Here is a 42,211-nt window from a genome sequence, read left to right as displayed (position 1 = left end):
TGATGGTCAGCGGCGAGGGGGGCGGGGGGTGTGTCTTTCCTCCGTTCCGGGTCGGGGTTCGGGCCCCGCCCGCCACCGGCCGGCGCCGCCCCCCAAACCGGGCCCAACAACAACCCGGGGCGCGCGGGCCCCGGGGGTTCTTCAGTGCCGGGTCTGTGTTGTGCCTGCTCAGGCGACGCTGGTCAGCCGGCGGGGGCGGCGGGCCCGCGCGACCGACGACCGCACGGCGGCACCGAGCGCGACCACCGGCGGGACCCAGCGGGCCTCGTCGGGGGAGACACCCCAGTTCGCCGAACCGGCCGACAGGTGGGTGGGCGGCAGCGGGATGCCGGCACCGTCGGTGTGCACGACCGCGCCCGCGGCGCGCAGCGCCTCGACGGCCCGCTCGGCCTTCGCCATCCCGGTGACCAGGTGGATCTCCCGGCGCTCGGCGCCCGGGATCTCGATCACCGGGCCGGTCAGGTTGTTCGCCCGCAGGTACCGGCGTACCGACGCGGCCAACTCCCCGGTGACCTCGACGGCGGACAGGTCGGCATCGGTGATCAGGCACAGGCCGTTGGTCGTTTCGGCGATCGTCCAGCCACGCTGGACGTAATCCCGCGCGGCCGCGGACTTGGCGCCCGCCGAGACGGAACCCGAAAACGTCGTACGCACTGTCATCTCCATTCCCCGGTATCGATCAGCTCCGGCTTTCATGGGTCGTATCGGTGCCGGGTCCCCGTGGTGTTACGCCGTTCCAGCGAATTTTTTCGACTGTCGGGTACGTCTCACTTCTCTGCTCGTGCGTATAGCCGCGGCGGCCGCCGCGGAGCGTGGTCACGGTTGGCTTCCCCGCCGGAATCCGGGGAGGATCCCGGTATGGCCAGTGAGTCAGCGGACGAGTCCCCGAGAACCGGCCCGGCCGCAGCCGGGGCGCCTGGGCCGGCGGCTGAGCCGGCACCGGACGGCGGTCCCGACCCGGAACCGCCGGGCGAGGACATTACCGCCGAACCGGCGGCTCGGCGAATCCGGCGGAAACTGCCCTGGCGGGCCGGGGCGCGGGCGCCCTGGGGCGCGGAGGCGGTGGCGCAACGGTTGGTGGCCGCCGACGGTGCGGACGACGGCGAGCGCCGCGGCGCGGGCGGCTTCCGGCGATGGGCCGGCGAAGCCGTGGGCGGATTGCTGGACATCCAGTTCCGCCGCCCCGCGACACGGACGCTGCTGCCGTTGGTCTATCTCCTCGGGCTGGCGTTCGCGGTGGCCGCCCCGATCGTGGTGACGGTGCTGGCGTGGGGGGTTTCCGCGCTGCTGGGTGTGCTGGCGGCGGTATTCGCGATCCCGCTGGCGGTGACCATCGCGGCCGCGGTGCGCCTGTTGCTGGAGTTCCTGGTGAACGCGTCCCGGCTGGCCACGCGGGTGGAGCACATCAGCGATATGGCCGACGATCTGTTCCAGGTGCTGTCGGAGGTGGCGGAACCGATGAGCCAGCTGTCCGAGGACGTGCGGGCCGTCCAGTTCTGGCGTTTCCGCCGCGGCTCGCGGAAATGAGCCGGGCCCGGCTCGCTCGGCGGGCGGATGCGTAGCGCCGCGCCGCCGGTTCCGGTCGTCGCCGCTTACCGGATGGTGAGGTCGCGCAATCGGGGGGCCGCGGCGTCCTTCGCGGAGCGGAGGTAGGCCAGCCGCTGCCCGTCGCGACCCAGTTCCGGCCAGTCGATGGCGAGATCGGGGTCGAAGGCGTCCAGGTCGTGGTCGTATTCGGGGCTGTACTCGAGCGAGCACAGGTAGGTGAGGACGGATTCGTCGGCCAGCGCGAGGACCGCGTGGCCGAGCCCCTCGGAGAGGAAGACCGACCGCCGGTCCTCATCGTCGAGCAGCACACTGTCCCACCGGCCGAAAGTGGGGGAGGCCGGGCGCAGATCCACCACCACGTCGAGGAACGCACCGCGGACACACGTGACGTATTTCGCCTGGCCGGGCGGATCGTCGGTGTAGTGGATACCGCGCAGCACCCCGGCCGCGGAGACCGAGGTGTTGGCCTGCAGCAGATCGAACGTGCGGCCGGTGGCCTTCTCGAATTCCGCGGCCCGGAAGGTTTCGGCGAAACTACCCCGCTCGTCACCGTGGACCTTCGGCGTGAAGACCCAGGCGCCGGGGATCGCCATCTCACTGATCCGCATCTACCCACTCACCAAGTTCGTCCGTGCTCGAGCAACTCGAGCAGATACTTACCGTAGCCGGAGCGGGTGAGCGGGTCGGCGAGCAGGCACAGCTGTTCGTCGTCGATATAACCCATCCGCCAGGCGACCTCCTCCGGCACGCCGATCTTCAGACCCTGGCGTTCCTCGATGGTGCGGACGTAGTTGGCGGCGTCGAGCAGGGAGTCGAAGGTGCCGGTATCGAGCCAGGCGGTACCGCGGGCCAGGACATCGACGGCGAGCCGGCCCGCTTCCAGATAGGCCCGGTTGATATCGCTGATCTCGTATTCGCCGCGCGCCGACGGGGTGAGACCGCGGGCGATCTCCACCACGTCGTTGTCGTAGAAGTACAGCCCCGGCACCACATAGTTCGAGCGCGGCACCTTCGGCTTCTCCTCGATGGAGATGGCCTGGCCGTCGGCGAATTCGACGACACCGTAGGCGGTGGGGTCGGAGACGCGGTAGGCGAAGATGGCCCCACCGTCGATATCGGCGAACCGGCGCAGGCTGGTGCCCAGGCCGGGGCCGTGAAAGATGTTGTCGCCCAGCACCAGCGCGGCGCCCTCGGTGCCGATATGGTCCGCGCCGAGGACGAAGGCCCGGGCGATACCGTCGGGAACCGGTTGCACCACATAGGTGATGGAGATCCCGAACTGCGAGCCGTCGCCGAGCAACCGGGCGAACGATTCGGCGTCTTCGGGGGTGGTGATCACCAGGATGTCCCGGATACCGGCCAGCATGAGGGTGGACAGCGGGTAGTAGACCATCGGCTTGTCGTACACCGGGACCAGCTGTTTGCTCACCCCGCGCGTGATCGGATGCAAACGCGACCCGGTGCCGCCCGCCAGAATGATTCCGCGCATGTTCGGTCAGTGTGCCAGCAGGTGCGCCGCAGCGCGTGCCGCGGTCCCCGAACCGCGCGGTGGCTGCACGGTGTGGAGCTGCGGACCGTGCAGGCTCGGCGCCGGGCACGACCGGCGGTTTCGCCCACGGCCTCGGGCGGGGCGGTGGTCCACGGCGTTTCGTTTCGGTCACAACGGGTACCCGGACGAAATGAGGGTGTTACACGATCCGGTCCACAGCAATTTCGGAATTTTCACGCGGATTCGGTAGCAGCCCGATATCTGTGCCCGGCGGTGTGGCCGGAGTATCCGTAGTGAACCGACGCCCTCGTGATTCGACGAGTTCGAAGAAGAGGTTGAGAGGGGATAGGTTTTGTCGATGTTGGTGTCAGAATCGAGAAGTCGGAACCCGGATAAAGGTTATATCGCCCTGCTGGGCTGGAGTTTGAATGCGGTGGAAGCGGTGGACCGTTTCGACCGGCGTTACGTCGTCGTCGCACCCGAATGGGTGGCGGATTACTGTGCCGAGAACGGCATCCCCTACCTGCCCTGGAATTTCGAGCGGCTCAACGACCGGTCCATGGAGATCGCCGAGACCCTACGAGACATGGGTGTGGACGTGGCCATTCCCATCTTCGAGGAAACAGTGGAATGGGCCGGTGCCATCAACTCGGTGCTGATGGACAATCCGCGCCTTTTCGGGCAGGCGATGCTGCTGCGCGACAAAGCGCTGATGAAGCGGCGTGCGCAGCTCGGTGGAATCCGTGTCGGAATCTTCGAGGAAGCCCACGAACGCGACGATGTGATCCGCTTTCTGAAGCGGGTGAACCAGACCCTGTTGAAACTCGACGGCGACCCCAACGACCCCATTCATGTCAAAGCCTTCGACAAGGCGGGTTGTCTGGGGCATCGGGTCATTCGTACGCCCGACGAGATCGATACGATTCCGGATGACGAGTTCCCGATGTTGATGGAATCGCATCTGGACGGCTGGGAATTCGCGGTGGAAGCGTGGATTCACAACGGGAAGATCCGGTTCCTGAATATTTCGGAGTACGTCACACTCGGATATTCGGTATTCGTCCCCGCTACGCCAGAATTGGAAAAATACCGGCCGGAGATCACGCGTCAGGTCGAAAAGCTGGTGAAAACATTCGATATCGAATTCGGGTTCGTGCACCCGGAGTACTTCGTCACCAGTGACGGGGAGATGTACTTCGGTGAGGTCGCCTACCGTCCGCCCGGCTTCAAGGTTTTCGAACTGCTGGAGCGGGCGTACGGTTTCAACGCCTACCACGCCCTGGTGATGGCCTTCGATCCGAAGACCACCGAGGACGAGTTCGAGGGTTTCTTCCCGCGCCCGGTGGTGGACGCGAAGGGCCACGCAGGCTGCTTCGGGGTTTATCCGCGCAGGCGAGTGGTAAACCAGTTGTCGATACCTCCGGAGACGGAGGATCACGACTATTTCGAAACGCACGAGCTCACCGAGCCATTGACCGAGAAAGTGACCAAACGTACGGCCTTCGGAAACCATTGGGGACTGTTGTACTTCTTCGGTGACGACCCGTACACTCTGCGGGATCTGCTGAAGCGACAGGAAGAGCTGGATTTCTACATCTGATTCGTTCGGCAGTATTCGCGTATGAGCGAGGCGTGACCGCGCAGGTCCTCGTTCCTGGCGCAATGGACACTGATCACGGGGAGGATCCTCCTTTGACCCCACTCAGCGGCGACGGGGCAACTCTCGACAGACGCCTGGCCATGTTGGACGAGGCGACGGAATCGCTCGCCGTCACCAGCGATTTCGGCAAGCATCTCAAACTGTCGAGGGTTCTCGCGGCGCTGCGGCGAGTCATGGTGCTGCCCGGCGGCTGTGCGGCGATCCGGTCGCGGGCGGCGCGACTGGAGGCGGCCGGGTTGTTCTACGGCACGGATTGGGCGCAACCGCAGATCCTGATCCCGTCGCTGAGCACCGGTTCCCTGCGCAGCGCCAATGCCGACACGGTGGTCTTGGAAACGGTGAGCGATCTGCGGCTGCTGGCAGTGGCCAAGGGTGAATACGTGCATCCGAAGATCTCCGCGGAACAGGCCGACCATCACCTCTCCCAGGTGCTGGCCATGAATCTCACGCTGCTGTTCAGCCCGCCCAGCGAGGCCGAGCGTACGCAGCAGGGCCGGATGGCGCAGGTTTCGCGAGAACTGCTGCGTCATCTGGTCGAGGAGATCGGCTACGAGAAGGTGCTGGAGAACCTGGTCGACGAGATCTGGCGGATTCTGCGCCAGCGGCCGATCCAGGTGGAACCGGTGAAACGGATGATCACCCAGATCGCGGTCGCGCGGACCAATCCCGATATCGATCTGGGTGCCGCCGGGCTCGGCGCCGACCGGCTGATCAGCAGCCTGTACGGCACCACCGAGGCATGCCGGGAGGACCCCGGCGTGGAGGTGTATCGCGCGCGACTGGAAACGATGGACGACAGCGCGCTGCAGTACGAGACCGCGGGTTTCGCCCGGTCCATGCACGACACCGGCCTGGTGTCGCCGTATCACGCGGTGCTCGTGCGTTTCTTGCTGACCAAGGGCGAATACCTGCTCGGGGAGGCGCTGGGCCTGTCCAGTACCGGGCGGGAATGCCTCCTGTGCTACCACGAATTGGTGCGCCGGCTCATCGACTGCGCCGTGCACGTCGACACCGCGCAATGTATCTACGGAATAGCGTTGCTGCTCGAGCGCGGCATTCTGTATCAGCCGCCGGTCGCTCCGGCGTTGTGGCGCCAGCTGTCGCTGCGGTTGTCGCCGTACGCGCGGCAGCGGCTGACCCAGGCCTTCGGGCCGGATCCGGACCCGACAGCCCGGCTGCTCGCGGGCACGCTGTCGATGCTCGGCCAACCGCTGGGGGTCGGGCAGGGCGACAACCCGACCTGCCAGTCCGCCCGGGCACTGTCGATGTGGGCCTACAACGACCCCGACTATCTACTGCAAACCCTGGCCTGGGCGGCGCGCGACGACGAGATCATCATGCATTTCGAGGGCCGCCCGCTCTCCTCGCGCGACAGCGCGTCCGGGGTGGCCACCAAACTGCCGGTCGATCTGGACCCGGTATCGCTGCTGGTGGTGCCGCATCTGGACCGGATCTACGCGGAAATGGGCCGGCAGGTGGCCGACCGGGAAGGCGATCCGCATCGCTGGGTGAACCCGGAATTCCACGGCTGGTGGTCCGGCCGGGGGTTCCGGATCAACGTCGACGTGGCCACCGGACAGCTCACCGACCTGGACGAATTCCTGCGCCACTTCTACGCCAGCTACCACCCGTTCCACAACGGCAACCAGCCGCTGATCCACCCGCAGCCGGCCGGGGTCGCGGTCACCGACAGTGCCGCCCGTTTCGTGGGCTGGCATGCGATCACGATCCTGCGGGTCGCACTGGATCCGCAGGAACGGATGCGGGTCTACTTCTACAACCCGAACAACGACAGCGGCCAGGACTGGGGCGACGGGGTCGTGGTCGGGACGGCCGGGCACGGCGAACGCTTCGGCGAGGCCTCCCTGCCGTTCGAACAATTCGCTTCCCGGCTCTACATCTTCCACTTCGACCCGCTGGAGGCCGGCGAACCGGCCTCGGTCGACCGCGCGGAACTGGATCAGGTGGTGGGCTACGTGCACCGCAGCTGGGGAGCGGACCGCCTCCCCGCGGCGTGATCGGTCAGTCCCGGTAGCGCTCGGTCAGTTTCGTGAATTCGTCCAGCTCGCGCAGTGTGTCTGCTTCCGGTTGGGTTTCCAGCCGAAGCGTTACTCGTTCCACTCCCGCTTCGGCGTAGGCGTCGAGTACCGCCGGGTCGGCGGGGGCGGGGGTGACGGTGACCGGCAGTTCGCTACGGGTGAACTCCGCCAGCTGAGCCGGCACCGCGGCCGGGTCCGACACCCCGTTGGGTATCCACCCGACGCCGTGCCGGAGCGCGCGTTGCGCCGCTGCTTCGCCGCCCCCGATGAAAATCGGCGGATGCGGCTGCCGGTGGGGTTTCGGCCAAGCGTACATAGGGTCGAAATCCACGAATTTCCCATGGTATTCGGCGAGGTCGTCGGTCCAGATGCGGATAATCGCCTCGAGCTGTTCGTCCAGCAGGGCCCCGCGGGTCCGCGGGTCGGTACCGTGGTCGGCCATCTCCTCACGGTTCCACCCGACGGCCACCCCGAAGACCGCCCGGCCGCCGGAGATGTGGTCGAGGGTGGCGACCTCCTTTGCGGTGTGTATGACATCGCGCTGAATCAGCAGCGTAACGCCGGTACCGAGCAACAGCCGATCGGTGACCGCCGCGATCGACCCGAGCGCTACGAAGGGATCCAAGGTGCGGAAATATACCCGGGGGAGGTCACCGCCCGCGGGATACGGGGTACGCCGGCTCGCGGGGATATGCGAATGTTCCGCCAGGAACAGCGATTCGAACCCACGCTCCTCCAGGGCGGGTCCGAGCACGGTACCGCTGATTCCCTCGTCGGTCAGGAAGGTGTTGACACCGATTTTCATAGCGGTGCAAACCCGGCTCCCCTCGCGATTATTTCGCTCTGCGGCACGAACCGCCGTCCTGCCCCGCTCCGCAGCCAGGACGTACAGTGAACCGGTGCGACTTCTCGTGACCGGCGGAGCCGGGTTCATCGGAGCCAACTTCGTCCACCAGACCGTCACCGAGCGCCCGGAGGTGACGGTCACCGTGCTGGACGCCCTCACCTACGCCGGTAACCGTGCCTCACTCGACCCGGTCGCCGACCGTATCGATTTCGTGCACGGCGATATCGCCGATCTGGATCTGGTGGACGAGCTGGTCAGCGGGGTGGACGCGGTCGTCCATTTCGCCGCCGAATCGCATAACGACAATTCACTGACCGAACCGTGGCCGTTCGTGCAGACCAACGTGGTCGGGACCTACGCGCTGTTGCAGGCGGTCCGGCGGCACAATGTGCGCTACCACCACGTGTCCACCGACGAGGTGTACGGCGACCTCGCCGCCGACAGCCCGGCGTTCACCGAACGCACCCCGTACAACCCGTCGAGTCCCTATTCGGCCACCAAGGCCGCCGGCGATATGCTGGTCCGCGCCTGGGTCCGGTCGTTCGGTATCAAGGCCACGCTGTCGAACTGCTCGAACAATTACGGCCCGTACCAGCATGTCGAGAAGTTCATCCCGCGCCAGATCACCAACCTGATCGACGGGGTGCGCCCGCGGCTGTACGGCGGTGGCCACCAGATCCGCGACTGGATCCACGTGGACGACCACAACCGTGCGGTATGGGCGGTCCTGCAGCACGGCCGGATCGGCCAGACGTATCTGATCGGGGCCGACGGCGAACTCGACAACCGCACCGTGGTCGAACTACTGCTCGCCGAATTCGGCCGCGCACCCGACGATTTCGATTTCGTCACCGATCGGGCCGGCCACGACCAGCGCTACGCGATCGACGCGACCCTGCTGCGCGAAGAACTCGGCTGGACCCCCCGCTACGCGGACTTCCGCGCCGGCCTCGCCGCGACCGTTGCCTGGTACCGGGACAACGAGTCCTGGTGGCGCCCCGCCAAAGCCGCCACCGAACGCGCCTACACCGAAGCCGGCGAACAGACGATCACCCCCTGATCCGCCCCTGCCCAGTCCACCCTCGGGACCCTTTCCCCGGATATCCATGGGTGGGGCCCGCCCCTGGTCTGGAGCGACGGAGCGGGGGAGCGAAGCGGAGGAGCGGAGGAGTGAAGACCAGGGGTTAATAGGGCCCCACCCTCGAGCCGCGGAGCGGCTCCAAAAACACAGCCCGCCCCCTTCGCGGATTGTCCTACCCCGATCGCGGAATCGACCCAGCGGTCCACCCCGATCCCAGGACCACCGCACCCCGGGCCTCGTCGCCGGAGCCTATGCCCAGATGTAAATGTGGTACTTCGCCACCGTGCTGACCAGCGCAATCGTCGTGGCGACCACAATCGTCACCGCGGCCCCCCGGCCGGGTTCACGATCGCCCGGACCGCGCAACCGGAACGGCATCCACCGCAGCAGTACCGCGAACGCCACGATGGCCAGCGGAATGAAGTACCGGCCCTGGACGCCGTCGATGATGTAGTAGCCGACCGGTGTGAACGACATGTAGAGCGTCACGTAGATCATCGCGACACTGGCCGCCACGGTCAGCGCGACCACCAGGGTCCGCCGGAAATCCGGGCGGGTGAGCCGTTCGGCGGTTCCCACGCTCACCGCGAAGGCGAGCAGGCAGGTCACGATGGCGGTCGCCGGGACGTTCACGTAGGAGAAGCCGAGCTCCCCGAAGAATTCGGTGAACCATTCGTGGTCGCGGCGCAGGATGCTTTCCCAGAAGGTCCGCAGGAAGCCGAACGGATCGGTGAGGATCCCGGTCAGCTGTTCGCCGGTATCGACCGTGTACCACTGGTGCCGCGGGCGCATCAGGCTGGTGCCCTCACCGGTCGGGGCGGCGATTTTCATCCACACCGCGAAGCCCACGGCGCCGAGCGCGGCGCAGATCCAGGTGATCCAGCGGCGCCATCCGGCCAGGCCCATCCGCTCGGCCGGGATCAGCACCACCAGCATCGCGAGCAGAACATAGGTCGGTTTGCACAGTGGCAGCAGGATCGCGCAGGCCAGCACCGCGACTGTTTCGATGCGCCCCAGCCGGTCACCGAGGAACAGCCCCTTCACCAGCAGCGCGGAGACCAGCAGCGCGAGCGCGTTGGTGAGCGTATCGGCGGTGATGGTGCCGGCCTGGAACACCGCGATCGGCAGCACCGCCACGGTGAACGCCAGCCATTGGATGCGGTGTGCCCGCAGTGTCCACAGCGCGAAACCCACCACCAGCAGGTAGGCGGCCAGACCCGAGAGCCTGGTCAGCCGGACCATGGTGCCGGCGTCGGCATCCACCAGTTCGGCGAGCCGGATACCGATGGCGTTCGGGATATAGGGCACCGCCGAATAGGCCGCGGTATTGGTGAACCACACCGTTTTCCGCTCGTCGGTGATCGGTGCGTCGCTCAGCCGCTGATAGGTTTCCGGCTCGGCGACCATGGGATACGGTTCGCCCGGATTGTGCGTGTAGTCGTCGAGCGCGAAGCCCATCAGCGCTTCGACCGCCGCCGGTACCTCGCCGCCGTAGGCGACACCGCGACCGTCCTCGATCTCGGTGGGGGTCAGGCCGCCTTGGGATACCTGGTAGGCGCGGCCGAACTGGGTCAGCTCGTCGTGTCCCCAGAACGGCGGGCTCATCACCGCGAACACCAGGCCGAAGATCCCGGCCAGCAGGACGAAGGCCACCGTGGCGGGGCCCGCCCGGTGCACGACGGCCCGGCCGGCCCGCGCCGGTCCGGCCAGGGCGGTACGGCCCGCGGCCCGCTCGGTGCCGGCGGGGCGGGTCTCGGTATCGGCGGTCAACGGATGTCCCCGGCCACGGGATCCGGCTGGGGTTCACCGGACGCGAGGGCCGGGCGGGGGGCGGCCGGGGCCGCGTAGCGCAGGTAGATCAACCGCGCGGCCTCGTGCCGGGAACGGCGGATACCGTCCAGGATCAGGCCCGCGGTCCAGGCCAGGAAACCGACCAGCAGCAGCGTGCACGCGAGGAACAGGGTGGGGAAGCGCGGCACGGTATGGGATTCGTAGTATTCCGCGATGATCGGGATGGTCAGCACCACCGACAGGAGCCAGCTGAGGGTACCGAACAGGCCGTAGAACGCGACCGGCCGTTCGTGCCGGGCCAGGCCGAAGATGAGCGCCAGGATTTTGAATCCGTCGTGATAGGTGCGCAGTTTGCTCTCACTGCCCGCGGGGCGGTCGCGGAAGCCGACCGGTACCGCGGTCTGCGGCACCCGCAAATGCAGCGAATGCACCGTGAGTTCGGTTTCGATCTCGAATTCCCGGGATACGGCGGGAAAACTCTTGACGAAGCGGCGGGAGAACACCCGGAAACCGCTCAGCATATCTTCGACGTTCTCGCCGAAAACCTTGCCGACCACGCCGTTGAGCACCTTGTTACCGGTTTCGTGCCCGGCCCGGTAGGCCGACCCGCCCACATCCTGTTTCCGGACGCCGAGGACATGGTCGAACGGGCCCGAGAGCAAGGTTTCGATCATCGCCGGCGCCGCGGACGCCTCGTAGGTGTCGTCGCCGTCGATCATGAGGTACACATCGGCCTCGATATCGGCGAAGGCACGGCGGACGACATTGCCCTTGCCCTTGGCCAGTTCCGTGCGCACGATGGCGCCGGCGGCGCGGGCCTTCTCGGCGGTGGCATCGGTACTGAGATTGTCGTACACGTACACGACAATTCCGGGAACCGCGGCCTTGAGGTCGGTGACGACCTTGGCGACCGATGCTTCTTCGTTGTGGCACGGGACCACGGCGGCAATAAGGAGATCGGTGGAGTCCACCTGGTCAAATCCTCGAAATCGACGGATATGGGAACACCGGGAGAGTACCGGGTGCCTGCCGGGAACGATGGCTCAGGTCACTGCGGTACCGTCGGCGCGTGTCATCTGGTGAGTCGTCGGCCGTGGTCGACACCGGCGCGCCGGCCTCCCGTTCACTGACCGAACGGGTGCGGGCGGGGCTGCGGCAGAGTGCGGCGTTCCTGGTCGTCGGTGTGATCGGCTTCGTGGTCGATGCGGGAACCTACAACCTGCTGGTCTTCGATCTCGGTTTCGGCGACGAGATCGGGGCGATGCACGGCGCGCCGCTGCCTGCCAAGATCATCGCTATCGCGGTCGCCACCGTGGTGACCTATTTCGGCAACAAGTGGTGGACCTTCTCGCACAAGCAGACCGGCAGCCCCGTCCGCGAATATGTGCGGTACGCGGTGATCAATGTGATCGCGATCGGTCTGCAGCTGGGTTGCCTGGGCTTTTCGCGCTATGTGCTGGAGCTGTCCAGTCCGCTTGCCGACAATATTTCCGGAACGCTGATAGGTCAGATCGTCGCGGTGGTCTTCCGGTATTGGGCCTATGACAAGTTCGTGTTTACGGGAGAACGCGATCAGGGAACGACCAGACAGGCGACCGGCGTGGGGGATTGATATCCTCGGGCGCGCCGCGAACCGTACTCAGGGACATGTCGGTCCCGTCGGCACGATCTAGGATTTCGAGGACTTCATGGACCAGTCGGCTATGCAGGCCGTTACCGAGACGAACGAACACTCTGCGGTCGCACCCGAATCGCTGCGCGCCGAACACCACCGGGCACCGGACCGCCTGGTACTCGCGCGGGGCATCTTCACCGGACCGTCGCCGCGGATCAGTGACGAGCTGTACGTGGTGGTCCGCGGTCGCGCCACCCGCGACCGGTTGAGCCTGCACCTGGAAAAGGGTGCCACCGCGCATACCAACACCTACTTCGGCCGTTTCGCCGCCAGCTACTGGCAGCGCTGGACCGTGGTGACCGAGGTGCGGGCGACCATGACGCTGCACGTCGGCAAACAGGCCAGGGTGCGGATAGTGGCCTCCGATATCGCCGGGCACCGTCGTATCGTCGGCAGCGCCGATGTCACCGCGAGCGGTCCGGTGACGCTGACGGCGCCGCTGGACCAGTACGTCGACGGCGGCGCCCTGTGGCTGGAGTTCGACGCGGTCGGCGGCGAGCTGGCCGTGTCCGATCTCACCTGGACCGCCACCGCGCCCGATACCGTGCGCCCGGTCGCCATCGCCATCTGCACCTTCAACCGGGCCCGGGACTGCGCGGAAACCGTCGCGGCGCTGGCCTCCGATCCGACCGTACTCGGCGCACTCGACGCGGTATACGTGGTGGATCAGGGCACCGACCTGGTCGAGAACCAGCCGCGCTACCAGGAAACCCGGCCGGCGCTGGGCGAGAAACTGCGCTATATCCGCCAGCCCAACCTGGGCGGTGCCGGCGGTTTCACCCGCGGCCTCTATGAGGTGTCGGCGGCCAACGAGCACGCCGACGTCATCCTCATGGACGACGATATCCTCTGCGAACCCGAGACCGTGCTGCGGTTGCAGGCCTTCGCCAACCTCACCGTGGAACCGACCCTGGTCGGCGCGCAGATGCTCTTCCTGCTCAACCCCGACTATCTGAACGTCGGGGCCGAGGAGGTGCATCTGGACAAGCTGATGCACGGCCAGAAGGTGCCCAAGGCGCTGCGCAACACCAGCATGCTGAAGAAGAACCAGGAGCGCCGGGTCGACGCCGGTTACAACGCCTGGTGGACCTGCCTCATCCCCGCCGAAGTGGTGCAGAAGATCGGGCTGCCGTTGCCGATCTTCTTCCAGTGGGACGACGTGGAGTACGGGGTGCGCGCCCGCGAACACGGGTTCGTCACCGTCACGCTGCCGAACGCGGCGGTCTGGCACGCCGACTTCTACTGGAAGGATTTCGACGACTGGGCCCGCTACTTCAGCACCCGTAACTCGCTGATCGTCGGCGCCATGCACACCGACCTGGACGCCGACGCCATCTCCAAACAGCTGTTCCGCAATATCGCGGAGTACCTGGTGGGGATGCAGTACGGGCTCGCGCACACCACCCTGCAGGGGATCGAGGACTTCCTGGAAGGTCCTAAGATCCTGCGCGACGGCGGCACCGAGGTGCTGCGCCGGGCCCGCACCAGCCGCGCCGACTACCCGGAAACCGTGAAACATCCGGCCGCCACCCCACCGGTGAACTCCGCCGATATCCGGGTACGCCGGGCCGGTGGGGAACCCAGCCGGCTACTGGCGGTGCTGGTCAAGCGGGCGATTCAGCAGTGGACCGGCCGGGTGCAGTACGGGCTGGTCGGTGTGACCCGCGAGGACGCGCACTGGTGGCATGTCTCGCTGTTCGACCATGTGGTCGTCACCGACGCCTCGCAGTCGGGTGTGCGGGTGCGCAAGCGGGACAAGGCGCGGGCGCGCGCCTTGCTGCTGCGCACGCTGCGGGTGCTACGCCGGTTGCGTAAGGAACTGCCGACCTTGCAGGAGCGCTACCGCAGCGCCCACGCCGAGCTCACCAGCCGCGAGAACTGGGAGCGGCTGTACGGGATCGACGGCACCAAGCGCTGACGCCGCGGACCGGTCGCCCCCGGCGACGGTTCCCGCTCGGACGAATCCGGTCCGGCGGCTGCGCACCACAGCCGCCGGACGGGCCGCCGCTTCCGGGCCGGGCGACCGGAAACACCTCGGTGCCGATGCCGGCGGCGGCGAGATGGTCTCGATTACTCCCCGGATCCGCGGTCCGATGTTGCCGGCGCGCCGCGTGCAGGCTTGCGCCACCGGCTCGGCATCCGGGCCGGGCCCAAGCTCAGAGGAAGAGGTCGGTGGTGAGCGGCCCGTCACCGGGAGTGACCCGGTATTTGTCCAGGTCGGTGATGCCGTGGGCGGCGAGCACATCGTCGTCGATGAAGAAATTGCCGGTGGTCTCGGCGGCCGGTGCGGTGAGCACCAGGTAGGCGGCGTCGGCGTAGATATCCGGGGTGCGCGAGGTGCTCACCATCTCCTCGCCGCCGAGCAGGTTGCGCACCGCGGCGGTGGCGATGGTGGTGCGCGGCCACAGCGAATTCACGCCGATACCGTCGGCTTTCAGTTCCTCCGCCAAACCCAGTGTGGTCAGCGACATTCCGTACTTGGCGATGGTGTAGCCGAGCGAGGAGCCGGCCCATTTCGGGTCGAGGTTGAGTGGCGGCGACAGCGTGAGGATATGCGGATTACGCCCGGCCGCAGCGGATTTGCGCAGCTCCGGGATGCAGAGCTTGGAGAGCAGGAAACTGCCGCGGCAGTTGATGTCCTGCATCAGGTCGTATTTCTTCATCGCCAGCGCGTCGGTGGGCGAGAGGTCGATGGCGGACGCGTTGTTCACCACGATATCGATTCCGCCGAAGCGTTCGGTGGTCTGCCGGACCGCTTCGGCCACCGATTCGTCGACCCGGATATCGCCCACGAACGGCAGTACCGTCCCGCCCGCGGCCTCGATTTCCGCCGCCGCGGTGTGGATGGTGCCGGGCAGTTTGGGATGCGGCTGATCGGTCTTGGCGATCAAGGTGACGTTCGCGCCGTCGGCGCCGGCCCGCTTGGCGATCTCCAGGCCGATACCCCGGCTGCCGCCGGACATGATCATCGTCCGCCCGCTCAGCGGTTTGTCTCCCGTTGCCGTCATGGCGTGCCCTTCTGTCGTCGCGGCCGCCGCCGCGCGGTGACCACGCAGACGACGCATGCGTTCCGAGCGTAGGCAAGGGGCTGTGCCTTGCCCAGAGGGCGCGCGATCACCGCAGGTAGTACGGCCGGTTCGAGTAGCCGGGCGCACGGGTCGGGTCCGCACCCGTTCCCATGCCGGGCCCGGCGGACGGCCGTGCCGATCCACCGGGCGACAGCTCACATCGAGGCGATCATCACCAGATTCAGCAGGATGATCAACGCGGCGAGGGCCCACGAGATGTAGACGAACAGGATGCCGGGCGTCTTCTGCGGAACCGGCCCGATGGCGCCGTTCATGAAGATGATCGCGGGTGTCCGGTAGTAGTAACGGACACCCTGCCCCGGCTGCACCGACACGCTGGTTTCGGCCGGCATATCGAACAGGATCCACGGTGTCGTCACCCGGACGTGATACATACCCGCCCCGACCGGGATATGGTTCGGTCCCCATCGGGTGTTCGGTACCTGCTGCCCGTTCACCTGGATCTTCGGCTTGGTGAGCGCGAAGAGGAAGGCCAGCGGGAAATACGAGCAGTCCACCGTGAGCCCGGGCGGATCGTTCGGTGCCGGCTGTCCGGGATGCTGACCGTACGGCCCCGGCTGACCGCCCGGCCCGAACTGCGCCGGTGGCTGCCCGACCGGCTGCGGGTACGGTCCGCTCTGGAACTGCGGTTGCCCCATCGGCTGGGCGGGCGGGCCGCCCGGGAACTGCGGTTGTGCGGGCGACTGCCCGAAACCGCCCTGCGGCGGTGCGCCCCACTGCTGCTGTGGTCCCCCTGGTTGCGGTGGCTGCCCACCCGGTGGCGGAACCGGCGGCGCGAACTGTGGTTGCGGCGCCGGGTACTGGCCGGGTGCGGGCATGCCCTGTGGCGGCTGGCCGCCGGGGTAACTCATCGATCTCCTCCCGAATCATGCTGATTGCCAGCCGAACCTACCCGGTCGGGAGGAAACTCTCGCATCCGCCGTCAAGCGCCATTACGAAAAAGGTGACGGGTATGCCACACCGGGGTGCTACGGGCCTATTCCGGTTTCTGGAATTGCTCGTTGCGGCCGAGGCTGCGCAGCTGGAACCACTCGCGCAACCCCGCCGGGTCGCGGCGGGTCACCAGGAAGAACCAGGAGAAACGAATCCATTCCTGCGGCAGCAGCTTTCGCATACCGGGCTGGGACATGAGATAGCCACGGTTGCGGTAGGTGAAATACCGTTTCACCGGATCGTCCGGGTACTGGGTGTGCATCCGCCCGCCCAGGATCGGTTTGAACTCGGCGGCACCGTTGGGATGCAGATACGCCGTTTGCAGACAGGTACCGAAGGGTAATCCGGAGCGCACCAGCCGCCGGTGCACCTCCACCTCGTCCCCGCGCACGAACAGCCGCAGATCCGGGACCCCGATCACATCCACGGCCTGCGCCGAGATCAGCGCACCGTTGAACAACGAGGCGATACCGGGCAGGAAATCGTCGGAGCCGAGCTCGGAACGCCGCCGCCGCCACACCAGCCCGCGACGCAGGGGAAACGCCAGCCGGTCCGGTTCGTCGATATCGCACACCACCGGCGAAACCTCCACGAGTTCGTGGCGGCGGGCGCAATCGAACAGCGTGGTGAGTACATCCGGACCGTCGGGGCGGCCGTCGTCATCGGCCAGCCACACCCAGTCCGCGCCCAGACTCAGCGCGTGCAGCATGCCCAGCGCGAACCCGCCGGCACCGCCGAGATTGTGCGCCGAACCGAGGTAGGTGGTCGGCACCGGCTGGTCGGCAACGAGTTCGGCTACCTCGCCCTCGTTACCGTTGTCGACCACGATCAGGTGATCGACCGGACGGGATTGGGTCGCCACGGCTTTCAGCGATTCGGCGAGCAGATCGCGCCGTTTATGCGTCACCACCACGGCGATGACGGTGGCGTCCGTGCTGTAGTTCACGGCCGGCAGGGCCCCCGCTGCCGCCTCCGGGCCTGACTCGCTCATGCTGTGCTGATCGGGCATGAGCGAGGGCCCTTCGTGGTTACGCTCCGCTGCCGCCTCCGGGCCTGACTCGCTCATGCTGTGTTCACCGGGCATGAGCGAGGGCCCTTCGTGGTTACGCTCCGCTGCCGCCTCCGGGCCTGACTCGCTCATGCCTGATTTCTCTCCAGTTCTCGTTCGCCGTCGGCTGCCTGCGGCTCGGGCTCGCCGGCTCCGGTGGCGGAAGTACCGGCCTTCTCGGCCTCCAGTTCCCGCAGCACCGCCGCTACATGATTACCCGCGTCGGGGCCCTCGTAGGCGCGGACCACCTCTTCGATTCCGCCGTGCAAACGGATCTGGCCGTGATCGATCCACAGCGCGGTATCGCACAGCTGGGCGAGGAATTCGTTGGAATGGCTGGCGAAAACCAGGATGCCCGAGCGGGCCACCAGTTCCTGCAGGCGGATGCGGGCCTTCTTCATGAACTCCGCGTCGACCGCCCCGATCCCTTCGTCGAGCAGCAGGATCTCGGGGTCGATGGAGGTGACCACCCCCATCGCCAGACGGACCCGCATACCGGTCGAATACGTGCGCAGCGGCATCGAGAGATATTCGCCGAGCTCGGTGAAATCGGCGATCTCGTCGATCTTGGCCAGCATCTGCTTGCGCGTCTGCCCGAGGAACAGGCCGCGGATGATGATGTTCTCGTAGCCGGAGATCTCCGGATCCATCCCGACGCCCAGGTCGAACACCGGCGCCACCCGCCCGCGGATGCGTGCGCTCCCGCGGGAGGGTTCGTAGATGCCGGAGAGCAGCCGCAGCAGCGTGGACTTACCGGCACCGTTGTGGCCGACCAGCCCCACCCGGTCGCCTTCCTTCAGCGACAGGGTGATATCGCGCAAAGCCTCCACGACCACCACGTCGGACTGGTTGCGCCCGATCGAACCGCCCGCTTTGCCGAGGAACGCCTTTTTCAGCGACCGCGATTTCGCGTCGAAGATCGGGAACTCCACCCACGCGTCGCGGGTTTCGATACTCACCTGATCGGTCATGACCGGCTGTCTCCTAAACCCAGTAGGGCACGCGCGAACGGTACTTCTTCAGGGCGATCGCGGCAGCGATCCAGCCCACCACGGTGATAGCCCCGACGATCACCCAGTGGTAGAGCTTCTGGTCGTCGCCGAGCAGCGGCGCGCGCACGATCTCCAAGTAGTGGTAGGTCGGTATCACCTCGGCGATACGGGCCCGTTCGGCGACTTCGCCGCCCTGGGCCTCCAGGCTCTTGGTGCTCCACATCACCGGGGTCAGCACGAAGAGCATCAGCGTCATACTGCCGAGGATGGGTGCGATATCGCGGTAGCGGGTGCTGAAGATTCCGAACAGGACCGAGACCCAGACGGCGTTCAGGAATACCAGGGCGAGTGCGGGAATCGCGAAGATCACCGTCCAGTGCAGGTTCTGCCACACCCCGAACAACGGGAGTACCACCAGGTAGATCGCCAGATTGTGGGCGAAGAACAGCATCTGGCGCCAGACCAGCCGGTAGACGTGCACGCTCAGCGCGGAGGGTAGCTGTTTGATCAGCCCCTCGTTGGCGATGAAAACGTCCGCGCCCTCGAGGATGGAGGCGTTGATGACGTTCCAGACGATCAGACCCACCGCGACGTACGGCAGATACTCGCGCAGCGGCTGACCGAGCAGCGCGGCGTACAGGATGCCGATGGCGGTGGCCTGCACGGCGGTGGAGATCGTGATCCAGAACGGGCCGATCACCGAACGCCGGTACCGCTGTTTGATGTCCTGCCAGCCGAGCGACAGCCATAGTTCGCGCTGCCCGAAACCGTCGCGGATATCGCGCCAGGCGCGGGCCCACGACTGGGAGTCGGGCTCGATGGGCGCCGGGGCGGCCACCTCGGCGGTATCGGTTTCGGCTACCGGGGTCTGCTCGGAACTCACGGGCTTCTCATCTGCGGCGGAGGGGTGACCGGCGGGCACCGAGCTCTCGTCGGTGCTCGCCGGATCTTCAGGGGTTACCAGGTCGGAGCGAGCGGAAGCTGCAGGCACGGTGCACGACACTACCCCGAGAACACGACCTGGTAACGCCTGGCATATACACCACCGCGTTCAGAGGTATTGCCCGGTGCCGCCGATGGAGTGTCCCTGCTGGCCACCACGGCCTTCACCGGCGTGGATACCGGGTGGCAGCGCACCCTGGCGCATCTGCTCGAGCTGCGCCCGCGCGGCCATCTGCTGGGCGAACAGCGCCGTCTGGATGCCGTGGAACAAACCTTCCAGCCAGCCCACGAGCTGCGCCTGCGCGATCCGCAGTTCCGCGTCGGAGGGGACGGCCTCCTCGCTGAACGGCAGCGCCAGCCGTTCCAGTTCCTCGCGCAGCTCCGGCGCCAGCCCCTGCTCCAGTTCGCGAATCGAGGATTTGTGGATCTCGGCCAGGCGGGTGCGGCTGGCGTCGTCGAGCGGAGCCGCCCGCACCTCCTCCAGCAGCTGCTTGATCATGGTGCCGATCCGCATCACCTTGGCGGGCTGCTCGACCATATCGGCCAGGGTTTCGGAACGGTCGCCTTCCGGCCGGTCTTCCGCTGGGTCCTCCCGGCCGGGATACGACGCGCTCGATGCGGCGCCCGGTGGCAACACCAAGGGGCGGCCTTCGGGGCCGATCACGACAACGGGATCCGATGCGTCATCCGATTGCGTCATGGTCCCCATCATGTCGTGTTCGCCGCCAACACGCTAAAGCTGGTGGTGGTGGCGTGGGTCATGCTCCCCACAGTCGGCCGGACCAGGGTTACCCGGCCACGGCCGCTGGCCTTAAAGTGGCGTGCATGACATACGACGTCGCGCGGGTCCGGGGATTGATCCCCGCTCTGGCCGACGGCTGGATCAACTTGGCTCCGCAGGCGGGCATGCTTGTTCCGGATTCTGTCTCGCGCGCGGTGTCGATCGGATTCCGTTCGTCGTCTTTCACTCATATCGGCCGTCACGGTGCCGCCAAACGCAGCGCCGATATCTTGCACGACGCCCGGGTGGCCGTCGCGGATCTCGTCGGGGCCGACCCGAGCGGGGTCGTGCTGGGGCCCGATCGCGCGGTCCTGCTGTCCTGGCTGGCCGAATCGCTGAGTTCCCGGCTGGGGCTGGGCACCGGAATCGTCCTGTCGCGGCTGGACGACGAGGCGAATGTCGCCCCGTGGCTGCGGATCGCCAACCGGTACGGCGCGCATGTGCGCTGGGCCGAGGTGGAGATCGAAACCTGTGAGATGCCGGCCTGGCAGTTCGAGGAACTCATCGGGCCCACGGCGCGGCTGGTCGCGCTGACGGCGGCCTCCCCGATCGTGGGCTCGGCGCCGTCGGTGCGGGTCGCCGCGGAACGGGTGCACGAGGTCGGCGGGCTGCTGGTCGCCGACGCGGTCGGTGCGGCGCCGTACGCGCTGATCGATATCGAGGACCTCAACGCCGATGTGGTCGCGTTGAGTGCCCCGAGCTGGGGTGGACCGCAGGTCGGCGCGCTGGTCTTCCGCGACCCCGCCTTCCTGGACCGGATCCCGTCCATGGCGTTGAACCCGTATGCGAAGGGTCCGGAACGGCTGGAGGTGGGCGGTCACCAGTACGCGCTGCTGGCCGGGCTGACCACGTCGATCGACTATCTGGCCGGTCTCGACGAACGCGCCAAGGGCACCCGCCGGGAACGGCTGGAAATCTCGGTGACCTCCCTGCAGGACTACCACGACCAGCTGTTCGACCATCTGATGAGCACGCTCGACGAGGTCAGCGGTCTCACCGTGATCGGCCGGGCCTCCACCCGCATCCCGACGGTGAGCTTCACGATCGACGGGATGCAGGCGGAGAAGATCGCGGCCGAACTGGCCGATAAGCGGATCACCGTGCTCGCCGGATCGCACGGCGGCAGCCGGCTGCTGGACGCGCTGGGCGTCAACGACGAGGGCGGCGCGGTGACCATCGGTCTCGCGCCGTACACCACCCGGCGTGAGATCGATCTGTTCGGCCGGGCGCTGTCGGCTCTGGGCTGATCAGTCGCCGCCCACCCGCAGGATCACCTTGCCGAACGTTTCGTGTTCGTCGAGCATTTCGTGCGCGCGTCCCGCTTCGGCCACCGGGATTTCGGCGTGGATCACCGGCACGATCTCCCCCTTCTCCAGCAGCGGCCAGATATGGGTGCGGACCTCGGCGATGATGGTGGCCTTGCTGCCGCGTCCGGTGGCGGGGCGGTCGCGCAGTTTGATCGCGCGGACGGTCCCGCGTTTGGCCATCAGCGCGGCCAGGTTCAGTTCGGCGTTCACCCCGCCCTGCATACCGATGATCACCACCTGGCCGTCCATCGCCAGCGCATCGACATTGCGGCCCAGATAGGCGGCGCCCATATTGTCAAGGATGATATCGGCGCCCGGACCGCCCACCCCGTGTTCGGCGCGGATCAGATCCACGAAATCGTGTTCCCGGTAGTTGATCAGCACACTCGCCCCGAGTTCGGCGCAGCGTTCGAGTTTCCCCGCCGACCCCGCCGTCACCGCGACCTTGGCGCCCAGCTGCTTGCCCACCTGGATCGCGTGCGTACCGATCCCGCTGCCACCGCCGTGGATGAGCAGCAGCTGCCCGGCGTGCAGGCCGGCGGTCATCACCAGGTTCGACCACACTGTCGCGGCCACTTCGGGGAGCCCCGCCGCCGCGGCGAGATCCAGGCCCTCCGGTACCGGCAGTACCTGCCCGGCGGGAACCACCACCTTCTCCGCGTATCCGCCGCCGGAGAGCAGCGCGCACACCCGGTCACCCACCGACCAGTCCCGCACACCGGCCCCGACCTGCGCGATCACCCCGGAACATTCCAGCCCGGGTACCGGGGTCGTCCCCTTCGGCGGGGCGTAGAAGCCGCGCCGCTGCAACAGGTCGGCCCGGTTCACCCCGGCCGCCGCCACCTCGATCAGTACCTCACCGTGCGCGGGTACCGGGTCGGGAGCGTCCGACCACTCCATGACGTCCGGACCACCGAAACCGTTCAAGTTGATCGCCTGCATCACCCCATAGTGCAGCAGCAAGCATCCGGTAGCTGTCCCCACCGCCCATGGGCGGGTCGAACCCGACGTAGTGCGATACCTGCACCTGCGCTCGGGCCTGCCGCGCCGGCCCGCGGATCCGATCGTGCTCATCTGCACCGGAAAGCGCCCGCACCGAAGCGGCCGGTGCGCCGGGAGAACAGGCACGGCCGATGCGGCCGGCGTCGGTACGCCGGCTGCTCGCCGGTCGCGCACGTGCTTCGAATGAGCTCGGGGATCGCGGCGGAGTTCGAGCAGGGCGGGTAGCCCGGTCGGCGAGCGCGGGCACCGGTTGCGCGATCGTCGCGGGCCGGCACGATTGCCGGTGCGGTCACGGCTGCGCAGGGTGCGCGCATATGCCCGTGGAAACCGCCCGGCACGGCTAGCGTGTGCGTTCGTGAGCAGCTTCATCGACTTCCAGAACGAGATCTACCTCCAGGGAATGGGCGGCGCGGTACCCGAACTGCCGATGACGGCGGACGGGTTCGAGGCGCGGGCCCGGGAGTTGCTCGACGCGCGGGCCTTCGCCTATGTGGCCGGGAGCGCGTCCAGTGAACGGACCGCCGCGGCGAATCTCGCCGCGTTCGAGCGGTACCGGCTGGTGCCCCGGATGCTCCGCGGCACCAGCGGTCCAGGTGCGCGGGATACCGCCGTCGAGGTTCTGGGCACCAAACTCGCCGCCCCCGTGCTCACCGCGCCGGTCGGGGTGCTGGAGCTGCTGCACGAAAAGGGCGAGGTCGTGGTGGCGGGGGTCGCGAAGGAACTCGGGGTGGGCACCATCCTGTCCACGGCGTCCTCGTCGACCATCGAGGAAGTGGGCGAAGCGGCCGGTGACTGGTGGTACCAGCTGTATTGGCCGGCCGACGACGAACTGGCCCGATCGTTCGTCGAACGCGCGGAACGGGCCGGGGCGAAGGCGATCGTGGTCACCGTCGATACGCCGTCCCTCGGCTGGCGCCCCCGCGATCTCGAACTCGCCCACCTGCCGTTCCTGCTGGGTAAAGGTATCGCGAACTACCTCTCCGACCCCGTTTTCCGCGCCAAGCTGCCCGCCCCGCCGGAGGAGAGCGAGGACGCCATGCGGATGGCGATCCTCACCTGGGTCGGCCTGTTCGGCAACCACTCTCTGCGCCCTGTCGACCTGGCCAAACTGCGTGAATGGACCGATCTGCCGATCGCGGTGAAGGGCATCCTGCACCCCGACGACGCCCGCCTGGTGGTCGACGCCGGCGCCGACGGGGTGCTGGTGAGCAACCACGGCGGCCGCCAGATCGACAACTCGATCGCCGCCCTCGACGCGCTGGCCCCGATCGTCTCGGCCGTCGGCGACCGCGCCGATGTGCTGTTCGACTCCGGTATCCGCACCGGCTCCGACGTTCTGTCCGCGCTGGCCCTCGGCGCCAAAGCCGTCTGCTTCGGCCGCCCCTGGGTCTACGCCCTCGGTATCGCCGGAGCCCCCGGCGTCCGGCATGCCCTGCGCCTGCTGCTCGCCGATTTCGATTCCGCCATGGGCCTTTCCGGCTGCGCCGACCTCGCCGGTATCAGCCGCGACCTGCTGGCGGTCCCGCGCTGAGGGGCCGGGCGGATTTCGGCCGCAGCCGGGGGCATCGGTTAACATCGAGGCCCTGGAGACGTGGCAGAGCGGCCGAATGCACTCGCCTTGAAAGCGAGAGTCGTGAGAGCGACCGGGGGTTCAAATCCCTCCGTCTCCGCCACTACCCGACCATACGATCGCGGTGCGCACGGTACGCACCGCGATCGGTGGATCATGTCCGGCTTACACGCGCGGGCGCGAGACCTGCAGTGGGTCGTGCGGACATTCGCGCCGCTACCGTTCGACAATGGGGTGTGGGAGCACCCCTGAAGGGGAGGGATTTCAATGGCCGAAGAGCTCGAAGTCGATCCTGCTGAGATCGATAAGTTCGCGGCGAGCTTGAAGAAGCTGGCGGACGAGAACGCGAACGCCACCGCGTACATCGATAAGTGGCTGCGGGTCGACAACACGGTCTGGGGCGACGGGGGGCTGATCCGCGTCGGCCTCGGTGCCATCAGTGAGGCGTACAACGCGCTCAAACCGAACTACGAGACATTGGGCAGGCTGTCCGAAGCGGCGGCGACCGAACTGACTGCGGTAGCCCAGATGTACCGGACCACGGACAAGGCGAACGCCGCGGCGCTGGATCGCACGTACCCGGGCGGTAAATAATGGCCGGCACACCCGCCGAGAAATTGGCAGAGCCCGCTCTCGAAGACCCGATGAACGACAAGTTCGAGTTTCTGGTGACCGCCAATGAGATCTCACCGACCTACTGGGCGTGCACGTGGAGCAAAAACGTGCTCGGTGTGGATCCCGTGGAATGGTTCGCACAGAAAATCACCGGCGACTGGGAGGCCCTCCAGAAAGCGGGAAAGGCCGTCGAGAACCTCGCGGCCTACAGTTCGAGCTTCTCGGATGAGATCCAGAAGGCCGCGCAGGCGGTGGATACCACTTGGGACGGCAATGCGGCGACCAGCGCGCAGACGTACTTCGCAGAACTGTCCACCGCGGTCGCGGCGCAGGTGGATTCGCTGAACGCCATCGCCGACGAAATCAAGAATTTCGCCAATGCGGCCTACTACGGCGCAAAGTCGATCGGCGATGCGGTGCAGACCCTGCTGGACTTGGCGGCCATTGCCATCATCCAATGGGCCGCGGTGAAGGTTTCGGCAGCGACGGGCGTCGGTGCGGTCGCTACGGCGGCGCTGATTGCGGCCGCTACTTTGAGCACCATCCAGGTCATCAAGGAATTCGAGTTGATCGCTGCCGCGTTCTCGTCGATCTATCTCGGCTTGGAAGGGATTGCCGGACTCATTTACGCAGGTGTGGGCGCCGTACAATCCGGCGACCTGACTGCGCTGCCGCAGAAACCCTACGACCATCCCGGAGCCTGAGGTGACCACCCCCGAACCGATACACGACCTTGCACGGGGCGACGTCGCGGTGTCGCGCCAACTCTCCAAGGCCCTCCAGGTCATCATGGCCGGCACGACGGATCCGCAGCTGAAGAATCAGATCCGCGCCATCCTCGACGGCCGCGGCAGCGCCCGCGAATTGATGCGCAGCGATGCATTCAATGTGGTCCTCGACCGGACCATGCCTGCGGCCATGCAGCAGTTCGCGGATATGCCCGAGGAAGAACGGCAGCGGTTCGCCGCCCAGGGACAGGCCCAGCTCGACCAACTCCGCGATCAGCCGGCGCAGCGGTTTGTGGCGCCTCGGCCACCCGGACCGCCGCCGGCACCACCGGCCGAGCCGCAACCGGCCCCGGCCGCTACCGCACTTACGGGACGACGGAGGTCATACAAGGACCAGATCGTCACCCCCGACGAGCCCGACGAGGACGATATCTACTTCAGCGAGCGTCGGAAGAACGGGTGGCTGCAGTGACCGGGCGGCCCCAGGTGCTGTTCGAGACCGAAGTGGATACGGACCGTATACCGGCCTTCTCAGCGGCTCCGCTGGAATTGATCCTCGTCGAGAAGTTCCCCGATGTGTGCAGTGAGCACGGCCTGCCGTCCGTCGAAAGCCGGCCTTTCGTGGTGAATTCAATGGGGATGCCGGGGTCCGAGCTGCCGACCCTACGAGTGTTCCTCAGGTCGATTACGCTACCCGCGCGGCCGCAGCGGAATTACGGATTCCAGGCGCGTGTGCGGTTCGAGTACCCGGCCTGTGAGCTCTGCTTGCGCGAGATCGTTAGGAGCAGGCGAATCGCGCTGCTGGCGTTGCTTGCGGTCGTACTCACGGGCGCGGCACTGGCGGCCGCGATCGTTCTCGGCGTCGAACAGCTCTATATACCGCTGGGTCTAGCGGCTGTCCCGGGATGTTTTCCTGTTGCGCTGGCTGTGGCCGTTATTGCGTGGACGAGGTCCGGCTACTTCGCGGACGTCTGGTTATCGGATACCACCGATCACCTGATTGTGTCAGCGCACCCGGACTTTGCCACCGCGGTCGACCGGCGGCGTGCCGGTTCACACTGATCGCCGCTGGGGCCCGGCAGCCGGGCAGATGAGGTGGCCTTCCCCGGCACGACCGGAATCTGCGGCTGCGTCGGCCGGTCGGTTGCGTACGGTGGACACGTGACGGAATCGAGCGATGAAACCCCTGGTCCGGGCACCGCGCCGGAGCCGGTGCGGTGGCCCGCTGTGCTCACTTGGCGCTCGCACGACCACTCGCGCATGGAATCGGTCCGGGTAACGCTGAACGGTAACCGGGTCCGGGCGAGTGGGCGGATCATCGGCGGGGGCTGCGGGGAGCATCCCGCGTTCAGCGCCTCCTACGACCTGGTCACCGACGAGAACGGGGCGACCAGACGGCTGTCGCTGCGCAGCACCACCGCGGCCGGGGAGCGGCACGCGTCGATCGCGCGCGACGAGGAGAACTACTGGCTCATCGACGCCACCGACGTCCACATCCGGTCGGCATTCGGCGGTGCGCTGGACGCCGATGTGGTGCTCAGCCCGTTCTTCAACACTCTGCCGATCCGCCGGTTCGGTCTGCAGCACGCGATGGAGGATGTGCAGGTACCGGTGGTCTACGTCGGCCTGCCGGACCTGTCGGTGCAAGAAGCCGATCTCACCTACAGCAGCGCGGGCGACGGGATCAGCGTGCTCTCACCGGTCTCCAGCGCCACCCTCACCGTCGACCCCGACGGTTTCGTCCTCGACTATCCAGGCCTGGCCGCCCGGATCTAGCCTCTACTCCGGGGCGGCACCGGGTGTCTGTCCCGGATATGCCCGGACGTCTTCGCCTGGTTCCGCGGGATGAGAAATCGCCGGATCCGGGCCGTCGCCTGGGCACGGCCGCCCGATACCGATCGGCTCCGTCGACGGGCATGCCGCGGTGGCTCGGTGTCCAGCGGGTGCCGGGGCGCGGTTACCGACCGGGCGCGGGCGGGCCGAGGCGGGTGATCACTCCACCCGCCCGGCCTGCTTCCTGCAGTTGCTCCAGCCAGCCGGGCGCTCCCGGCTCGATATCGGTGATCTCCCAGCGTCGCGCGGTTTCGTATCGCTGCCGGGCGGTGTGCCCCGCTGTGGTCAGCTCGGCGAGGGAGGTGTGCGCGCTCAGTGCCTCGCGGACCTCGGTGAGTGCGGTGAGTGTTTCGTCGAGCACCGCCAGTAGGGCATCGGCGTTCGGTTCGCAGATCGCGCGCACCAGTTCGGGTGCGGTCGCCGCGACCCGGGTGCCGTCGCGGAAGGATCCCGCGGCCAGCCCGAGCGCGAGGTCACCGCCCCGCGCCCCGGCCACCGCCAGCGCCTCGGCCAGTACATGCGGCAGATGTGAGATGCGGGCGACGGCGCGATCGTGTTCGGAGGCGATCACCGGGACCACTACCGCCCCGCAGTCCAGTGCCAGCCGCGTCACCCGTGTCCAGACCTCTGGATCGGTGCCGGGATCCACCCCCACAGCCCACGCGGCATCGCGGAACAGATCGGGATCGGTTGCCTGCCAGCCCGACTCGGCCGTGCCCGCCATCGGATGCCCGCCCACATACCGTTCCTCCAGGCCGTACCGCCGTACGGCCGCCGCGACCGGGGATTTCACACTCACCACGTCGGTCAGCGGGCATTGCGGCGCGTACTGCGCGATGGCGTCCAGCATCGGGTTCACCGCCGGCATCGGCACCGCCACCACGATCAGCGCGCCGGTTCCGGCGGCTCGGCGCAGTACCGATTCCAGGTCGCCGGTTACGTCGAATCCGGCGCTCTGGGCGGCCGCCACGCCCGGGGCCGAGCGGTTGTATCCCCACGCGGTGTATCCGGCCGCGGACACCGCACGCAGCAGTGATCCGCCGATCAAACCCGTCCCGAGAACACAGAGCGCCATATGGTCGTCAGCAGTCACCGGAACAGATTCGCATACGAGTTCATCTAACGGCCTCCAGCCGACTACCGTTGCGCCCATGGCAGCACAGCGCTCGGGCACGAACAGGGCGACGTCGGACGATTACGACGACGTCGAGGGGTTCGCGGTGGCCGTTGTCCGGGAAGACGGTACATGGAAATGCAGTCCGCTGACACCGGCCGCGCTCACCACATTGTCCGCCGCGGAGAACGAGCTGAAGGCACTCCGTTCCTCCGGGGCGGTTTTCGGACTCCTGGACGTCGACGACGAATTCTTCGTCGTGGTCCGGCCCGCTCCCAGCGGCACCCGCCTGCTGGTGTCGGATGCGACCGCCGCGATCGACTACGACATCGCGGCCGACGTTCTGGAGGAACTGCATATCGAGATCCCCGATATCGACCCCGACGATCTGGACGACACCGAACCGTGGGAGGAGGGTGACCTCGGCATCCTCGCCGATCTGGGTCTGCCGGAGCCGGTGTTCAGCGTGATCCTCGCCGAAACCGACCTCTATCCCGACGAGCAGCTCGCGATGATCGCCGAGCGGCTCGGCTTCGCCTCGGAATTCTCCGCGGTGCTGGACAAAATGCAGAGGTGAGCGGCCCGCTCTCCGATACCGAGATGGTGCGGGCGGCGCTCGCCGCCGCCCGCACCGCCGATCCACGCGATGTTCCCGTGGGCGCGGTGGTGTTCGACAGCCGGGGCCGGGAGCTCGCCCGCGCCACCAACGCCCGCGAAGCCACCGGCGACCCCACCGCACACGCGGAGGTCTTGGCCCTGCGCCGCGCCGCCGCGGTACACGGCGACGGCTGGCGCCTCACCGGCACCACTCTGGCGGTGACCCTCGAACCGTGCACGATGTGCGCCGGTGCCCTCGTCGCGGCGCGTGTGGACCGGCTGCTGTTCGGTGCGTGGGAGCCGAAGACAGGGGCGGTGGGGTCGCTGTGGGATGTGGTCCGCGACCGCCGCCTCAATCACCGCCCGCAGGTGCGCGGCGGAATCCTGGAAGCCGAATGCGCGGCGGTCCTCGATACCTTCTTCCGATCCCAGCGTGAGCCGCGCGCGTAACCCCAGGTCGAGGCCCGATTTAGAGGATAGGCCGCCGGTCCGGTATCGTAACGGGCGGTGGCGTGTCCGAGCGGCCTAAGGAGCACGCCTCGAAAGCGTGTGAGGGGTAACCCCCCTCCGAGGGTTCAAATCCCTCCGCCACCGCCACAACCTCCCACCCGATTGCCGGTGGGAGGTTTTTTCTGCTGTCTCGGCGGCGTTCGCGGTGTGCCCGCATTCTGCCGGGCGGTAGCCCACAGGGATGGGACCAGCGGGCCGGTCGAGGTTGCTGTCGCAGTGCGTGAGTGGGCGCTTCAGCCGATCACGAGCAGTCCTACCGCGAGCATCGCGATGATCAGCCCGGTAGCTCTCACCCGGGTGAGCTTCTCACCGAGCACCACCAGTCCGAGCACTACCGGGATGACCGGATACAGCGAGGACAGCACCACCGCGATCACCACCAGTTGTTCTCGGCCGGCAAGGAGGTAGCAGATCAGGGCTATCGCCGCAGCGGCGCCGGCCGCGAGCGACCACGCCAGGATGTCGGAGCGCGGCCGCTCGCGGGTACCGCTCAACAGCGGCAGCAGAGCGAGGATCGCCGCCACCCGCCCGGCGACCACCGGCCATATCCCCGCGACCGGATCGCTCTGCGCCAGCGCAAGATACTGCACCGCGATGCCGACCCCCGCGACCAGCGCGTCACCGGTGCCCGCCGATGTGCCGTCGGCGTCACCACCAGCACGAGACACCAGCCACAGAGCCGGAATCGCCACGGCCACCCCGGCCCAGGACAACGCCGCCGGGCGTTCGCCGAGCCACAGCACCCCGGCCAGCACCGGTAACGCCACACCGGTGACAGCGCTGACCGGTACGACGATGCTCATGGCGCCACGGCTGAGGCCCCGGAAGAGGAACAGCATGCCCGTACCGGTGCCCAGGCCGGAGAGCACGCCCCAGAGCATGCTTTCCTCATCCCACCGGCCGGGGAACAGCGGCGCCGCGGCCAGTGCCACGACCAGCCCGCCGAGCTGGCCAAGTACGGCGACCACACGTAGATCGATTCGTCGCGCGAGCAGCCCACCGGCGAAATCGGAAACACCGTAGGCGGCCGCGGAGGCCAGAGCCAGCGCCGCGCCCGCCGTCATCCGGCCCGGTCCCGTTCGGCTCGGCCGGCCGTGACCGGTGCGCCGATCGGGCACGATCGACGATCACAGAGCCGGTACGGCAGATCGGCGCTGCCGATATCGGAGTACCGACCGGTCAGCAGCTTGTCCGGTAGTAACACCAGGGTCTGCCGCTCGGAAGCGTCGAGCGGGTCGAGAACATGACCCAACTCCTCGCCGCGGGCGGCCATGCCGGTGTCCTCGGCCTCCCGTTCGAGCATTACCTCGGTGACCGCCAAGGCTCCCGGCCCGAACAGATCCGCCGGCCACATCTCATGCATGACTCATGCATAACACGGTGGGCGGGTCCGGTCTACCCCGATGCGGGTGTCGTACGAATGACCCACGGTGTCTGTCGGCAGGTTGTCAGCCCCTGCGCCTATCGTGCGGGCATGTCCGATCACACTTGTCATCGGCGAATCAGCGTCGACGGGATCGATACTTTCTATCGGGAGGCCGGTTCCCCCGATGCGCCGGTGCTTCTCCTTCCGCACGGCTATCCGGCTTCCTCGTTCGCCTATCGCCGACTTCTCCCTGCCCTGGCCGATCGCTGGCGACTGATCGCGCCCGATTTCCCCGGCTGTGGCTACACCGCCGATCCCGAGGACTTCGCCTACGATTTCGACGGATACGCCCGATGGCTTTCGGCCTTCACGGAAACGTTGGGTGTGGATCGGCACGCGCTGTGGTTACACGACTTCGGCTCGCAGATCGGGCTGCGCTACGCGATTGCGCATCCCGAGCGCATCGCTGCGCTCGTTATCAGCAACGGCGATATCTATCGCGATACGCTGGGCCCCAGATATGCTCTATTGCAACGCTATTGGGATGATCCGTCGCTCGAGAACCTCGCTGCCATTCAAACCGCGGTGAGCTCTGACGGCTTTCGTGAAGAAATTCTCAACGATGTCGGTGCAGAGCTGGCCGAGCGGATCCCACCGGACATGTGGGAGCTGCATTGGCATCTGATGACCGATCGCCGGCGCGATATCGCGGTGCGGGTCATCGCCGGCCTCCGCGACAACCTCGCCTGGTTCCCCCGGTACCAGGCCTACCTGCGTGATCACCGGCCGCCCACGCTCCTGCTGTGGGGCCCGCAAGACAGATACATGCCCGAGGAGTCCGCCCGCGCGTACCTCCGTGATCTCCCCGAAGCAGAACTACACCTACTCGAGGCAGGACACTGGGTCCTCGAGACCGCATTCGAGGAATGTGTCGCAGTACTCCGCCCCTTCCTCGACCGAGTCCTCAGCGGCAGGGAAGCCTGAACAGTCCGGCCGGCCGAGCGAATCGGTGGCGCGCGGCCGGATCGTGAGTGGCGGGCCGTCAGCGAGCTGGAATCGTGAAACGCCGCACTCATGCATGGTCGGAATTCGCTGCGTTTCGCGACAGGCGGTATCTCCGAATATCAACCCCGAACGCCGATCGAGCCGCGCAGCCCTGACGTGAAGTAAAAAGGGGTCCAGGCATCCGGGTCGAGTGTTCGCCGAGTTCACGATGCTCCGTTCTCGGTGTTTCACTCGTGCAGTGGATATCGATGCGCTGGCGAGAGATGAGCGGGAAGAGCTCGCCGACCTGGTCGGAAGCTTGTCGGAGGACCAGTGGGACCAGCCGAGCCTGTGCGGCTCCTGGAGAGTGCGCGAGGTCGCGGCGCATGTACTCGCGTACGGGCAGCTGACGCCGACGCGCGCTGCGGCACACCTCGTCCAGGGGCGATTGCTCGAAGCGATCAACGCGGCGGGAGCGGCGCAGTATGCGAATTGCACTCCCACGCAGCTGGCCGGCCTCCTCCGCATGAATCTCCAGCCGACCGGCTTGACCGCTGGATTCGGCGGGCGGGTGGCGCTGGTAGAGGCGATGATCCACCAGCAAGATATCCGGCGGCCGCTCGAGCTTTCACGGGCCATTCCTCCGCACCGGTTGCGAGTGGCTTTGAGTTTCACCCCGTGTGATTCGGCCGCACGAACTCACCGGGGGAGCCGTTCGCCGCTGCCCGCAAAGCAAGAAACCCGCGCCGTGGCGCGGGTTTCTGTGTTGGTCGGCTGCTAGATCGCGCGGACGCTCTGAGCCTGCGGGCCCTTCTGGCCCTGCTCGATATCGAACTCGACGCGCTGTCCCTCGTCGAGGGTTTTGAAGCCGGAGCCGGAAATCGCGGAGTAGTGGACGAAAACGTCAGGGCCGCCACCGTCTTGCGCGATGAACCCGAAGCCCTTTTCGCCGTTGAACCACTTCACACTGCCTTGCGACATACTATTGTTTTACTTCCTGTTGCGAGCCGGGCAATCACTTCAACAACCCGTGCTCGCTCTCCAGCATGCCACAGATCGGCCACCACCCGCCGAACGGCCAGGTCACACCCGGTCACCTGCTCGTCATCCAGGGCCGTCCGGTCGCACCCTTCGCGGATTCAGGGCTTGTGGGTGCGGGGTTCGGTACCGTGCTGCCGCGAGGTCGGGCGGGCCGCTGGATGGCGTTCGAGGTGCAGGGTGCATGCCGGGTTCGTCCGTGGCAGGGTGCGCACAGCGGCTTCCAGCATCGGTGGGGGTCCGCATACGTAGACCGCGGTGCCCGGGCGGGCCCGGGCGAGCAGGTCTGCCATGTCCGGGCTGCCGAACTCGTCGTCGGGCCGGACGATCGCGTTCGGCACCTGGTCGAGGAATGGCATGGATTCCGCCGAGCGGCCGGTGTAGACGAGTGTGCCGCGGCGACCCGCCGCACGCGCCATGGGGAGGAGAGCGGTGATACCCATACCGCCCGCGATGAAAAGGTAGTCGTCGGCGTCGACGAACGGGTAGGTGTGGCTGGGTCCGTGGACTCTGAGAAAGTCGCCGCTGCGCAGGTTTTCGTGAATTTCGATCGATCCGCCGTTGCCGTGCGGCATGAGCCGGACGGCGATCCGATAGGCGGATCGGTCGCGCGGATCGCCGCACAGCGAGTACTGCCGCTGCCGGCCGGAGGGCAGGAAGACATCGAGGTGGGCGCCGGGTAGCCAGGCCGGTAACGGCTCCCCCTCGGGATCGACCAGCACCACGGCGACCACATCGACAGCTTCCCGCTGGATCGCGGCGACAACGAGATTTCGGTTGAAACCGCTGTGCCACAGCAGCTTCGAGCGCGGCAACACCGACGAGGGCCGGTGCGTGACGAATATCGAGCGGCATGCGTCCACGGCCGCACCGATCATCTGGAAGCCGCGCGGCGGCACCTGGGTGCCCATCAGCTCGGCCCGGGTAGTAGGGCAGCTGGATGTACCACGGAGAAACAAGCGGATGCTTGGGTGGTCTGCACCATTCGGCGAATCTACATGGCAACACAAACTATGGCAATGTTGCAATATTGCGAGTGCAGGGTGGGCGTTTGCGACCGGGCCGATAGGTGTTTGCGCCGACGGTGCTCTTGCTAGCGTTAACCCATGTCCGCCGCGTACACATCGTCCCCTGGGCTGCAGGATGGTATCGAGGCCCGCATTCTGGACGCGGCGTTGATCAGATTCGGCGAGTTCGGTGTCAAGAAAACCACCATCGAAGATATCGCCCGCCAAGCCGGTGTAGACCGGGTGACCATATACCGCCGCGTCGGTTCCCGTGACGATGTGGTGCAGGCGGTGGTGAGCCGTGAGGTCGCCGCCGTGCTCACCGAGGTGGACGCGATCTCCACCCGCCACGAACGCCTCGACGACCTGATCGCCGACATCTTCGTCACCGTGATCACCCGCTGGCGCGAGCACGCCCTGGTCAAACGCATGCTCGATGTGGAGCCGGAGCGGATCCTGGAAAAGCTCACCGTCGAGGGCGGCCCGGTGTTCGCCATGTCGGTCGCCGCCGCCCACACCGCCCTGTGCCGCGCCGCCGATTCCGGCCTCCTGGACGAACCCGCCGACCTGCTGACCCGCGCGGAACTCGTGTGCCGCCTGGTCCACTCGTTCATCCTCTGCCCCTCCGGCCTGGTCCCGCTGGACTCCGACGACCAGCTCGACGAATTCGCCCGCACCTACGTAGTCCCCATGGTCACCGGTTGACCCTCGCACACGCGTAGCGGCGGGAACCGGCCGTTTCGCCCGAACGATATCGGCAGCGCCAGGACTGGCATACGCTGCTTCGGTGCGACATGCCCGAGCCCGGGGATTGCCTCCCGCGGCCGCAAGCGATTTCGTGGGACGCGACCGGGAACTGGAAAAAATCGGAATGGCATTGCTGGGCGGTTCCCGCCTGGTGACCTTGATCGGCGCGGGTGGTATCGGCAAGACCCGGCTCGCCACCGAGGCCGTTGCGCGCTTCCACCGGGCCAAACGGGTACCGGTGCATTGGGTGCGGCTGGCGGTGCTGGCCCGCGGCGCGGACGCGACAGCGATCGAGGAACAGATCGCGGGCGCGGTGATCGAAACCGATTTCTCCGGGAGATCGGCCTGGGACGCGGTACTGGGCACGCTGCGCCGCAGCGACGCCGCCGGCCGGGCTGTGCGCACGATCCTGGTGATGGACAACTGCGAACATGTGCTGGACGGGGCGGGAGCGGTGATCGCCGACCTGCTCGACGCGGTTCCCGGGCTCACCGTGCTGGCCACCAGCCGCGAGGCAATCGGCTGGGTCGACGAACAGCTGGTGCCGGTACCCGCATTATCGGCCGAACAGGCGCTGGTGCTGTTCGGCGCCCGCGCGGCGCTTGCCGGCCACCCGCTCGACCGGGGCGATACCGGCCCGGCAGCGGCGATCTGCCGGCATGTGCACAACCATCCGCTCTATATCCGGCTGGCTGCCGCGCGCCTGTCGCGGCAGCCGTTGCCGCTGATCCTGCGTGACCTGACCGGCGAGGCGGGCGACCGGCGGTTGCAATGGCAGCACGGACCGCGGGTCGGCGCGGACGCCCGGCACCGCGGTATCCGCGATGTCATCGCCTGGTCCTACGAGCTCTGCGGGGAGAAGGAGCGGCTGCTGTTCGACCGCCTGTCGGTGTTCGCGGCCGGGTACGACGCGGATGTCGACAGCACGGACGCGGCGGTCCAGGACATCGGCGCCGAACTGGAGGCCGTCGCGGCGGTCTGTTCCGACGACGAGCCCGGCGGATTGGCCCGCACCGAAATCGAGGGCCTGCTGGAACGGCTGGTGGATCAATCCCTCGTCTCGATCCACCTGAGTGAAACCACCGTGCGGTATTCGCTCACCGAAACCTTTCGCGTCTTCGCCCAGCAACGCCTGAACGAAAGACCCGCGGAAGCCGACCGGCTGGCGCGCCGGCATCGGCGCTACTACCGGGACAAGGTCGTTGCCGCCCAAGCCAGTTGGTACGGGCCCGATGAGCAGGTGATGCTCGAGTGGGCACGGGCCGCCTGGGACAACCTGCAGTGCGCCATGGCGGGCAGTATCGCCACCCCCGGTGAGGCGGCGGTCGGGCTGGAGATCGCCGCCGGGCTGATCGCCCTGCGCACGCCGTTCTTCACCGGCTCGCTGCGGGAACTGCGCCGGTGGGCCGAGCGCGCACTCGCGGCCAGCCGGGACCTCGATCCCGAGCCGGTGCCGCTGCAGGTGGTGACGATGTCGCTGATCGCCTGGGTCGGCCTGTGCCAGGGACTGCATCGCGATGCCGCACTCCTGCTCGACGAATGCGTGGCCCGCTGCCTGCCCGGCACCGCTGACCGGCCGAATTGGCGCGCGGACCCGGACCGTGACCTGGGATTGCCCGCCGCGGTCGAATTCGCCCGCGGCGCCGAGCTGATGCTGGCGCACTCCGATATGCGCGCGATCGCTGTACTGGCCCGGGCGCGGGCGCGCTTCGCCGCCGAAGGGAACGCGGGCGGCGTCGCGATGAGTGAGCTTTTCGAGGCACTGGCCGCCGCGTTCTTCGGTACCCCTGAACAGGCATTGGAGACCAGTCGCGCCCACTACCGCAACGCGGAGAGCTCCGGAGCTCCGTGGGCGTCTTCCTGGGCGGCGCTGGCATGGGTGATCGCGTCGGGCAAACACGGCGATCCGAACGAGGCGCTCGGGCTGGGCCGGGCGACACTGTCGAATCAGCTCGCGATGCGCGACCGATGGGGTGCGGCGTGGGCCGTGCAGATCCAAGCCTGGACGCTGGCCCGCCTGGTCGCCGCGGCGGGCGATGATCCTGCGGTGGACGTGACGGCGCACGCCCGCGATATCGCGCGCCTGCTCGGCGGCGGCGCCACGCTCCGCGCCGGGCTGGGCGTGAATATCGACAACCTCGGCCCGTTCGCCGCCGAGACCGGGTTCGCCGCCGAAACGGCGCGAAATATTCTGGGCGACACAGATTTCGCGGACGCCGAACGGGAGGGCGGGCAACTGCGGCCGGATTTCGGTGAGGTAGCGCAGCTGGCGCTGGGGAACCTGTCCATGGACCGGCTGCCCGTGGAACATCCGGTCCGGCGCGGGCGCCCGTCACCGTGGCAGCAGCTATCGGTGGCCGAGCAGGAGGTCGCCCTGCTGGCGGCGGCGGGCTGGACGAACACGGCCATCGCCGCCCGGCGCGGCAGCTCCTACAAGACCGTCGATGCCCAAATGGCCGCTGTCCTGAACAAATTGATGATCGGCTCACGCGGCGAGATCCACGCACTCGTGCCGCCCGACCGCAGAAGCCAGGTCACAAAGGAGGCCGCGCGCAGGCCACAACGGGGCCGGTCGCACCCCCGTTCCCGGTGACCGCCGCGGGACGGACATCCGGCTCTACCGATGCCCTTCGGCTACCTATCGGGCGACCATTGAGCCTTGCTCCGCGCACAGCCGTCGAAAACTCGCGGCCGCGGACTGTCCCACACCGATGATCGTCGCCTCCGCTGGAGTTCTCCATCGTGCACACACCCCTGACCGATATCGGCCGCCGCACCTCACCCGCCGAGATCGACGCGACCCGCGTCCCGCTCTACACACCCGAGTTCGCCGCCGATCCGCAGGGGGCGTACCAGCGGATGCGCGACAGTTACGGCTCACTCGTACCGGTCGAACTGGCGCCCGGGGTGCCCGCGACACTGGTGGTCGGATATCGCGCGGCCCTGCGAATTCTCAACGACCCCGAGCGCTTCCCCGCCGACCCGCGGATCTGGCAACGTGATGTCGCGGCCGACTGCCCGGTGTTACCGGTCCTGGAGTGGCGGCCGGCCGCCATTCGCAGCGCGGGCGCGGACCATGTCCGCTACCGCAGCGTGAACACCGCCGGTATCGAAGGGGTGGACCTGCACACCCTGCAGACGGTCGTCGGGCGGATCGCCGTGCCCCTGATCAACTCTTTTTCTGCGACCGGCGCCGCCGACCTCGTCACCCAGTACGCCTTCCCGCTGGCGTTCGAATCGATCAACGCGATGCTGGGTTGCCCGCCCGAGATCGGCAGGAAGGTCGCCGCGGCCACCCAAGCGGTGTTCGACGGGGTAGACGCCGAAGCGGGGAACCGGATGCTCAGCGCGGCGGTGCTCGAACTGGTCGAGCGCAAACGCCACGCACCGGGCGACGACATCACCTCGCATCTGCTGGCTCATCCCGCGGGCCTGGACGAGTCGGAATTGATCCATCAGATCGTCGTCCTCTACGGCGCGGGGATCGAGCCGCTGCAGAACCTGATCGTCAACACTCTGCTGCTGATCCTCACCGACGAACGGTTCGGGGGCAATCTGCTCGGCGGCGCGCTGTCCACGCGGGACGCGCTGGACGAGGTGCTGTTCGAAGACCCGCCGATGGCGAATTTCAGTGTCACCTACCCGCGCCGGCCGGTCCTGATCGACGAGGTCTGGCTGCCCGCCCACCAGCCGGTGGTGATCAGCCTGGCCGGGTGCAACAACGACCCGGCGATCCGTGCCGGTGACCATACCGGCAATCGGTCCCATTTGGCCTGGGGTGCGGGACCACACGCCTGCCCGGCCAAGGCGGCGGCGTATCTGATCGCCCAGGGGGCGATCGACCAACTGCTCGATGCGCTGCCCGACCTGCGGCCCGCGGTACCCGTCGACGAGCTCACCTGGCGCCCCGGTCCGTTCCATCGGGCCTTGGCCGCGCTGCCGGTGTCCTTTCCACCGGCGCCACCCCAAGCGCTGCCCTGAACGCGCGAGGTCTATTCGCTACGCCGTCGGCGCGGCTCAGTGGACCGGCCGGCCCGCATACTCGCCGAATGCGGTGAGGCGAGCCATATCGGCAGGACGGGCGAAGGTGTCGGCGAACGCGTTCGCGAGAGCGGGATCGCCCTGGGCGGCCGCCATGAGCTGTTGCAGTTCGGCGGGCGGGGCCAGTATCGCCGCCGTCCAGCGCGCCGCGGGATGAGCGACTCCGGTGAGCCAGGGCTGCGCGGCCGAACTCATCCAGGCCCGGTCGAACGGCCCGTCCGGCCGGGCCAGTATCGCGGTGGCGTAGGCCGCGGCGCAGTGGGCGGCGTTGTTCGCGCCCTGGGCGCCGCCGGGGTCCATCCGGCACACCACATCGCCGCCGCCGAGAACCGGACGCCCGGACGGAAGAGTTCCCACCGGCCGCCGCACGGCCGGGGTCACCGCGCCCGCGGTGGCGGCGCCGCCATCGGTCAATTCGGCGTCGCGATAGCGGTCCGCTAGGTCGGCGGGCAGCACCGATTCGAGCAGGCGCACGGCTCGGTGGAACCGCTCGACAGGACCCGGATGGTCGGCGAAGACATCGAGCGGACCGCCGGGCATCGCCTCGATCAGCAGCATTTCACACCGCCGTTCCCGGCCGGGTGCCCCGGTGAGACCCGGGTAGGAGATGATTTCACCCAGTCCGGGCAGCGACACATAGGTGCCGAGGTCGTCGGGATCGGCCGGAACGCCGTCCAGGTAGAAAACCGCCAGCTGCCGCGCGGGACCGGCCGCGGCCGGCCATCCGGTGTCGGCGGGAAAGCAGGCGGCCAGCTCACCGGATGCCCGGGTGACCACGGTCAGATCGGCACGCGCCGCCCGCTGCTCGACGTCGGCCGTCGAGGGGTCGGCGATCTCCAGTACGCCACCGGCGTCCACATAGTCGGTGAGCCACCGCGCGAAAACCGTCCGCTGATCGACGCTCTGAGCCGGCCGCGTGAACCGGCCCGTCCACTCCAGAATTCGCTGGGCGTCCATCACCACGGTCAGCCGGATGCCCGGAATCTCGGGTGCCCGGGAACGCCAATGCCCCAATTGAGCAGCCTCTTCCAGGTCGAGCGTTGCCGGGAACTTCACTTGGGTACTGGTCACAGTGCCGTTCAGCACGGCACCGGCGTCCCGCGCGGTGACCAGCGTGACCGCCTGACCACCCCGCAGCAGTCGATGCGCCAGCGGAAGCCCGCATTCGCCCGCTCCCAGAATCTGAATATTTCCCATCACGCGCCCTTTCCTCGCCGGATCCCGCGCTCCACCGGTTGTCATCGTCGGCGAATAGGTAGGACCGGCACATCGGTAACGGGCGGCGCATGGTCCCGGCAGCGTCGGCCCGGGCGGGGTCGGTCGTGGCGATTCCGGTTCCCGGCAGGTCGCGCACCTGGCCGTGCCGGCGGGCGGCTTTCCCGCGCCTTCCTGAAATGCCCTGCCGGGCGAGAGCTCCGGCAGGGCATGGGTTCAGTAGGAGACGACCGCGGTGGCGTACGGCTCGAGCGGGGCGATGCCTTCTACAGGGATGGTCGTGTGCTCGGCGGCGACCTGTTCGAGTACCGGCGTTCCGTGGCTGTCGGGCAGGTTCACGGCGACGGGGTAGGCGGTTTTGTTGACCAGCAGGAGTTTCCGGTCGCCGGCGGCCGTCAGGAATGCCTGGGCGTGGAACCGGGGGTCCGGATATCCGGGGAAGCCGGCGGTGGTGGCCACCAGAGCGTCGCCCTTGCCGAAATGCCGGAGCAGCAGGGCGAGTGCCTGGTAGCGGGCATTGGGTGCGCCCGTCTCCCAGTCGATGAGGCTGACGCCGGGGATCATGCCGGGGTAGTCCATGAACTCGGCGATGCCGACCAGGTCGATGCCGAGGGCGACGAGATTCGACCAGAGGTACGACTGGACCGAGCCGCTCAGCGCCCAATAGCTTTCCGGGATATCGGGTTCGGGGTTCATGATATCGGCCGGGTAGGAACCCAGCTCGTTGATGAAGGTGGCGGTGCCGGGCGCCAAGCGTGTGCGGATGGAGTCGATGAAGCGGACCTGATCGAGGAACGCGTCGGCCTGGGAGTAGAACAGATTGCGCCACTGGTCGCTCGGTGCGTTGCCGAGTGCGGCGAACGGGTTGACGATCTCGGGCTGGGCGTAGAAGTGATAAGAGATCGCGTCGACCGGGATACCTGCGGCGTGGTTGGCCGGGTCGAGGAAATGCCAGAAGTACTCCGGCTCATGATGGATATGGCTGAGGGAGAGCCCGATGAACTTCATCTCGGGGTCCAGCGGAGCCAGGCGCGTGACCACGGCGTCGTAGAGCGCGGTGTAGGTCGCGGGCGACAGCCGGTGATTGAGATCGGGTTCGCAGAGCACTTCCCAGTAGGCGAAGCGGTACCGGTGGCCCGATTCGTGCCACCGGCCCAGCTCGTCGGTGAAACCGCCGGCGATGTACCAGCTCGCGACCCGGTAGAAGTAGTCGGCGACTTCCTGGAAGGTCGGGTCGCGCAGTTCGGTGCCCTGTTCGTAGTCCCAGTGGATCTCGTCGGGGTCGTCGGAAACCTCCACCGGTTCGGGGGTGACGAACATCCAGGCCGGGATCGTCGCGAAGTTCGCCACGACGGGCCGGCCCTCGGCCGCCGCGACGAAGTCCTCGACGAAAGGGTCGAGCAGGTCGAAGTTCCACGAGGTGGAATCGGCGGTCGGCGGGGTGAGTTCGGGGACCGCGATCCGGGGCTGGCTGAACCAGGGCAGGAAGCGGGCGAGATCGGCGCGGAGCTCGCGCAGGGCGGCGAACGCCTTGTCGTGGATCGGGGATCCGCGGCGCAGCGGCGGCGCGGTCCACAGATGTGTCGTGAGTGTGGTCCGGGAGGTGCCGATCGGCTCATCCCAGTTCACCTGCACGGCGGCGGGTGGGGGTTCGATGGTCGTCATGTGCTGGTTCCTTCCTTGGGGTCGCGCGGCAGGCCGAGGGCGGGCAGGATGGCCTGATCCACGATCGCGGCGCGTGTTTCGGCGTCGGGCAGGTGCCCGGTGTCGAGTTGATGTTTGATCACCAGCGCTTCGCCGATATCGACGACAACCGGTGTGACCAGGCGGGGATCGATATCACCGCGCTGGGCGTAGTGCTCGATGACGGTGCGGGTGAACCGGCCGCCGTGGCTGTCGAAAACCCGGGTGTAGAGCGCTTCGACGAGATCCGGCCGGCGTTGCCGCTCCGCGAGTATCGCCGCGACGGCCGGTGCCGTCGGCGCACCGAGCCAGCCGACCAGCTGTTCGAGGGAAACCAGCAGGTCCGACCGCAGCCCACCCCCCTCGACGGAAACCCGCTCCACCGGGTGGGCATGGGCGAGGGCATCGAGCAGTAGATCCTCGACCGTCTGCCAATGCCGGTAGATCGAGGTCTTCGCCACCCCCGCCCGGCGCGCGACCCCTTCGATCGCGAGCTTGCCCAGCCCTTTCTCGGCGACTTCGGCGATGACTGCCGCCCGGCAGGTTTCGAGTACATCCTCGAGCGAGCGGCGGCGTCCCGGTTGCTCGGCGTCGGTGACCATGCCGCAATATTAGATACGGTTACGTAGCTACGCAACCGTATCTATCTCTACGCGTAGGACGCGAGGATCACCCCGGCGGAAGTTGTGTGCGAGTCGATGAGCCGCAGTCGCCTGCTCGGCCGGCCCGTGCGGAACAGCCGCGCGCCCTCGCCGGCCAGGACCGGATAGATCTCCAGCCGCAACTCGTCGACCAGGCCGGGCGGCGAAAGCACGGCCACCTGGCGGGGGGGGGGGGGGGGGGGGGGGGGGGGGGGGGGGGGGGGCGGGGGCGCGGGCCCCGCCGCCCCCCCCCCCGCGGGCGCGCGGAGACCCCACGAGGGGGGGGGAGGGGGGGGGG

42 protein-coding genes and 2 tRNA genes are annotated in these 42,211 nt (G+C 67.6%); 22 read left to right on the top strand and 22 right to left on the bottom strand.

The features are described from left to right. Positions 1–168: 168 nt before the first annotated feature. Positions 169–660, bottom strand: a complete 492-nt coding sequence (locus tag QH276_RS08475; RefSeq protein ID WP_432278701.1) for a hypothetical protein — start codon at positions 658–660, stop codon at positions 169–171. Positions 661–858: 198 nt separating this feature from the next. On the opposite strand from QH276_RS08475, the gene QH276_RS08470 reads away from it, so the two are divergent. Next, positions 859–1,527 (top strand): DUF4282 domain-containing protein, encoded by a 669-nt coding sequence (locus QH276_RS08470; protein ID WP_280401023.1) that lies wholly within the window; start codon positions 859–861, stop codon positions 1,525–1,527. 65 nt (positions 1,528–1,592) lie between these two features. On the opposite strand, the gene QH276_RS08465 is transcribed toward QH276_RS08470, so the two are convergent. Together QH276_RS08465 and rfbA are read right to left on the bottom strand one after the other, a co-directional pair. Beyond that, positions 1,593–2,156: a dTDP-4-dehydrorhamnose 3,5-epimerase family protein gene (locus QH276_RS08465; protein WP_280401022.1), complete on the bottom strand. Its 564-nt coding sequence runs from the start codon at positions 2,154–2,156 to the stop codon at positions 1,593–1,595. A gap of 8 nt (positions 2,157–2,164) precedes the next feature. After that, positions 2,165–3,037 (bottom strand): glucose-1-phosphate thymidylyltransferase RfbA, encoded by an 873-nt coding sequence (gene rfbA, locus QH276_RS08460; protein WP_280401021.1) that lies wholly within the window; start codon positions 3,035–3,037, stop codon positions 2,165–2,167. 358 nt (positions 3,038–3,395) lie between these two features. Here rfbA and QH276_RS08455 point away from each other — a divergent pair, with 358 nt between their 5' ends. After that, positions 3,396–4,637 (top strand): ATP-grasp domain-containing protein, encoded by a 1,242-nt coding sequence (locus tag QH276_RS08455; RefSeq protein ID WP_280401020.1) that lies wholly within the window; start codon positions 3,396–3,398, stop codon positions 4,635–4,637. 62 nt (positions 4,638–4,699) lie between these two features. Further along, positions 4,700–6,715: a hypothetical protein gene (locus QH276_RS08450; RefSeq protein ID WP_432278700.1), complete on the top strand. Its 2,016-nt coding sequence runs from the start codon at positions 4,700–4,702 to the stop codon at positions 6,713–6,715. Between the two features lie 4 nt (positions 6,716–6,719). Here the strand turns inward: QH276_RS08450 and QH276_RS08445 are convergent, their stop codons facing one another. Next, positions 6,720–7,541: an LLM class F420-dependent oxidoreductase gene (locus QH276_RS08445; RefSeq protein ID WP_280401019.1), complete on the bottom strand. Its 822-nt coding sequence runs from the start codon at positions 7,539–7,541 to the stop codon at positions 6,720–6,722. A gap of 94 nt (positions 7,542–7,635) precedes the next feature. On the opposite strand from QH276_RS08445, the gene rfbB reads away from it, so the two are divergent. Then, on the top strand, positions 7,636–8,643 hold the full coding sequence (gene rfbB / locus QH276_RS08440) for a dTDP-glucose 4,6-dehydratase (protein WP_280401018.1): 1,008 nt from the start codon (positions 7,636–7,638) through the stop codon (positions 8,641–8,643). 270 nt (positions 8,644–8,913) lie between these two features. Here rfbB and QH276_RS08435 read toward each other — a convergent pair whose 3' ends face one another. Together QH276_RS08435 and QH276_RS08430 are read right to left on the bottom strand one after the other, a co-directional pair. After that, positions 8,914–10,434 carry a DUF2142 domain-containing protein gene (locus QH276_RS08435; protein WP_280401017.1) on the bottom strand — a complete coding sequence of 507 codons (1,521 nt, stop codon included), beginning with the start codon at positions 10,432–10,434 and terminating at the stop codon, positions 8,914–8,916. Next, complete coding sequence (locus QH276_RS08430; protein WP_280401016.1) at positions 10,431–11,426, bottom strand: glycosyltransferase; 996 nt, start codon at positions 11,424–11,426, stop codon at positions 10,431–10,433. Before QH276_RS08430 ends, QH276_RS08435 begins: the two co-directional genes overlap by 4 nt. Before the next feature lie 122 nt (positions 11,427–11,548). On the opposite strand from QH276_RS08430, the gene QH276_RS08425 reads away from it, so the two are divergent. Then, on the top strand, positions 11,549–12,067 hold the full coding sequence (locus tag QH276_RS08425; RefSeq protein WP_280401015.1) for a GtrA family protein: 519 nt from the start codon (positions 11,549–11,551) through the stop codon (positions 12,065–12,067). A 76-nt stretch (positions 12,068–12,143) separates the two neighbouring features. Then, positions 12,144–14,048 (top strand): glycosyltransferase, encoded by a 1,905-nt coding sequence (locus QH276_RS08420; protein WP_280401014.1) that lies wholly within the window; start codon positions 12,144–12,146, stop codon positions 14,046–14,048. A 238-nt stretch (positions 14,049–14,286) separates the two neighbouring features. Here QH276_RS08420 and QH276_RS08415 read toward each other — a convergent pair whose 3' ends face one another. From QH276_RS08415 to QH276_RS08390, 6 genes are all read right to left on the bottom strand, one after another. After that, positions 14,287–15,138, bottom strand: a complete 852-nt coding sequence (locus tag QH276_RS08415) for an SDR family oxidoreductase (RefSeq protein ID WP_280401029.1) — start codon at positions 15,136–15,138, stop codon at positions 14,287–14,289. Between the two features lie 215 nt (positions 15,139–15,353). Beyond that, a complete protein-coding gene (locus QH276_RS08410) occupies positions 15,354–16,070 on the bottom strand; it encodes a hypothetical protein (protein ID WP_280401013.1) in 717 nt (238 codons plus the stop codon). Between the two features lie 125 nt (positions 16,071–16,195). Further along, entirely contained in the window at positions 16,196–17,143 is a 948-nt protein-coding gene (gene glfT1, locus QH276_RS08405) for a galactofuranosyltransferase GlfT1 (protein WP_280401012.1), read from the bottom strand. A gap of 146 nt (positions 17,144–17,289) precedes the next feature. Then, positions 17,290–18,171: a galactan export ABC transporter ATP-binding subunit Wzt/RfbE gene (gene wzt / locus QH276_RS08400; protein ID WP_280401011.1), complete on the bottom strand. Its 882-nt coding sequence runs from the start codon at positions 18,169–18,171 to the stop codon at positions 17,290–17,292. A 13-nt stretch (positions 18,172–18,184) separates the two neighbouring features. Further along, positions 18,185–19,075, bottom strand: a complete 891-nt coding sequence (gene wzm, locus QH276_RS08395) for a galactan export ABC transporter permease subunit Wzm/RfbD (RefSeq protein ID WP_432278699.1) — start codon at positions 19,073–19,075, stop codon at positions 18,185–18,187. Positions 19,076–19,243: 168 nt separating this feature from the next. Beyond that, complete coding sequence (locus QH276_RS08390) at positions 19,244–19,834, bottom strand: bacterial proteasome activator family protein (protein ID WP_280401010.1); 591 nt, start codon at positions 19,832–19,834, stop codon at positions 19,244–19,246. Between the two features lie 125 nt (positions 19,835–19,959). On the opposite strand from QH276_RS08390, the gene QH276_RS08385 reads away from it, so the two are divergent. Beyond that, the gene (locus QH276_RS08385; protein WP_280401009.1) at positions 19,960–21,162 is read left to right on the top strand and encodes a cysteine desulfurase-like protein; all 1,203 of its coding nucleotides are present in this window, start codon (positions 19,960–19,962) and stop codon (positions 21,160–21,162) included. Here QH276_RS08385 and QH276_RS08380 read toward each other — a convergent pair whose 3' ends face one another. Continuing rightward, positions 21,163–22,164: an NAD(P)H-quinone oxidoreductase gene (locus tag QH276_RS08380; RefSeq protein WP_280401008.1), complete on the bottom strand. Its 1,002-nt coding sequence runs from the start codon at positions 22,162–22,164 to the stop codon at positions 21,163–21,165. It lies immediately after the preceding gene. 415 nt (positions 22,165–22,579) lie between these two features. Here QH276_RS08380 and QH276_RS08375 point away from each other — a divergent pair, with 415 nt between their 5' ends. The 7 genes from QH276_RS08375 to QH276_RS08345 all read left to right on the top strand — a co-directional run bounded on the left by QH276_RS08375 (position 22,580) and on the right by QH276_RS08345 (position 26,913). After that, a complete protein-coding gene (locus QH276_RS08375) occupies positions 22,580–23,755 on the top strand; it encodes a lactate 2-monooxygenase (RefSeq protein WP_280401007.1) in 1,176 nt (391 codons plus the stop codon). Positions 23,756–23,809: 54 nt separating this feature from the next. Then, positions 23,810–23,897: transfer RNA gene (locus tag QH276_RS08370), tRNA-Ser, on the top strand. A gap of 164 nt (positions 23,898–24,061) precedes the next feature. Next, positions 24,062–24,388, top strand: coding sequence for a type VII secretion target (locus tag QH276_RS08365; protein ID WP_280401006.1), 327 nt, complete (start codon positions 24,062–24,064; stop codon positions 24,386–24,388). Between the two features lie 50 nt (positions 24,389–24,438). Further along, positions 24,439–25,113, top strand: coding sequence for a WXG100 family type VII secretion target (locus QH276_RS08360; RefSeq protein WP_280401005.1), 675 nt, complete (start codon positions 24,439–24,441; stop codon positions 25,111–25,113). Position 25,114: 1 nt separating this feature from the next. Next, positions 25,115–25,609, top strand: a complete 495-nt coding sequence (locus tag QH276_RS08355) for a hypothetical protein (protein WP_280401004.1) — start codon at positions 25,115–25,117, stop codon at positions 25,607–25,609. Between the two features lie 14 nt (positions 25,610–25,623). Then, the gene (locus QH276_RS08350; RefSeq protein ID WP_280401003.1) at positions 25,624–26,199 is read left to right on the top strand and encodes a hypothetical protein; all 576 of its coding nucleotides are present in this window, start codon (positions 25,624–25,626) and stop codon (positions 26,197–26,199) included. Between the two features lie 99 nt (positions 26,200–26,298). Next, positions 26,299–26,913 (top strand): putative glycolipid-binding domain-containing protein, encoded by a 615-nt coding sequence (locus tag QH276_RS08345; RefSeq protein ID WP_280401002.1) that lies wholly within the window; start codon positions 26,299–26,301, stop codon positions 26,911–26,913. Positions 26,914–27,094: 181 nt separating this feature from the next. Here QH276_RS08345 and QH276_RS08340 read toward each other — a convergent pair whose 3' ends face one another. Continuing rightward, positions 27,095–28,045 carry a prephenate dehydrogenase gene (locus tag QH276_RS08340; RefSeq protein WP_280401027.1) on the bottom strand — a complete coding sequence of 317 codons (951 nt, stop codon included), beginning with the start codon at positions 28,043–28,045 and terminating at the stop codon, positions 27,095–27,097. 76 nt (positions 28,046–28,121) lie between these two features. On the opposite strand from QH276_RS08340, the gene QH276_RS08335 reads away from it, so the two are divergent. The 3 genes from QH276_RS08335 to QH276_RS08325 all read left to right on the top strand — a co-directional run bounded on the left by QH276_RS08335 (position 28,122) and on the right by QH276_RS08325 (position 29,278). Continuing rightward, positions 28,122–28,661 carry a tRNA adenosine deaminase-associated protein gene (locus QH276_RS08335; RefSeq protein WP_280401001.1) on the top strand — a complete coding sequence of 180 codons (540 nt, stop codon included), beginning with the start codon at positions 28,122–28,124 and terminating at the stop codon, positions 28,659–28,661. Positions 28,662–28,684: 23 nt separating this feature from the next. After that, positions 28,685–29,131, top strand: a complete 447-nt coding sequence (locus tag QH276_RS08330) for a nucleoside deaminase (protein WP_280401026.1) — start codon at positions 28,685–28,687, stop codon at positions 29,129–29,131. Between the two features lie 56 nt (positions 29,132–29,187). After that, positions 29,188–29,278, top strand: a tRNA-Ser gene (locus QH276_RS08325). Positions 29,279–29,424: 146 nt separating this feature from the next. Here the strand turns inward: QH276_RS08325 and QH276_RS08320 are convergent. Beyond that, positions 29,425–30,255 carry an EamA family transporter gene (locus tag QH276_RS08320; protein ID WP_280401000.1) on the bottom strand — a complete coding sequence of 277 codons (831 nt, stop codon included), beginning with the start codon at positions 30,253–30,255 and terminating at the stop codon, positions 29,425–29,427. Next, positions 30,252–30,554, bottom strand: coding sequence for a hypothetical protein (locus QH276_RS08315; RefSeq protein ID WP_280400999.1), 303 nt, complete (start codon positions 30,552–30,554; stop codon positions 30,252–30,254). Before QH276_RS08315 ends, QH276_RS08320 begins: the two co-directional genes overlap by 4 nt. Positions 30,555–30,611: 57 nt before the next feature. On the opposite strand from QH276_RS08315, the gene QH276_RS08310 reads away from it, so the two are divergent. After that, positions 30,612–31,541 carry an alpha/beta fold hydrolase gene (locus tag QH276_RS08310; RefSeq protein ID WP_280400998.1) on the top strand — a complete coding sequence of 310 codons (930 nt, stop codon included), beginning with the start codon at positions 30,612–30,614 and terminating at the stop codon, positions 31,539–31,541. Between the two features lie 259 nt (positions 31,542–31,800). Next, a complete protein-coding gene (locus tag QH276_RS08305) occupies positions 31,801–32,322 on the top strand; it encodes a maleylpyruvate isomerase family mycothiol-dependent enzyme (protein WP_280400997.1) in 522 nt (173 codons plus the stop codon). Here QH276_RS08305 and QH276_RS08300 read toward each other — a convergent pair. Further along, positions 32,319–32,522, bottom strand: coding sequence for a cold-shock protein (locus QH276_RS08300; protein ID WP_280400996.1), 204 nt, complete (start codon positions 32,520–32,522; stop codon positions 32,319–32,321). The two genes, QH276_RS08305 and QH276_RS08300, sit on opposite strands and share 4 nt — an antisense overlap. 158 nt (positions 32,523–32,680) lie before the next feature. Next, positions 32,681–33,490 carry a ferredoxin reductase gene (locus tag QH276_RS08295; RefSeq protein WP_280400995.1) on the bottom strand — a complete coding sequence of 270 codons (810 nt, stop codon included), beginning with the start codon at positions 33,488–33,490 and terminating at the stop codon, positions 32,681–32,683. 195 nt (positions 33,491–33,685) lie between these two features. On the opposite strand from QH276_RS08295, the gene QH276_RS08290 reads away from it, so the two are divergent. The 3 genes from QH276_RS08290 to QH276_RS08280 all read left to right on the top strand — a co-directional run bounded on the left by QH276_RS08290 (position 33,686) and on the right by QH276_RS08280 (position 38,314). Further along, complete coding sequence (locus QH276_RS08290) at positions 33,686–34,291, top strand: TetR/AcrR family transcriptional regulator (protein ID WP_280400994.1); 606 nt, start codon at positions 33,686–33,688, stop codon at positions 34,289–34,291. An 82-nt stretch (positions 34,292–34,373) separates the two neighbouring features. Then, the gene (locus QH276_RS08285) at positions 34,374–36,926 is read left to right on the top strand and encodes a helix-turn-helix transcriptional regulator (protein WP_280400993.1); all 2,553 of its coding nucleotides are present in this window, start codon (positions 34,374–34,376) and stop codon (positions 36,924–36,926) included. Positions 36,927–37,075: 149 nt separating this feature from the next. Then, positions 37,076–38,314, top strand: coding sequence for a cytochrome P450 (locus tag QH276_RS08280; RefSeq protein WP_280400992.1), 1,239 nt, complete (start codon positions 37,076–37,078; stop codon positions 38,312–38,314). A 36-nt stretch (positions 38,315–38,350) separates the two neighbouring features. On the opposite strand, the gene QH276_RS08275 is transcribed toward QH276_RS08280, so the two are convergent. The 4 genes from QH276_RS08275 to QH276_RS08260 all read right to left on the bottom strand — a co-directional run bounded on the left by QH276_RS08275 (position 38,351) and on the right by QH276_RS08260 (position 42,086). Continuing rightward, positions 38,351–39,571 carry a styrene monooxygenase/indole monooxygenase family protein gene (locus tag QH276_RS08275; protein ID WP_280401025.1) on the bottom strand — a complete coding sequence of 407 codons (1,221 nt, stop codon included), beginning with the start codon at positions 39,569–39,571 and terminating at the stop codon, positions 38,351–38,353. Between the two features lie 234 nt (positions 39,572–39,805). Beyond that, on the bottom strand, positions 39,806–41,254 hold the full coding sequence (locus tag QH276_RS08270; RefSeq protein WP_280400991.1) for a hypothetical protein: 1,449 nt from the start codon (positions 41,252–41,254) through the stop codon (positions 39,806–39,808). After that, positions 41,251–41,874, bottom strand: a complete 624-nt coding sequence (locus QH276_RS08265; RefSeq protein ID WP_280400990.1) for a TetR/AcrR family transcriptional regulator — start codon at positions 41,872–41,874, stop codon at positions 41,251–41,253. Before QH276_RS08265 ends, QH276_RS08270 begins: the two co-directional genes overlap by 4 nt. Positions 41,875–41,921: 47 nt before the next feature. Continuing rightward, positions 41,922–42,086, bottom strand: coding sequence for a dihydrofolate reductase family protein (locus QH276_RS08260; protein ID WP_280406685.1), 165 nt, complete (start codon positions 42,084–42,086; stop codon positions 41,922–41,924). Positions 42,087–42,211 lie beyond the last annotated feature (125 nt).

The organism is Nocardia carnea, assembly GCF_029869215.1.
GTDB classification, from domain to species: Bacteria; Actinomycetota; Actinomycetes; order Mycobacteriales; family Mycobacteriaceae; genus Nocardia; species Nocardia carnea_B.
The sequence above is the reverse complement of the archived record's forward strand: the minus strand, read 5'-3'. Positions and strand labels throughout refer to the sequence as shown.

Excerpts from the sequence above, each read along its gene's own strand:
- QH276_RS08420 (WP_280401014.1), top strand. The coding sequence starts at position 12,144 with ATGGACCAGTCGGCTATGCAGGCCGTTACCGAGACGAACGAACACTCT.
- QH276_RS08415 (WP_280401029.1), bottom strand. The coding sequence starts at position 15,138 with ATGACGGCAACGGGAGACAAACCGCTGAGCGGGCGGACGATGATCATG.
- QH276_RS08300 (WP_280400996.1), bottom strand. The coding sequence starts at position 32,522 with ATGTCGCAAGGCAGTGTGAAGTGGTTCAACGGCGAAAAGGGCTTCGGG.
- QH276_RS08410 (WP_280401013.1), bottom strand. The coding sequence starts at position 16,070 with ATGAGTTACCCCGGCGGCCAGCCGCCACAGGGCATGCCCGCACCCGGC.
- QH276_RS08330 (WP_280401026.1), top strand. The coding sequence starts at position 28,685 with ATGGTGCGGGCGGCGCTCGCCGCCGCCCGCACCGCCGATCCACGCGAT.
- QH276_RS08340 (WP_280401027.1), bottom strand. The coding sequence starts at position 28,045 with ATGGCGCTCTGTGTTCTCGGGACGGGTTTGATCGGCGGATCACTGCTG.
- QH276_RS08290 (WP_280400994.1), top strand. The coding sequence starts at position 33,686 with ATGTCCGCCGCGTACACATCGTCCCCTGGGCTGCAGGATGGTATCGAG.
- QH276_RS08385 (WP_280401009.1), top strand. The coding sequence starts at position 19,960 with ATGACATACGACGTCGCGCGGGTCCGGGGATTGATCCCCGCTCTGGCC.
- glfT1 (WP_280401012.1), bottom strand. The coding sequence starts at position 17,143 with ATGAGCGAGTCAGGCCCGGAGGCGGCAGCGGGGGCCCTGCCGGCCGTG.
- QH276_RS08455 (WP_280401020.1), top strand. The coding sequence starts at position 3,396 with ATGTTGGTGTCAGAATCGAGAAGTCGGAACCCGGATAAAGGTTATATC.
- QH276_RS08360 (WP_280401005.1), top strand. The coding sequence starts at position 24,439 with ATGAACGACAAGTTCGAGTTTCTGGTGACCGCCAATGAGATCTCACCG.
- QH276_RS08320 (WP_280401000.1), bottom strand. The coding sequence starts at position 30,255 with ATGACGGCGGGCGCGGCGCTGGCTCTGGCCTCCGCGGCCGCCTACGGT.
- QH276_RS08335 (WP_280401001.1), top strand. The coding sequence starts at position 28,122 with ATGGCAGCACAGCGCTCGGGCACGAACAGGGCGACGTCGGACGATTAC.
- QH276_RS08310 (WP_280400998.1), top strand. The coding sequence starts at position 30,612 with ATGACCCACGGTGTCTGTCGGCAGGTTGTCAGCCCCTGCGCCTATCGT.
- QH276_RS08475 (WP_432278701.1), bottom strand. The coding sequence starts at position 660 with ATGACAGTGCGTACGACGTTTTCGGGTTCCGTCTCGGCGGGCGCCAAG.
- QH276_RS08365 (WP_280401006.1), top strand. The coding sequence starts at position 24,062 with ATGGCCGAAGAGCTCGAAGTCGATCCTGCTGAGATCGATAAGTTCGCG.
- QH276_RS08270 (WP_280400991.1), bottom strand. The coding sequence starts at position 41,254 with ATGACGACCATCGAACCCCCACCCGCCGCCGTGCAGGTGAACTGGGAT.
- QH276_RS08445 (WP_280401019.1), bottom strand. The coding sequence starts at position 7,541 with ATGAAAATCGGTGTCAACACCTTCCTGACCGACGAGGGAATCAGCGGT.
- QH276_RS08315 (WP_280400999.1), bottom strand. The coding sequence starts at position 30,554 with ATGCATGAGATGTGGCCGGCGGATCTGTTCGGGCCGGGAGCCTTGGCG.
- rfbA (WP_280401021.1), bottom strand. The coding sequence starts at position 3,037 with ATGCGCGGAATCATTCTGGCGGGCGGCACCGGGTCGCGTTTGCATCCG.
- QH276_RS08275 (WP_280401025.1), bottom strand. The coding sequence starts at position 39,571 with ATGGGAAATATTCAGATTCTGGGAGCGGGCGAATGCGGGCTTCCGCTG.
- QH276_RS08265 (WP_280400990.1), bottom strand. The coding sequence starts at position 41,874 with ATGGTCACCGACGCCGAGCAACCGGGACGCCGCCGCTCGCTCGAGGAT.
- QH276_RS08390 (WP_280401010.1), bottom strand. The coding sequence starts at position 19,834 with ATGACGCAATCGGATGACGCATCGGATCCCGTTGTCGTGATCGGCCCC.
- QH276_RS08380 (WP_280401008.1), bottom strand. The coding sequence starts at position 22,164 with ATGCAGGCGATCAACTTGAACGGTTTCGGTGGTCCGGACGTCATGGAG.
- QH276_RS08450 (WP_432278700.1), top strand. The coding sequence starts at position 4,700 with ATGGACACTGATCACGGGGAGGATCCTCCTTTGACCCCACTCAGCGGC.
- QH276_RS08470 (WP_280401023.1), top strand. The coding sequence starts at position 859 with ATGGCCAGTGAGTCAGCGGACGAGTCCCCGAGAACCGGCCCGGCCGCA.
- QH276_RS08295 (WP_280400995.1), bottom strand. The coding sequence starts at position 33,490 with ATGGGCACCCAGGTGCCGCCGCGCGGCTTCCAGATGATCGGTGCGGCC.
- wzt (WP_280401011.1), bottom strand. The coding sequence starts at position 18,171 with ATGACCGATCAGGTGAGTATCGAAACCCGCGACGCGTGGGTGGAGTTC.
- QH276_RS08465 (WP_280401022.1), bottom strand. The coding sequence starts at position 2,156 with ATGCGGATCAGTGAGATGGCGATCCCCGGCGCCTGGGTCTTCACGCCG.